The organism is Aeromonas bestiarum (assembly GCF_028751155.1).
Taxonomy (GTDB): Bacteria; Pseudomonadota; Gammaproteobacteria; order Enterobacterales; family Aeromonadaceae; genus Aeromonas; species Aeromonas bestiarum.
Genome location: NZ_CP064746.1, coordinates 1,256,374 through 1,313,398, shown reverse-complemented (window position 1 = coordinate 1,313,398; position 57,025 = coordinate 1,256,374). Strand labels below are relative to the sequence as shown.

Below are 57,025 nucleotides of genomic sequence, written 5' to 3'. Positions count from 1 at the left end.
ATGGTGGTAATGGACAAAAAAACTCAGAAACATCTCTATGGCTGGTTGCGCAACCAGTCGAGCCACGGCCGACGCTGGATCGGTCTCTCCATCGGCTTTGGTCTGGGTCAGGGCATACTGATGGTGGCACAGGCCTGGTTGCTGGCGACCCTGTTGCATGGCTTCATCATAGAGGGAGCCACTCCGGAACAATCCATTCCCCTCTTCATTACCCTGCTGCTGGTGACCCTGACCAAGGCCGCGCTGGCCTATGGCCGTGAAGTGACCAGCTTCAAGGCGGGCAGCGCGGTGCGCCAGGCCATTCGCGAGCTGGTGCTTACCCGTCTCGGCCGGCTCGGCCCGGCCTATATCCAGCGACGCCCGGCCGGCAGCTGGGCCAGCCTGCTGCTGGAACAGATTGAAAACATGCAGGATTTCTTCTCCCGTTATCTGCCGCAGATGGCCATTGCCGTCTTTATTCCCGTGGTGATCCTGGTGGCCGTGTTCCCGGTCAACTGGGCGGCGGGTCTGATCCTGCTGGGCACTGCGCCCCTCATTCCGCTGTTCATGATCCTGGTGGGGGTGGGCGCCGCCGATGCCAACCGCCGCAACTTCCAGGCGCTGGCACGCCTCTCCGGCCACTTCCTCGATCGCCTGAAGGGGCTGCGCACCCTGCAGCTCTTCATGCGCACCCAGGCGGAAGGGGATGCCATTCGCGATGCCTCGGAAGATTTTCGCGAACGCACCATGGAGGTGCTGCGCCTCGCTTTCCTGAGCACGGCCGTGCTGGAATTCTTCGCCGCCATCTCGGTGGCGCTGGTGGCTGTCTACTTCGGTTTCTCCTACATAGATCACCTGAACTTCGGCCACTATGGCACCAAGGTCACCCTGTTTACCGGCCTGTTCGTGCTCTTCCTCGCCCCCGAGTTCTACGCCCCGCTGCGCGAGCTTGGCGCCCACTACCACGCCAAGGCGCAGGCTATAGGCGCGGCCGAGCAGTTGCTGGAATTCCTCGAGGCCGACGTGAGCGAGCCAGCCTCTGGCAAGGCTCCTTTCCATGCCGACACCCCCATCAAGGTCGAAGCCAAAGACCTTGAAGTGCTGAGTGCCGAAGGCAAGGTGCTGGTCGGCCCCATCGACTTCACCCTGGAGGCGGGTTCACGCACGGCACTCATCGGTGTCAGCGGCGCCGGCAAGAGCTCGCTGGTCAACGCCCTGCTCGGCTTTGCCCCCTATCGTGGTGAACTCAAGGTCAACGGCCAGGAGCTGGCCAGCCTCGACATGAGCCAGTGGCGACTGCAGCTGGGCTGGCTCTCCCAGAACCCGCAGCTGTTCCACGCCTCCTTGCGCGACAACCTGCTGCTGGCCAAGCCGTCAGCCAGCGATGCCGAGCTGGAAGCCACCCTGAAACGGGCACAGGCCTGGGAATTTGCCATGGAGAAGAGGCTCGACTATCCGGTCGGGGATCAGGCCGGCGGCCTCTCGGTCGGTCAGGCCCAGCGCCTCGCCCTGGCCCGTACCCTGCTCAAATCCACCCAGCTGATGGTACTGGATGAGCCCACCGCCAGCCTGGACCGCCACTCGGAGCGCGCCATCATGACCACGCTCGAACAGGCCGCGGCAGGCCAGACCCTGCTGATGATCACCCACCGCATCGATCAACTGACCAAGATGGACAAGATACTGGTGCTGGCGCGCGGCCAGCTGGTGGAGCAAGGCAACTTCCAGCAACTGAGCAGGGCGCAGGGCCCATTCGCCCGCCTCTTGTCCCAACACCCGGGGGATTCTCTCGATGACTGATCTATTGCCGTTTCTGCGCCTCTATCGTCAGCACTGGCTGAGCCTCTCGCTGGGCCTGCTGCTGGCCCTGGTGACCCTGGTGGCCGGCATGGGACTGCTGTCGCTCTCCGGCTGGTTCCTCTCCGCCGCCGCCGTAGCTGGGCTGGCCGTCGCCAGCCGTGATACCTTCAACTACATGACTCCGGCTGGCGGGGTACGTTTCTTCTCCATCATCCGTACCGCGGGTCGCTGGGGCGAGCGAGTGGTGAGCCACGACGCCACCTTCCGGGTGCTGACCCGGTTGCGGGTCTGGTTCTGGCAAAAGCTCTCGCCGCTCTCCACCGGCACCCTGGCCGGCTTTCGCCAGGCGGATCTGCTCAACCGGCTGGTAGCCGACATAGACGCCATGGATCACGTCTATCTGCGTCTGGTCACCCCCATAGGCGCGGCCCTGCTCAGCTGCGCCGGCCTGGTGTTCTTCCTCTCCTTCTTCGACGGCCGTCTCGCCCTGACTCTGGGCGCCATACTGCTGTTTGGCATGATAGCCCTGCCGCTGGTGTTCTACTTCCTCGGGCGCCAACCCGGTCGTCGGCTGATCGCCGAGAAATCGGCCATGCGTACCCGCATGGTGGACTATCTGGACGGTCAGGCCGAGCTGCAGATGTTTGCCGCCGCCCCCAAGGCGCTGACCGAGCTGAAACAGGCTGAACAGGCGCTGCTGACCGCCCAGGCCCGCATGGCCAGGGTGAGCGGCCTTGCCAACTTCTCGGTGCAGCTGCTCAGCGGCTGGACCCTGACTCTGATGCTCTGGCTGGCCGGCCACGGTGTGGCAGGTGCCGGGCCGGATCCCATCACGGCGCTGATGGTGTTTGCCACCCTGGCGAGCTTCGAGGCCTTGCTGCCGCTGGCGGGTGCCTTCCAGCACCTCTCCACCAGCCTCACCTCGGCCCGCCGTCTCAACGAGATACTGCAGGAGGCCAAGGCCCCCGAGTGGGGAGCCGAGCAGCAACACGCCAGCGTCGGCACCCTGCAGATAAGCGACCTCTATTTCGGCTATCCCGGCAACCCGCATCCTGTGCTGCGCGGTTGCACCCTGCAACTGCAGGCGGGCGAGAAGCTGGCGCTGCTGGGCCAGACAGGTTGCGGCAAGTCCACCCTGATGGGGCTGTTGACCCGGGAGTGGAGCCCGCAGGCGGGCAAGATCCTGCTCGATGGCAAGCCGCTCACCGACTACAGCGAAGGGGCGCTGCGCGCCTCGCTGTCGGTGGTGAGCCAGCGGGTTCACCTGTTTGCCGCCACCTTGCGCGACAACCTCAGGCTGGCGGCCCCGATGGCGTCTGACGAGCGGTTGACCGAGGTGCTGACCCAGGTCGGTCTGGCCAATCTGCTGGAGGATGACAACGGCCACAGCGACAGCGGACTGAACGCCTGGCTGGGAGACGGCGGTCGTCCGCTCTCCGGTGGTGAGCGACGCCGCATCGGCATCGCCCGCGCCCTGCTGCACGATGCCCCGCTCTGGCTGCTGGATGAGCCGACCGAGGGGCTCGACAGCCAGACCGAACGGGAGATCATGGACCTGTTGTTCAGACTGGGGGCGGATCGCTCCTTGCTGCTCATCTCCCACCGCCTGCTGGGGCTGGAACAGATGGACCGTATTGCCCTGATGGAAGAGGGGCAGATCCGCCTCTGCGCTCCCCATCACGAGTTGCTGGCCGATGATTACTACCGCAGCCTGCATCAGCGGCTGGCACCGGCATGATCGCAAGCACGGCAGAGGGGCGCACCTGCGCCCTTCTCACATCATGAATTGCTGGCCGATGATTACTACCGCAGCCTGCATCAACGGCTGGCACCGGCCTGATCGCAAGCACGGCAGAGGGGCGCACCTGCGCCCTTCTCACATCATGAGTTGCCGGCTGATGATGACTACCGCAGCCTGCATCAACGGCTGGCACCGGCCTGATCGCAAGCTCGGCAGAGGGGCGCACCTGCGCCCTTCTCACATCATGAGTTGCCGGCTGATGATGACTATCGCAGCCTGCATCAACGGCTGGCACCGGCCTGATCGCAAGCACGGCAGAGGGCCGCACCTGCGCCCTTCTCACACCACGAGTTGCTGGCCGATGATTACTACCGCAGTCTGCATCAGCGGCTGGCACCGGTCTGATCGCAAGCACGGCAGAGGGGCGCACCTGCGCCCTTCTCACATCATGAGTTGCCGGCCGATGATGACTACCGCAGCCGGTATCAGCGTGCAATAACCTGTCTGATCCCCGTCACACCCCGTCTCCATGGCTGAAAATGGGGCTGGTCGCAGGCAGCGACTGACCCCTATAATGACCCCCTCACAGTTCAACAAGATACCGACATGAAACGCCTTATCCTGATGATGCCCCTGATCGCCTCCGGTTGCGCCGACTTCTCTTTCAACAGCAACCTGGACAAGGAAAATTTCGACGAGTACTTCAAGCCGGGCGGCGTCCAGATCTATGAGCAGGGTCAGCTGGCTGACCTCAACTACCTCTACCTCGGCACAGTCGAGGGGGAATCCTGCCAGAGCGATGCCAAGCAGCCCATCCCCAACGCAGGTGAAGCCCGCACCCTGGCGCGCCGCCGCGTGGCCGACATGGGTGGCAACGGTGTCACCTTCGACAAGTGCGCCGAGTTCAGCGACACCCCGGGCTGCCTGAAACAGGTGATCTGCTACGGGCAGGCGCTGAAAGTGGCGCAAGAGAAGTAAAGACCCAATGGCACTGGCCATAGTCCGGCTCGGCAGCCCCCGCCTCCCCGATGAGGGGCTGCGCATCGGCACTGTGCGGCGCCCGCCCCGTGGCGTGCCCAAGAGCGAATTTGCCAGTCAGGATTGGTACGACGTCTGGTTCCCCAACCTGGCCCCCAGCAGCGAGACCATGAAGCTGGGCCAGGCTGCCGAGACGCCGGCCCAATGGGCGGCCTTCTGCAAGCAGTACAAGGCCGAGATGGCCAGCCCCTGCGCCCGCCACGATCTGGCGCTGCTGGCCGCCCTCTCCCACACCACCAACCTGTCGGTGGGTTGCTACTGTGAGCAGGCCGAGCGCTGTCATCGCACCCTGCTGAAAGAGCTGCTGATCCAGTGCGGCGCCAGGCTGCGCTAACCCGCACCGCTGGTGAATGAAAGAGGGCGTCCCATAGGACGTCCTCTTTCCTATGCTGGCCATCAAGGCAGGATGGGGGCACTCCGACCCTATTGCAGACTGCCCACCCGCAACACTTGCTGCAGCGCCCGCTCCTGCTCGGCCGTCATCCCGGCCACCAGGGCCTGATCGTTCTTCGCCAGCCACTGGGCCAGATCGGCCACCGTCTCCTCCAGCGGCCGAAAGTTGAGCCCCTGTACTATGGCCGCCTCGGCGCTGATGCGGCCATAGCCGGCATACTCCGGCAACTCGTTGGGCAACAGGGTCGGGTAGCTCTGCCAGGGCTCGACACCGGCCGCCAGCAGCGCGGGCCAGGGCACCCACTCGGGTTGCGGCGTCATGGCGGGCGCGAGTCGGGCTGCTATGCGATCCACCCAGTCCACCAGCGCTATGCCGGGCTTGAGCAGGTTGAAGATGCCCCCCAGCTGCTGCTCGGCGGCGCGCAGCACGAACTCGGCGCAGTCACGTACGTCCAGGTATTGCAATTGATCCTGCCCCTCCCCCGGCAGCAGCCAGGGCCCCCCTTGCTGTATCCGCTTCACCCACCAGGCCAGACGGCCGGTCGGATCATAGGGGCCGCACAACACGCCGGGGCGCAGAATGCAGAGCCGCTCGCCCCAGCGGGCCCGATATTCGGCCTCGCACAACACCTTCAGGGGGCCATAGTCGGTGGGCGTCTCCCCGGCCCCTGTCTCGTGCAGCGGCGCCGACTCATCCATCCCCCGCAGGGCGAAGTCGCGATAGACGCTGATGGTGGAGATGAAGATCAGCCGCTCGCAGCGCCCGAGCAGGGCTGCCGAGAGGCTGGCCGCCTGCTCGGGCCGGTAGCAGCAGGTGTCGATGGCCAGATCCCAGCCGGGCCCTTCCCCGTGCAGGGCGTGCAGATCCTTGTCCCTGTCACCGGTGAGCTGAACCAGATCGCGCCAGTCCGGGTGCTGGCGATGACCCCGATTGAACAGGGTCACCTCGTGGCCCCAATCCAGCGCCAGCGAGGTGAGGTGGCGGCCCAGAAAACCTGTGCCGCCGATGATCAGCAGTTTCATCCATGTCCCTCCTGTCCGGCACTATTGGCTGTCTCGGGTATGACGCGCCTTGCATGCCGGTATTCATAGTGCCCCCACCCTACCCAAGTTGGTGGCGGGGTACAGCCTCCATGGCGCGGGGATGAGACTGTGATCACGGCAAGGCATGAGGAAAAAGGGTCTGGGAAAGGGAGGCAGGGAGCCCGGTCAGGCAAGGGAAGCGAGGCCTGCGTTTTGGCGCCGCCTGTGCTAAATTGCCGGGGTTTTCAGTCAGGATCCGCCATGAAGTTCGAAATCGACACCCTGGGTATCATCCGCTCTCCCTACAAGGAGAAGTTCGCCATCCCCCGCCAGCCCGGTCTGGTCAAGTCGGCCCGTGCCCGCCTCGAGCTGCTGCCCCCTTACGATCAACCGGACGTGCTGCGCGGCATTGAGCAGTTCTCCCACCTCTGGCTCAGCTTCGTGTTTCACCAGACCATGGATCAAGGCTGGCACCCGACGGTGCGTCCGCCGCGCCTGGGCGGCAACGAACGGGTCGGCGTCTTTGCCACCCGCTCCACCTTCCGCCCCAACCCACTCGGTCTGTCGGTGGTCGAACTGCACGGGGTGGGTCGGGAGCGGGGCAAGCTGTGGCTCGAACTCGGCGCGGTCGATCTGCTCGATGGCACCCCCATAGTCGACATCAAGCCCTACATCCCCTATGCCGACAGCCTGCCGGACGCCCGTGGCGGCTTCGCCCCGGATGCCCCCACCCCGCCGCTGGCGGTCAGTTTCAGCCCGGAGGCGGAGCAACAGCTGCAACCCTGGCTCAAGGCCCATCCCGAGCTGCGCCTGCTGGTGAGCGAGGTGCTGGCCCAGGATCCCCGTCCCGCCTACAAGAAGGGCAAGCCGGACGACAAGGAGTACGGGGTACGCCTGTTCGATCTCAACGTGCGCTTTCACATCAACGAACCCGACTGCCTGGTGCTGGCCATAGAACCCGCCTGATCACCAGGCGATGCGAGCAATAAAAAAACCACCCGAAGGTGGTTTTTTTATCACTCCTGATCCCTGTGCTCGGCGGCAATCTGCCTGAAGGCCCCCTCGCAGGCGAGGAAGGCATCGACCATGCCGGGATCGAAATGGCTGCCGCGCCCCTGCACTATGATGGCTTTCGCCTCTTCGTGGGTGAAGGCGGGCTTGTAGACCCGTTTCGAGATGAGGGCATCGTAGACATCCGCCACCGCCATCAAGCGGCCCGAGAGCGGGATCGCCTCCCCCATCAGGCCGGCCGGATAACCGCTGCCATCCCACTTCTCGTGATGGGTGAGGGAGATTTCGCGGGCCAGTCGCAGGAAGGAGTTGGAACCGAGCTGGGCCTCGGCGCTGGCCAGCGCATCGGCCCCAATCTGGGGATGGCGCTTCATGATGGCGAACTCTTCGTCGGTCAGCTTGCCCGGCTTGAGCAGGATCGCATCGGGAATGCCCACCTTGCCCACGTCGTGCAGCGGCGCCGACTTGAACAGCAGGTCTATGGTGGCGTCATCGAGGGGATAACGCTCGGCGTCGTGGCGGCTCAGGTGTTCGGCCAGCACCTTGACGTAGTGCTGGGTGCGGATGATGTGGGCGCCTGTCTCGTTGTCCCGGGTCTCCGCCAGCGAGGCGAGGCCGAGGATGGCCACGTCCCGGGTCAGGTTGAGCTCGTCGCTGCGCGCCTTCAGCTCGCCGATCATCTGGTTGGTGCTGGCGGCGATCAGGCCGAATTCGTCATCCCGGGTCACCGGCACCCGCGCATCCAGATCGCCGCACTGCACCTGTGCCATGGTGCGCGTCTGGTGCATCAGGGAGAGGGTCAGATTGCGGCCATAGCCACGAATGATGAGCCAGAGGTAACAGAAGGTCACCGCCATCACGAAGGCGATTTCCAGCAATATGTAGTGCTGGGCATCGAGCCGCGACAGGCTTCTGTCCACCGTCGCCAGCCACTCCAGATCCTTGTTGAACAGCAGGAAGAAGACGCCCCCCAGCAGTGCGAGCGTGGTGAAGGTAAACAGGGAGAACTTGCGGGAAACCGGCATGGCCAGCGGCCGGGTCAGCACCAGCGAGCCCTGATGCTCCCGCAGTTTGGCCAGGTTCCAGTCCCGCACCAGCGACAGATCCGCCGCCACCAGAAAGCCCAGGGTGCTCATCCCCAACAGGATCTTGAGGTGACTCTCCAGCGGGAAGTCATACATGAGGCCGTTGTAGCCCGAGAGCAGCAGGGCCCCCAGCAGGTAGAAGCCCACCTCCAGCGCGAAGCCACCGAGCCCGCTGCCGGGCAGCACCAGCCGGTGCAACACCCGATCGCGCACGGCGAACATGATGGCGAAGACCAGCAGGGTGGGCCCCAGCAGCTGGGGCAGGGTCAGGCTCTCCAGAAACGGACAGACCTGCAACCCATAGAGGCAAAAGAGCGACAGCGTCACCCCGTAGTGCAGGGCGCAGCGCCCCGTGATTTTCTGCATGATTCCACCCTGACCGCTGTTTATTGTTATGACGGCGGGGATATGCCCCCGCCCCTCACAGGCGCCGCAGCAGCAGGCTCCCTATCGAATAGCCGGCGCCAAACGAGCAGAGCACGCCGCGGGCCCCCGCAGGAAGGTCGCGATTGTACAGATGGAACGCGATAATGGAACCCGCCGAGCTGGTGTTGCCGTAACTGTCGAGGATCACCGGCGCCTCCTGCTGGCTGGCATCGTGACCCAGCAGCTTGCGGCCGATGAACTGGTTCATGGTGAGGTTGGCCTGATGCAGCCAGAGCCGGCTCAGGGTATCCGCCGGCCAGCCCTGCTCGTCGAGCTGGCTGGCTATCTGATCGCACACCAGCGGCAGCACCTCCTTGAACACCTTGCGCCCCTGCTGGCAGAACAGCTTGTCATCGCCATAACGGGTGCGCGGGCTGAGCCGGTTCAGGAAGCCGAAGTTGTTGCGAATGTTGTTGGAGTACTGGGTCACCAGCTTGCTGGCCACCAGTTGCCAGGGATTGGCCACCTTGCAATCGGCCTCCCGCTCCAGCAGCACGGCGGTGCAGGCGTCGCCGAAGATAAAGTGGCTGTCTCTGTCCCTGAAATTGAGGTGGCCGGAGCAGATCTCCGGGTTCACCACCAGCGCCAGTTTGGCGCTGCCGGCCGCCAGCATGTCGGCTGCCGCCTTGATGCCGAAGGTGGCGGAGGAGCAGGCCACATTCATGTCGAACGCCATGCCACCGGCTCCCAGGTAGTGCTGCAGCTCGATGGAGAGCGCCGGATAGGGGCGCGGCATGTTGGAGGCGGCGACTATGACCAGATCGATCTCACCCGGCTCGCGGCCAGCGGCGATCAGCGCCTGCTCGGCGGCGGCCACCGCCATCTCCACCATGATGGAGGGTTTGTCATCCGGGCGCTCTGCCATCAGCGGCTGCATGATGTCCGGATCCAGCACCCCTTCCTTGCTCACCAGATAGCGGCTCTTGATGCCGGAGGCCTTCTCGATGAACTCGCAGCTGGAGTGCTGCTTGGCGGGCAGCTGGCCCGCATCGATGGCGGAGGCATTCTCCTCGTTGTAGAGATCCACATACTGGTTGAAGGCGGCCACCAGCGCTTCGTTGCTGACGGCAAAAGGCGGGGTATAGAGGCCTGATCCACTGATCACGATAGAAGTCATCTTTGCTCCTGGCCGGGTTCGTTCCCGGCTTGTTGGCTTTTTAGGGTAGAGAGGTCATTACAGCTGATCGATCGCCGCGGCGAGACCGGCCAGAGTCAGCGGATGCATGCGCCCGCCAACAAGTTCATTCATCAACTTGATGGAGGGGTGCCAGAGCCACTCCCGGCGCGGGACAGGGTTGAGCCACACCAGTTTGGCATAGTGCTGCTGCAGGCGGGCGAGCCACACCTGACCCGCCTCCTCGTTCCAGTACTCGACACTGCCACCGGGCCAGGTGATCTCATAGGGGCCCATCTTGGCGTCCCCCACCAAGATCACCCTGTAGTCGCTGCCGTAGGTGCGCAGCAGCCGCAAGGTATCAAAACGCTCCTCGGCCCGGCGGTTGTTGTCCTGCCAGACGAAGTCGTAGAGACAGTTGTGAAAATAGAAGTACTCCAGATGCTTGAACTCGTGGCGCAGCGCCGAGAAGAGCCGCTGCACCTCGGCCACGTGGGCATCCATGGAGCCCCCCACATCGAAGAACACCAGCAGCTTGACGCCGTTGTGGCGCTCCGGCCTCAGCTTCACATCGAGCCAGCCCTGACGGGCCGTGCTCTGGATGGTGCCGTCGAGATCCAGCTCGTCCGGGTTGCCCTGGCGCACCCAGCGTCTGAGCTTGCGCAGCGCCAGCTGGATGGCACGCTGCCCCAGCGGCGAGTCGTCGCTGAAGTTGCGATAGTGACGCGCCTCCCACACCTTGGCCGCCTTGCCATGCTGGCCCTCTCCCCCCATGCGGATCCCTTCCGGGTGAAAACCGCCGTGGCCGAACGGGCTGCTGCCCCCCGTACCCACCCACTTGTTGCCACCGGCGTGGCGCTCTTTCTGTTCGCTCAAGCGCTGGTTGAGGGTTTCAAGCAACTTGTCGAGCCCGCCGAGGGAGGTTAGCAATGCCTTCTCCTCGGGGCTCAGCAGTCGCTCGAACTCCTGGCGCAGCCACTCATCCGGCAGGCTCTCGGGCAACAGGGGAGTGGCCTGCAGGCCGTCGTAATATTCGGCAAAGGCGCGATCGAAGCGATCGTAATGGGCCTCGTCTTTCACCAGCAGACAGCGGGAGATCTGGTAGAAGTCGTTCATGTCGACCGTGGCAAGCCCGGCCGACAAGGCCCCGTGCAGATCCAGCAATTCGCGCAGGCTGCAGGGCAGCTTGTGACGGCGCAGGTGGCTGAAAAAGTCGATCAGCATTCAGCTACCGCGTCGGGCCAGGAAGGCGAGTTTTTCGAACAGGTGCAGGTCCTGCTCTGTCTTGAGCAGGGCGCCGTAGAGGGCGGGCACCAGCTTGCCAGGCTCACGGGTGCGCATCGCCTCGGGGGAGATGTCGTCGGCCAGCAGCAGCCGGATCCAGTCCAGCAGCTCGGAGGTGGAGGGCTTCTTGCGCAGCCCGTCCACATCGCGCAACTCGAAGAAGAGCGCCATGGCTTCGTCCAGCAGCGCCGCTTTCAGGTTCGGATAGTGCAGATTGACGATGGCCTGCATCTCGGCCTTGTCGGGGAAACGTATGTAGTGAAAGAAGCAGCGGCGCAGGAAGGCGTCCGGCAGCTCTTTTTCATTGTTGGAGGTGATGATGACCACGGGGCGCTGGCGGGCCTTGATGCGCTCGCCGGTCTCATAGACGTCGAACTCCATCCGATCCAGCTCCAGCAGCAGGTCGTTGGGAAATTCGATGTCCGCCTTGTCGATTTCGTCGATGAGCAGCACGGGCCGCTGCTCGGCGGTGAAGGCCTGCCACAGCTTGCCCTGGCGAATGTAGTGGCTGATATCCCCCACTCGCGGATCGCCGAGCTGGGAGTCCCGCAGCCGCGCCACAGCATCATACTCATACAGCCCCTGCTGGGCCTTGGTGGTGGATTTGATATGCCAGGCGATCAGCTCGGTGCCCAGATGGCGGGCCACCGCTTCGGCCAGCTCCGTCTTGCCTGTGCCGGGTTCACCTTTGATCAGTAACGGTTTTTCCAGCACTATTGCCGCATTGACCGCCATCTTCAGCGCCTCTGAGGCGAGATAGCGATCGCTTCCTGCAAATCCCATAACGTCCATTCCTTTGACGACAAGAGACCTTTTTGAGATCGAGGCCTCAGTAAGAAAGAATAAGCTCTATATCTTGTAATAACATATTGTTATAACAAATCGTCACTTCTCATTCAGAAACCACAGGGTAATCTTGTTTCATCGCCGTAACAAACAGGGATAGCACCATGAGCAAAATTTTTGAGGACAACAGCCAGACCATAGGTCACACCCCGCTGGTTCGACTCAACCGTGTTACCAAGGGCCGCGTACTGGCCAAGATTGAGAGCCGTAACCCGAGCTTCAGCGTCAAGTGCCGCATCGGCGCCAACCTGATCTGGGATGCCGAGAAACGCGGCGTCCTGACCAAGGGCAAGGAGATCATCGAACCCACCAGCGGTAACACAGGTATTGCTCTGGCTTTCGTGGCCGCCGCTCGCGGCTATCCCATCACCTTGACCATGCCCGCCACCATGAGCCTGGAGCGCCGCAAGCTGCTCAAGGCGCTCGGCGCCAATCTGGTGCTGACCGAAGGGCCGCTGGGCATGAAGGGCGCCATCGCCAAGGCCAACGAGATCCTCGAATCCGAGCCGGGCAAATATGTCCTGCTGCAACAGTTTGAAAACCCCGCCAACCCGGAAATCCACGAGAAGACCACGGGCCCCGAGATCTGGGATGCCACCGACGGTCAGGTGGATGTGTTCGTGGCGGGTGTCGGCACGGGTGGCACCATTACCGGTGTCTCCCGCTATCTGAAACAGACCAAGGGCAAGGCCGTGGTCTCGGTGGCCGTCGAGCCGAGCGAGTCACCCGTGATCAGCCAGCGTCTGGCCGGTCTCGAGATCAAGCCGGGCCCTCACAAGATCCAGGGCATTGGCGCCGGTTTCATCCCCGGCAACCTGGACCTGACCCTGCTGGACCGCGTCGAGCAGGTAAGCAGCGATGATGCCATCGAGATGGCCCGTCGCCTGATGGAAGAAGAAGGGATCCTGGCCGGGATCAGCTCCGGCGCCGCCGTCGTGGCCGCCGCCCGTCTGGCCGAGTTGCCGGAGTTTGCCGACAAGACAATCGTCGTCATACTGCCGAGCGCCGCCGAGCGTTACCTCTCCAGCGCCCTGTTTGCCGGGGTGTTCAGCGAGCAGGAACTGCAGCAATAGGTGATCGGATTCTTCCAAAACAACGGCGCTCCCAGGAGCGCCGTTTCTTTATGAGCTAGACTGAGCACTTGGCAGCGCCACTCGGCCCCTTATTTTTTGGGGTAAAATAACAAGCTGGCGGGCGACAAAAAAAGCAGACATTCCGTGATAAATCTCATATCCTGTGCGGCGTCACGAGGTGTTTGCCGACTAGGTATCACAAAGTAACAAAGTGTTATTTTTCGTTATAAAATAATTTCAAGCCAGTATTTATGCGGCTTGTAGCGCGATAACGGAAAAGAGTTTGGGCAGACACCGAATACTGCACAGAAAATTGACCTGGATTAAACCATTGCAGGTCTGATTTCGTTACTTTACAACATATCCATACTGACACGGTGAGATAAGGAAGCGTCAAAAGCATCCATCTCTCCAAAAAATATCAATAATATGGGGTGAAACCATGTACGAGAAGTCTGTTGTTATCACTGCTGAAAACGGTCTGCACACCCGTCCGGCAGCTCAGTTCGTGAAAGAAGCCAAAGAATTCCAAAGCGAGATCACTGTGGTCTCCGGTGGCAAATCCGCCAGCGCCAAGAGCCTGTTCAAGCTGCAGACCCTGGGCCTGACCAAAGGCACCAACGTGACCATCCAGGCCGACGGCCCGGACGCTCAGAAAGCCGTTGAGAAGCTGGTTGCCCTGATGGACGAGCTGGAGTAATCCAGCTTTACTCCTCCCCCACAGTCGTTTTAATAGGAAGGATTATGATATCTGGCATTCTTGCGTCCCCCGGTATCGCATTCGGTAAGGCGCTTCTTCTGAAAGAAGATGAAATCGTTATCAATCAGGGCAAGATTTCTGCTGACCAGATTGACGCCGAGATCAACCGCTTCCTCGAAGCCCGCACCAAGTCAGCTGCCCAGCTGGAAGCCATCAAAGCCATGGCTGGTCGCACCTTCGGTGAGGAAAAAGAGGCCATCTTCGAAGGCCACATCATGCTGCTCGAAGATGAGGAGCTGGAAGGGGATATCAGATCCTTCATCAAAGACAACAAGGCCACCGCTGATAAGGCCGTCTACGAGGTCATCGAGCAATACGCCAAGATGATGGCCGATCTGGACGATCCCTACCTGCGCGAGCGCGCCACCGACTTCCGTGACATCGGAACCCGTCTGGTGAAGAACGTGCTGGGCATCGCCGTTGTCAACCTGAGCACCATAGACGAAGAGGTCATCCTGGTCGCCAAAGACCTGACCCCGTCCGAAACTGCCCAGATCAACCTGAAATATGTGCTGGGTTTCGTTACCGACATCGGTGGCCGTACCTCTCACACCTCCATCATGGCGCGCTCCCTGGAGCTGCCGGCCATAGTGGGCACCAACGACATCACCGAGCGCGTCAACAATGGCGAGATGCTGATACTGGATGCGATCAACAACCAGATCATCATCAACCCGACCGCCGAGCAGCTGACTGAAGCCAAACAGTTCCAGGCCCAGTTCCAGGCCGAGAAGGACGAGCTGGCCAAGCTGAAAGACCTGCCTGCCATCACCCTCGATGGTCATCAGGTCGAAGTCTGCGCCAACATAGGTACCGTCAAGGATACCGAAGGTGCCATCCGCAATGGCGCCGAAGGCGTGGGTCTGTACCGCACCGAGTTCCTGTTCATGGACCGTGATGCGCTGCCGACCGAAGACGAGCAGTTCAAGGCCTACAAAGAAGTGGCAGAGGCCATGCCGGATCAGCCGATCATAGTCCGTACTATGGACATTGGCGGCGACAAAGAACTGCCTTACATGAATTTCCCGAAAGAGATGAACCCCTTCCTGGGCTGGCGTGCCGTGCGTATTTTCTTCGATCGCGAAGACATCATGCATGCCCAGCTGCGGGCCATACTGCGTGCGTCTGCCTTCGGCAAACTGCGCATCATGTTCCCGATGATCATCTCCGTCGAAGAGTTCCGTAGCCTGAAGGCCACCGTAGAGAAGCTGAAAGCCGAACTGCGCACCGAAGGCAAAGCCTTTGATGAATCCATCGAAGTGGGTATCATGATCGAGACTCCGGCTGCTGCCGTGATGGCTCATCATCTGGCTAAAGAAGTGGATTTCTTCAGTATCGGTACCAACGACCTGACCCAGTACACCCTGGCCGTCGACCGTGGTAACGAGATGATCTCCGCCATGTACAACCCGCTGTCACCCTCCGTCCTGACGCTGATCAAGATGGTTATCGACGCTTCCCATGACAATGGCAAGTGGACCGGTATGTGTGGTGAGCTGGCTGGTGACGAACGCGCCACACTGCTGCTGCTGGGTATGGGTCTGGATGAGTTCTCCATGAGCGCCATCTCTGTACCGCGTATCAAGAAGCTTATCCGCAACACCAACTTCGAAGATGTGAAGGCAATGGCTGACCAGGCTCTGAGCTATGCAACCGCCGCCGAGATCGAAGCCTGTGTAGATAACTTTATTAAGCAGAAGGCAGTCTGCTAAGATCGGCTGCAAACAGCGACAATCATCTCTAGGAGCTTTTACTATGGGTCTGTTTGATAAACTGAAGAAACTGGTTTCCGACGATAGCTCTGATACCGGCGGCATCGAAATTTTTGCCCCGCTGTCAGGGGAAATCGTGCCGATCGAAGATGTACCTGACGTTGTCTTCGCCGAGAAGATCGTCGGCGACGGTATCGCCATCAAGCCGGCTGGCAACAAGATGGTTGCACCGTGCGATGGCACCATCGGCAAGATCTTCGAGACCAACCATGCGTTCTCGCTGGAATCCGACTCAGGTATCGAGCTGTTCGTTCACTTCGGTATCGACACCGTTGAACTGAAAGGTGAAGGCTTCAAGCGCATCGCTCAGGAAGGTCAGAAGGTCAAGCGCGGTGATACCATCATCGAGTTCGATCTGGCCATCCTGGAAGCGAAAGCCAAGTCTACCCTGACGCCTGTGGTCATCTCCAACATGGACGAGATCAAAGAGCTGATCAAGATGACTGGCGCCGTGACCGTGGGCGAGACCCCGGTGATCCGCATCAAGAAATAATGCGCTCTGGCTGGTGCCAGTGACTGCAACAAAAAACCGAAGCCAAGCGCTTCGGTTTTTTTATGGGCCGTGCTGACCATTAACGCCGGGCTAGGTCTTGCCAAATACCACCCGATTGCGCCCCTGCGCCTTGGCCTGATACAGGGCCCGATCGGCCACCAGCAACAGGTTGTCCAGGCTCTGCCCGGCAGCCAGGGTGGCGCAGCCAAAACTCATCGTCAGCGAGAAATGGTGATGGTGCCAACTCATGGGGCTGGCAGACAACAGCTGACGCAGCTGCTCCGCCCTGGCAAGCACCTGCGTGGTGTCCGCTCCCGGCAGGATCAGCAGGAACTCCTCCCCTCCCCAGCGGGCCAGACACTCGGCCCCCTGCAGCTGCTCTTCCATGATGCGGGCAACGCCACACAGGGCAGCATCCCCGGCGGGATGGCCATACCTGTCGTTGACCTGCTTGAAGTGATCGATATCGCACAGGATCACCGAGAACATGTGGCCCTGCAGCCAGAGCGCCTGCAACTGCTGCTCGGCACCGCGCCGGTTGCCGAGCTCTGTCAGCGGGTCGGTACAGGAGAGACGACTCACCTCCTCTATCATGCAATGCAGATCGTGAATGTCGCGAAACGTCACTATGTGCCAACCGGGCATGGCATCGGCAGTAAGCTGAGCCGTGATGGTAAACCAGCGCCGCTGGCCACTCTTGCAGTAGATTTGGATGGCCATCTCAGCCACGGACGAGCCATTGGCCAGACTGGTCATGACAGCCTGATTCCAGTCCTGGATGGCCTGGGTTCTGCTCTGCTCGTCGTGATACACAGTCGCAAACCAGGCGGTCATGTCGGGCAGATCGGCCAGGGTGTAACCCAGTTGCGCCGAGAAGGCCTGGTTCACAAACCTGTGATGACGCACGGGGATGTCCGACAGCGTGGTCGGTATGGTGCCAAGGGTGTCACCACAAATCGCTTCCGAAATGAGGATTGGAAACGGGATCACGTCAAAGGATCGAAACAGGATCTGCTGCAATTTGGTCAATATCGCCGACTCGGATATGTTCAAGGCCATTCCCTTACCAATATTTCACTCAAAAGTAAGTGAGTCTGCCGACTCGGTAAACTGGATCATGGCGTCGTTCGGACCGCCTTGGTCGCAGCGCTTTCTCCCGGCTGCCACTCCTGATAGGGACCATGGATGCCGGAGTAGATCTGGCCCAGCTGGCCGGTGGCCCTGAGCCTTTCGATGGACTGCGTCAGGAAGCGGACCACCGCGTCGCCTCTCTCCCCCTTGGGGATGATGAACACATCGTCAAACTCGCCAAAATAGACTCGATGGATATTGGTCAGCCCCATCTTCTTGAGTGCAAAATCCGCCTCCTCCTGCGCCCAGAGGAAGGCATCGATACGGCCCCTGCTCAGCTTGCCGAGGGACTGCTCGATAGAGAGGGAACGCTTGACCGAGAAGGGCCAGAAGTCGCTCACTCCCTCGATGAGCAGATCGCGCTTGGTGTACTCGTAACCGAGCACCATGGCTGGAGTGATGGGAGCGGCGCTGTTGCTGTAGAGCACATGGGTCACCTTGCCGAAGGTCACCGAACTGAAGCGATAGGGCAACATGGACTCGTCGATATAGGGATTGCGCAGGGCGGGCAGATTGAAGTCCGCCTCCCCCACCACCACACTGCGCGTCGCACGCGACATGGGGTAGACCATCACGCTCACCTCGACCCCGTCATCCAGCGCGGCTATGGCCTTGACCAGATTGACGAAGGGGCCGCTCCCATCGGAATCTATGAGCCCAGGCAAGAGCCCCAAATAGGCGGAAAAGTGCGATGGATGCTCAGGCTCTGCCGCAGAGAGGCGATCGCTGCCACTGCCCGCCACGCCAAGCAGAATTGCGCCCAGCATGAGCAGCAGCACAGCGCCCAACCCAAGATGTTTCATGACCAGATCCTCATCAGCACTGCCGTTACCAGAAGCATAGCCCTGCGCAGAGAGGAGCCTCGCCGGGCACCGCCTGAGAGATGAGAATAAAATGTTAAAAAGTTATCGAGATCAAAGTTTGGTCGAACAGGACTTGTAACATGGAGATGGATGCAAGGAGGTCCGGGCACAGGAAGCAGCCCGGATGGATAAAAAGTGATGCAATGAGTGCCCAGAGAAGGACATGAACATGTTGAAGAATACCGAACAACGTTACGGCAGCCTGAGTATCGGCCTGCACTGGCTGACCCTGCTGCTGATGATCGCCGTCTACGCCCTGATGGAATTCAGGGACATCTTTCCCAAGGGCTCGGCCGGGCGCGACCTGATGAAGGAGTTTCACTTCATGGCGGGCTTGCTGATCCTGGCACTGGTCGTGGCGCGGTTGCTGGTGCGTTTCAGCAGCCCTTCACCCCGCATAGTGCCCGAACAGTCTCCCCTGATGCTCAAGCTGGCTCAGCTCGCCCATCTGGCACTGTATGGTTTTCTGATCCTCACCCCGCTGCTGGGCTGGTTGCTGCTGAGCGCAGGCGGCAAGCCCATCCCCTTCTTCGGGTTCGAACTGCCCGCCCTGATTGCGCCGGATGATGGCGTGAAGGGCACGATAAAGGAGCTGCACGAGACGCTGGCCAACATAGGCTATGCCCTGATCGCCCTGCACGCAGTTGCCGCCATCTATCACCACCATGTGCTCAAAGACAACACACTGACCAATATGTTGCCCGAGCGGAAATAAGCACATGTCTTGAACACGCCAACAAAAAGGCCCCTTTGACAGGGGCCTTTTGCCATGGCTGAAACATCACCATCAGGGCAACACCACCCGGCTCTCGCCACCGCCGAGGGCCTCGACCCGGATCTGCACGCCGATCCGCTCCACCAGGGTCTGCACGTGGGAGATGACGCCTATCTGGCGGCCGGCCGCCTGCAGCGAGTCCAGGCTGGAGAGCGCGAGATCCAGGCTGTCCGGATCCAGGGTGCCGAAGCCCTCGTCGATAAACAGCGACTCGACCTGGGTCTGGCGCGACGAGAGGCTGGAGAGGGCCAGCGCCAGCGCCAGCGACACCAGGAAGCTCTCGCCACCGGAGAGGGAGTCCACGGATCGCACCTCGTCCCCCATGTCGAGATCCACCACCTGCAGCGCCAGATCCGTGCCGGGTACCCGCTCCAGCCGGTAGCGTGGCGACAGCTCGCCGAGCTGGGCATTGGCCTCCAACAATAGACGTTCGAGCGTGAGGCTCTGGGCGAAGGTACGCAGCTTGGCGCCGCTGGCGGAACCGACAAGCTCGGACAGCTGCTGCCAGTGATCCGCCACCGCCTGCTGGCGGCTCAACTCCTCTTGCAGGGAGCCCGCCTTGAGGGCAGCCGCCTCGGCCTGGGCCAGGGTGCTCTTGCACTGGAACAGTTGCTCTTCCAGCTCGCGGCAATGGGCCTCGCTGGCCCCCAGGCGCAGGCCAAGATCCTGTGCAGAGAGGGCGGTCAGCTCGCCGTGATGCTCGCGATAACGCGCCAGCTTGACCTCCTCCAACGCCAGCGCCCGCTGGCGTTCGGCCAGCCGGGTACGGGCCTCGGCCAGGGCGTCGTCCAGCTGCTGCAAGGCGACACGGCGAGCCTTGAGCTCATCCGGCCCCATGGCCAGCAGCCGCCGCAGATCATACTCGGCGATGCCCAGGGTGCTGGCGTGCGCCGCCCAGCGTCCCAGCACCTCGCGCCGGCGACGGCTGCTCACCTGCTTGTCCTGCTCAAGGTGAGTCAGCCTGGCCTTGAGCTCGGTCTGTTTCTCCCGGGCAATCCGCAAGGCGGCCACCGCCTCCTCGAGCTGGCTCGCAGCATGCGACAACCGTTGTTGCCATTCGCCTTCGATCTCGGCGACAGGGCGGCCTCCGAGGCAAGCCTCGCGGCTGGCGAGCAAGCCCTGGCGCTGCAACTCGGCCTCCTTGTAGTCGCGCTCCAGCTTGTGCAGCAACGCGTTCTGGCTCTGCACCCGCGCCTCCTGCGCGCTCACGCCCGGCGTCAGGCTGGCGAGTTCACTGCCAAGCTGCTCCCACTCGCGCTGCCCCTGCAGATAGGCCTCGCAGGTCTGCTGCCATTCGAGCCACTGCCGGCTGCCGAGCCACTGGCGCCAGGGTTCGGCCCCCATCTGTTCATCGAGTCGAGCCTCCCCCTGCACCAGACGCTGGCGCAGCGCGGCCTCCTGCTCGGCCAGCGCCTTGAGCTCGGCCTCCCACTCTATCTTCTGCCGCTCGGCCTCCTGCCACTGCTGTTCGAACTGCTGATGACGGGCAGTCAACTGGGTCAGCTGATTGCGCAGCCCCATCAACAGCTGTTGCCCCTGCTGGGCCTGCTGCAGTTGGCGCTGGCCGGCCACCAGACCCAGCTCCAGGGTCTCTCCCTGTGCCAAGAGATGCGCCAGCAGATCCGCCCACTCCGCCGGACTCTGACGCAAGGGCAGTTCGTGCCCCAGCAGGGTATTGCCGCCCAGTTGCAACCAGCGCTGGGTCAGCTGTTCGGATCTCGCCTCAAGCTCAGGCTGGCGCTGCTGACGGGCAGCCAGCTGACGGGCCAGTTCAACCCGCTCGCTCTCCCCCTGAATATGTTGATGATTGAGCCGCTCCCACTCCAGCTCCAGCTGACGGGCACGCTCGGCCAGTTGCGCCAGTATGCCGGCCACCTGCGGCTGGCTCTGGCTATAGGGGTGCTCCTCGGCGCCGCAGAGCGGGCAGGGAGAGCCATCGCTGAGCACGTGACGGTACTGCTCCAAGCTGGCCACGGCGCGAGCCTGCTCCAGGGCATGGCGCGCCTCGCCACGCTGGGTGGCGAGGCGTTCCAGCGCCGGCACCAGCTCATCGCGCTGACCGGCCAGGCGGTGCAGATGTTGCTCGAGCAGCGCCATCTCTTGCAGCAAGCGCTCCTGTTGCTCGCTGTGATTGCGGCCCGCCTCCGCCAGCTCCAGCAGTTGCCGCACCCGCGCCAGCTGCTCGGTCTGGGCCTGCCGCTGCTCCTGCGCCTTGGCGACCTGGCCGTCCCACTCCTGCGCCTGCAACTGATCGTGCTGCTGCTGCAGCCGTGTGCGCTCCTGCAGCCAGTAGTCTCGCTCCTGCTGACCCTGCTCCAGCCGGCTGTTGAGATCCCGCAGGGCATGGCCCTTGTGCTCACGACTCTGCAGCAGATGTTGCAGCTGATCCCGACCCTCGGCCCAATCCTGCATGGCCGCCAGCAAGGGTTGCCACTGGCGCGCCAGGGGGGCCAGCGCCTTGCGCTCATCCAGCCAGAGTGCCCATTGCTGGCGGCGTGTCTCGAGTGCCTGCACCCGGCCCGCCTGCTGTTGCCACTCCTGCTGCAGCGCCAGTTGCAGGGTGCGCGCCTGCGCCCCCTGCTGCTGGACGTCCTGCAACTGGCTGCCCTTCTCCCTGATGCGGGTATCCAGCTCCTGCGCCCGCTTGAGCTCGGGTTGCAGCGCCCCCCATTCACGCTCGGCGGCTATCTTGTCGGCCAGCAGTTGCTGCTCGCGCAGCGCGGCCTGCTGCTGCGCCAGTTCAACCTGTGCCAATTCGGGCCCCAACTGGCCGATTAGCTGTTCCTGCTGCTGCACCTCCAGGGTGAGACGCGCCAGCTCGTCGTGATCGGCGCGGGCCACCTGGGCCTGCTCGGCGCGGGCAAACTCCTCCCGCTCGGGCGCAGCCTGGGCGTGAGCCGCTTCGGCGGCGGCCAGCAACCCCTGCCCCTCCTGACAGGCCAGCAACTGGGCGGCGATGCGATCGTTGAGATCGCGCAAGTCCTGCAACAGCTGGCGCTGCTGCTGCTCGTGCTTGAGGCCGGTAGAGAGGCTCAACTGTTGGGTGACCCACTGCTCGCGGGTCGCCTCGTCCATCAGCGCCACGTCGCCGAGCCGTTGCCCTATGGCGGCCAACTTTTGCTGCTCCTCCCGCGCCCGCTCATGGGTCTGGATGGAGATGGCGGAATAGAGCTCGGTGCCCGTCATGCGCTCGAGCAGGGCGGATCGCTCGTCGGCACTCGATTTGAGAAAGGCGGCAAACTCCCCCTGGGGCAGGATCACGGCGCGGCGGAACTGCTCCCAGGAGAGCCCCACCAGCTCGTCGATGCGATCCTGCAGCTCCCGCTTGCTGCCGGAGAAGACCTGGCCCGACGCCACGTCAGTCAGGCTGCGCTCCTGAGCCTGAAAGCGCCCCTCGGAGCGGTTGCGGGCCCGCCGCACCGCCCAGCGCGCCAGCCAGATGCGACCGTCACAGCCGCGAAACTGCACCTCGGCACAGCCGCTGGCGTGGCCACGGCTGAGGATGTTTTTCACATCATTGGCGGTTAACTTTTCTTTTTCGTCTTCATCCGCTCGGCCAATTTTCTCAACATTCTTGCGGTTGGCGATAAAGCGCGGCATCTCGTCGTACAGCGCCAGACAGATGGCATCGAGCAAGGTGCTCTTGCCGGCGCCCGTGTTGCCCGTGATGGCAAACAGACCGGCGGCGCCGAGCGCCCCCTTGGTAAAGTCGATGGTGAAGGCCCCGGTCAGACTGGCCAGGTTCTCACCGCTGAGGGACAGGATCTTCATGCGCCGGACTCCTTCACCTGTTGCAATATCTCTTCAAACGAGGCCACCAGTTCGGCCCCGGGTTCACCGTCAAACTGGCGCTGATAGCAGAGCCGGAACACCTCCGTGGGGGAGAGCTCATCCAGCCTGCGCTGGTTCTGGCCATCGGCCAGCCCCTGCCCGGATCCCAGATAACGGGTGCTGATGCGGGCCAGGCGCACCGGCTTGCCGGCCATGGCCGCCAGAATGCGCTCGCGGATGCGGGCCTCAGGTCTGGGCAACAATAGTCGTACTTCGAGGAAGGGCTGTGCTTCTTGTTGGCAAGCGGGTAGCGCCAGCGCCTCGATGGCCTTGAGCGCCCCTTCCAGTTCGCTCTCTGGCAGCCGGATCATCTCCACCGCGCGGGGCACAGGGAGCCGCTCCAGCCCCACCAATTGGCCCCCCTCAAATGTCACTTCCAGCACCTGATGGTTGTAGTTGGCCTCGGCGAGCGAGAGCGGCAACGGCGAGCCGCTGTAGTGCACGCCGGGGGCCGGGCTCTGGGCCAGATGCAGGTGCCCGAGCGCCGTATAGTCGGCGGCGGCGAAGATGTCGGCCGGCAGGGCATGCTGGTTGCCGCCAAGCACCCGCCGCTCGGAGAGCTCGGAGAGCTGGCCCGCCGCCAGATAGGCGTGACCCATGGCGATCAGCGCCTGATCGGGCTCGCAGCGCGCCCGCCCGGCACTCAGCACCTCTTCATAGACCTGACGAACCCCCTCGATCAGCCGATCCTGCCCCTCTTCAAGCTGCTCGACCCTCAGGTCGCTGCTGCGCAGGAAGGGAACGGCGGCGCACCAAGCGGCTATCTTGCCCTCCTTGTCTTGCAGCGGCACCAGCAGGCGATCTGTCTCAAGCCTGCCATCACTGTCCCGGCTGATGCTGCCCACCAGATGCAGGTCGAAGGCCCGCAGCAGCTCGTGGGGCGCATCCAGCTTGGAGGGAGAATCGTGATTGCCGCCGATCAGCACCATGTTGAGGCGGGGCATCTCGGCCCGCAGCCTCGCCAGGAAGCGATAGAGCTGCTGCCAGGCGCTGGCGGGAGGGTTGGCGGTGTCGAACAGATCGCCCGCCACCAGCAGGGCGTCGATCTGCCGCTGCTTGATGGTATCGGTCAACCAGTCGAGAAAGGCGTCGTGTTCGAAACGGCGTTCATGGCCATGGAGTTGATGGCCAAGGTGCCAGTCGGCTGTGTGCAGGATCTTCATGAGAAAACGGCTCGAAATGGAGGAGCGGTGCCCACGGCACCCAATGCAGACAAGATGAGGATACGCCACCCTTTTTTCAAGCAAAACAGGCCGGTGGCGTCAGATTCAGGCGGGCTCGCAACACATCTTGTACTGAGGATGGCCGGTGAGGGGATCGAACTCCTCCCCCTCGATCACAAAGCCGTGGCGGCGGTAGAAGCGCACCGCCTGATCGTTTTCCACGAACACCCGCGCATGCAGCCTGGCCCCCTGCGACTTGGCCTCCTGCAGCAGGGCATGGCCCACGCCGCGTCCCTGCCGGTCGGGGCGCACGAACAGGGCGGCGAGGTAGTCATCCACCAGCGCCATGAAGCCGAGCAGCTCGCCGCGCTCCTCGAATACCCAGATGCGGGCGTGGTCGAGATAGCGGGTGCGCAGATCTTCCTGGGCCTGCCACCAGCAGGAGGCATCGACGAAATCGTGGGCCTGCAGGGAGGCCAGCAACCAGATTTCGACGATCTCTTCCATGTCCTCTGACCGACTCGGCCTCAACATATCTGCATCCTTGTTAACAACTTGAACACCCGCAGTCTAGGGGAGTTTGATGACAGGGTTGGGGGCGAACATGGCTCCCTGTGAACTCGATCGCCCTTTATTTAGCGAGAATGATTGGCTGATCACAAAGCGCCTCTCTAGTACAATGCCCGCCGGACAATCTATGAGACCGAGGACGCCATGTGGTTTAAAAACCTGCAGATTTATCGCTTTACCCGCCCCTTTGACCTGACAGTGGATCAGCTGGAAACCCAGCTCGAGGCCTGCGCCTTCACCCCTTGTGGCAGTCAGGACATCTCCCGGTTCGGTTGGGTCAAGCCCCTTGGCAAATTCGGCTCGACCCTGACCCACTCGGCCGCCGGCCACATCCTGCTCTGTGCCCGCAAGGAAGAGAAGATGCTGCCGGGCTCCGTCGTCAAGGAGATGCTGGCGGAGAAGGTAGAAGCGATCGAATTCGAGCAGGGCCGCGCCCTCAAGAAGAAAGAGAAGGAAGCGCTGAAGGAGGAGATACTCCACACCCTGCTGCCCCGTGCCTTCAGTCGTACCAGCCAGACCTTCGCCTGGATCAATCCGGCTGACAATCTGATGGTGGTGGACGCGGGCTCCGCCAAGAAGGCGGACGATCTGCTGGCCCTGCTGCGCAAGAGCATAGGCACCCTGCCCGTGGTGCCCGTGGCCCTCAAGAATCCGCCCGAGATCACCATGACCGAGTGGCTGAGCGAGGGCAATCTGCCCGCCTCCTTCGCGCTGGAAGACGAAGCCGAGCTGCGCAGTGCCATGGAGCACGGCGGCATCATCCGCTGCAAGCAGCAGGATCTGATGACCGACGAGATCAAGAACCACCTGTCCAACGACAAGCTGGTGACCAAGCTGGCCCTCAACTGGGGCGAGACCCTGAGCTTCGTGCTGGGGGATGACATCTCCATCAAGCGCCTCAAGTTCAGCGAAGAGCTGCGCGAGCAGAACGACGACGTGACCAGTGAAGATCCGGCCGCCCGTCTGGACGCCGACTTCGCCCTGGTGACCGCCGAGCTGGCCCAGTTCATCCCGGCGCTGTTTGCCGCCCTGGGTGGCGAAGAGCAGTCCATCTAGCCCGGCCTGCTTCACCAAATTGCAAAAACCGCCCCAGGGCGGTTTTTTTATGGCCGGCGCTGACGGATGGGGCCTATTGATAAATGAGTAAGGCATTGATCCTGTTCAACAACTTGAGTAACCAGTGCCAATCGTGACATAGTCGCCCCTCATGGTCATAAAACAGACAAGGAGAGTGTCATGTTGCTCAAACCCCTGGGGCTGACCCTTGCCCTCGCCCTGCTGGCCGGTTGTGCCAGCGACAAGGGCTTTCACTATGCCCCACCGCCCCAGACCCTGCTTGCCCCCGAGGCAGCCAGCGGCTGGACCAACAAACAGGGCTGGCAGGGCCATGACTTCATGGTGGCGGCCGCCAACCCGCTGGCGGTGGATGCGGGCTACCAGATCATCCAGGCGGGTGGCAGCGCCGTGGATGCCGCCATCGCGGTGCAACTGGTGCTGACCCTGGTGGAGCCGCAATCCTCCGGCATCGGCGGTGGCTCCCTGCTGCTGGTGTGGGATGGCAGCAAGGTCGCGGCTGTGGATGGCCGCGAGACGGCCCCTGCCGCCGCCACGGATCAGCTGTTCATGAAGGATGGCAAGCCGATGGCCTTCTACGATGGCGTGGTGGGTGGCCGCTCGGTCGGCGCGCCGGGCACGGTACGGGCACTGGCGCTGGCCCATCAGCGCTATGGCAAGCTGCCCTGGGCCACGTTGTTCGAGCCCGCCATCACGCTCGCGGAGCAGGGTTTTGTGATAAGCCCGCGGCTGGCCACCCTGCTGGCAAAAGATCCCTACCTCGCCAGGGACCCGGATGCCCGTGCCTACTTCTATCTGCCGGATGGCACTCCCAGGCCCGCCGGCAGCACGCTCAGCAACCCGGCGCTGGCCAAGGTGCTGCGCACCCTGGCCACACAGGGGGCGGATGCCTTCTATCAGGGGCCGCTGGCCCAGGCCATGGTCGCCAAGGTGCGCCAGCATCCCACCAATCCCGGCGTGCTGGCGGCGGCGGATCTGGCCAGCTACCAGGCCAAGCTGCGGGACGGTCTCTGCTTTGACTATCGCCAGAGCCAGATCTGCGGCTTTCCCACCCCCTCCTCCGGCACCATAGCCCTGGGCCAGATCTTCGGCATGCTGGAGAGCCGCGACATGGTGGCCCTCAAGCCGATCGCCACGACGGAAGGGGGACTGGCCGCATCAAGCGAGGCCATTCATCTCTACAGCGAGGCGGCGCGGCTCGCCTTCGCCGATCGCAACCAGTATGTGGCGGACGGCGATCTTGTCAGCGTGCCGGTGAAGGGTCTGCTGGACAAGGGCTATCTGGCCGAGCGGAGCAAGCTTATCGGCGAGCGTTCCATGGGCCTGGCCCAACCGGGCACGCCGCCGCTGGCACTGGCTCGCGGCAAGGATGCTACCCCCGAGCTGCCTTCCACCAGCCACGTCTCCATCGTCGACAAGGCGGGCATGGCAGTCTCCATGACCAGCTCCATCGAGGATGGCTTCGGTTCTCGGCTGATGGTCAACGGCTACCTGCTCAACAACCAGCTCACCGATTTTTCCTTCACCTCGCTGGATGCTGCCGGTCTGCCGGTGGCGAACCGGGTAGCGCCCGGCAAACGGCCGCGCTCCTCCATGTCCCCTCTGCTGGTGTTTGACAAGCACAGTGGCGAGCTCGAAATGAGCCTGGGCTCTCCGGGGGGCTCCGCCATCATCAACTACGTGGGCAAGACGCTGCTCGGCACCCAGGATTGGGGGCTGAACCTGCAGCAGGCCATCAACCTGCCCAACTTCGGCAGCCGCAACGGCCCCACCGAGCTGGAGGCGGGACGCACCCCCGAGGCAGTGGTCGAGGGGCTCAAGGCGAGGGGACACGAGGTGGTGCTGAGCGAGCAGACCTCGGGCCTACAGGGGGTCGAGCGCAATGCCGGCGGCTGGTTCGGCGCCGCCGATCCGAGGCGCGAGGGGATTGCCAAGGGCGAATAAGTGCCCGCGTCTCTGCAACAAGGCGACCTCAGGGTCGCCTTGTTGCTTGTTGCGCCCTGGCGCCGCCCCGGGGCGCACACTTGCAGACCAAAATCATCGCAGATTAATTACTCCTGCCAACAAAATGGAGAAAGGCGCCCCTTCCCCCCTGCATTTCGATACTTATGCACTTTTAATCGCAAATAAGCGTTGAAATGTGGATAAATATTGCTTTTAGGCAAAAAATGTATTATTTTTCAACAGAAACGACAACTGTTGTCCCCAATATCCAGTGTTTGTCGCGGCCAACATCTGTCTCTTTCGCCCCCTGCTCATTGACAGCTGCCCTGTTCATCCCGCGCGGTGATCTGGTAGCCCCCTGACTGCCATTAGCGAGGTGACGACATGGACCACTCCCTTCCCCTGATTACCACCCTGGTTGGCGGCTTCGTGCTCGCCTACGTGCTCGGCATGCTTGCCCATCGCCTCAAGATCTCGCCCATGGTGGGTTATCTGGCGGCCGGGGTGATCTCGGGCCCCTTCACGCCTGGCTATGTGGCCGACATGGCGCTGGTGCCCGAGCTGGCGGAACTGGGCGTTATCCTGTTGATGTTCGGGGTGGGCCTGCACTTCTCCTTCAGCGACCTGATGTCGGTGAAGAAGATCGCCATTCCGGGCGCCATCGTCCAGATAGCGGTCGCCACCTTGCTCGGCATGGGGCTCTCCTCCCTTATGGGGTGGGATCTCACCGCCGGTCTGATGTTCGGCCTCGCCCTCTCCACCGCCAGTACAGTGGTGCTGCTGCGGGCGCTGGAGAGCCGCCAGAACCTGGAGACCCTGCAGGGGCGCATCGCCATCGGCTGGCTCATCGTCGAGGATCTGGTGATGGTGCTGGCGCTGGTGATGCTGCCCATACTCGCCAATATCCAGCACGGCGATCAGAGCATGAGCTGGCAGAGCATAACGCTGGATCTGGGCTGGACCCTCGGCAAGGTCGCCCTGTTCGTGGCGCTGATGATGGTGGTGGGCAGCCGCTTCATCCCCTGGTTGCTGGCCCACACCGCCAGCACGGGCTCCCGCGAGCTGTTCACCCTGGCGGTACTGACCGGCTCCCTCGGCATCGCCTTCGGCGCGGTCAAGCTGTTCGGCGTCTCCTTCGCCCTCGGCGCCTTCTTCGCCGGCATCGTCATGAACAGCTCCGAGCTGAGCCATCGCGCCGCCAACAACACCTTGCCGCTGCAGGATGCCTTCGCCGTGCTCTTCTTCGTCTCGGTGGGCATGCTGTTCAACCCCGCTGTGCTGCTGACGGATCCGCTGGCGGTGCTGGCCACCCTGTTCATCATCATGTTCGGCAAGTCGGTGGCGGCCTACGCCATAGTGCGGCTGTTTCGCTACAGCCAGCGCACCGCGCTCACCATCTCCGCCAGCCTGGCCCAGATCGGCGAGTTCTCCTTCATCCTGATAGGGCTCGCCATCGTGCTCAAGCTGGTGCCGGAAGCGGCCCGGGATCTGATCCTGGTGGGTGCCAGCCTCTCCATCATGCTCAATCCGCTGGTGTTCAACGCCGTCGAGCGCTACCTGGAGAAACACCCGGATGCCGACAACACCCAGGCGCTGGCCGAGTGCAAGTGCCCGGCCGTCGAGATGAAGGAGCACACTGTGCTGGTGGGCTTTGGCCGGGTCGGCCGCCTGCTGGTGGAAGGGCTGCAAGCCGCAGAGCGGCCGCTGGTGGTGATAGAGCAGGATCCGCACCGGCTGGAGAGCCTGCACCAGGCCGGGATCCCTCATATCAATGGCAACGTGGCAAACGATGAGGTGCTGTGTCGCGCCGCCATCGCCGATGCCAGCTGGCTGCTGGTGGCCATCCCCAACAGCTTCGAGGCCGGCGAGGCCATCGCCCAGGCCAGGCTGATCAATCCGACCATCCGGGTCATAGCCCGCGCCCACAGCGATGACGAAGTCAACTTCCTCACCCGGCAGGGGGCAGACAAGGTGATCATGGGGGAGCGGGAAATAGCGCTCGGCATGCTGGCCGAAACCACGGGCTGACCGCCATTGGCAGGGAGCAAACCGACAGAGAGGGGCCCCAGGCCCCTTTCGTTTGGGCCGAGCGCAACGGCCAGCCCCCAGCCATAGTGGCGCAACATCGCCGACATGGCACACTTTGGGTCCCTGCGTCAGCCCCCCAGCCGGGGCATAATGGCCAGGGCACGGCAACCAGACTGCCACTCCCCTTCTCATCAGCACAAAGCGCTGACCAGCCCGGCCCAACCCCCCGGGTAAACAGCAGATCCTGCAGTGACCCCCACCGGATGGGGCAGCCAGCCCGCCAGATGGGCAGATCCGGCGTGCCCTCCCCTGACTAGACTGGGCAGGTCGTCTTATGACACCCACTTATGTCATTCATCTGTCACGCTACCCGGAAGGATCCGATATGAAACCCTTGCTGACCGCCCTCTTGCTTCCCCTGCTGCCCCTCGCCGTGCAGGCCGCCGACCCCGTCTGGATCACGGTTGGAGCCGACAGCGGCGTCGAACTCAAGCAGGTCAAGGCCAAGCTGGCCCCCCTGTTCAGTGCCAGCGGCGCCCCCGTCCAGCTGGCTCAGGTCGAGGCGAGCGAGCTCGGCACCCTCTCCCACCTGATGCACGAAGGCCATCAGCGCTGCGGCGGCTATGTGGTGCACAGCACCCTGGCCGACGCCCTGCAGAGCATGGCCCAGCCCCTCAGCCAGAACCTGTTCAGTGCTCCGCCGCTGACCCAGGGCGGCAGCGTCAACCGACTGCTGCCCTATCTGGATCAGGGCAACATAGTCGGCACCATCAGCAAGCTCGCCAGCTGGCGCAACCGCTACTACACCACCACCACAGGAGTGCAATCCGCCGACTGGGTGGCCAGCCAGTGGCAGAGCCTGAGCGCAACCCTGCCCTGGGCCAGCGTCAGCCGGGTCAAGCACAGCGGCTACCCGCAGCAATCCGTGGTGCTGACCCTCAAGGGCAGCCGCTATCCGGATGAGGTGGTGGTGATCGGCGGTCATCTCGACTCCACCGCAGGCTCGGCCCCCAACAGCCGCACCCTGGCCCCCGGCGCCGACGATGACGCCTCCGGCATCGCCACCCTGACCGAGGTGCTGAGGGTCATCGCCGAGCAGGGGCGCCAGCCGGAGCGCACCCTGCAATTTATCGGCTATGCGGCGGAAGAGGTGGGTCTGCGCGGCTCCAAGGACATCGCCAGTCGCTACAAGGCGGCCAACACCAAGGTACTGGCGGCGTTGCAGCTGGACATGACCAACTACCAGGGCTCGGCGGAAGACATCGTCTTCATGACCGACTACACGGACCAGGGACTGACCGGCTATCTCGCCCAGTTGCTCGATGCCTACCTGCCGCAGATAAGCTATGGCTATGACAGCTGCGGCTACGGCTGCTCGGATCACGCCTCCTGGCACAATCAGGGCTATCCCGCCGCCATGCCGTTCGAGTCGCGCTTCAACGACTACAACCCCAACATCCACACGGCGCAGGATACCCTGCCAAATTCGGACGCCTCCGCCGGCCACGCCCTCAAGTTCGCCCAGCTGGCCACCAGCTTCGCCATCGAGATGGGCAAGATCAACTGAGCCAGATGCCGTTGAAAACAGGATAAAAAGAGAGGGAGGCTTGGCCTCCCTCTCTTTTTAACGTCTCCCGTTCAGTGCGACCCGTGTTGCCAGCCGAGCAGGCTGTCCTGGCGCAGCTGCCGCCAGGCGTCACGGGAGAGGCCGGGTTCGCTGGCCGCCAGCATCTGCTGCAATTCGACAAGCTCAAGGGCGCTGGCAGCCCGCGGGGCAGGATCGTCCGGCCAGCAGGCGGCAGGCAGGGCCTGCACGGCCAGCAGGGCGAGGGAGAGTATCAACAGATAGGGCGTCATCCTGGGGCTCTCATGTTCCGTTACCGGGTCTATTCTTGTCGGGACTGATGACGGCTTGATGACAGGGCGGGATCGTCATTTTACAACATCTGACGAGGCGGGCCGGCGCCTGGATGCATATGGCAACATTTATGCCAAATCTGCGCGGACCAGTTAATTTATGCCCTAAAAAGTAGCCGGGAGGAAAACGTTATCCCTGAAAAGAAAACGTTATCTGGTCAAAACGTTGTTTCTGGATCATAAAAAGTATCCAAAAACTGGTGTATATTGCACGGCGGAAACTCCTTAACCATGAAGACTGACATGAAAAAGACCAAAATCGTCTGCACCATCGGTCCCAAGACCGAATCCAAAGAAATGCTGGCTAAAATGCTGGATGCCGGCATGAACGTCATGCGCCTGAACTTCTCCCACGGCGACTACGCCGAGCACGGCGGTCGTATCAACAACCTGCGCGCTGTCATGGCCGAAACCGGCAAGCACGCAGCTATCCTGCTTGACACCAAGGGTCCGGAAATCCGTACCATCAAGCTGGAAGGCGGCAATGACGTTGCCCTGGTCGCTGGCCAGACCTTCACCTTCACCACAGACCAGACTGTGGTTGGCAACAAAGACAAAGTGGCCGTGACCTATGCCGGTTTCGCCAACGACCTGCGCGTCGGCAACCGCATCCTGGTGGATGACGGCCTGATCGGCCTGGACGTGATCGAAATCACCGAGCGTGAAGTTGTCTGTAAAGTGCTGAACAACGGTGATCTGGGCGAGAACAAGGGCATCAACCTGCCGGGCGTCTCCATCAAGCTGCCGGCCCTGGCCGAGAAAGACAAGCGCGACCTCATCTTCGGTTGCGAGCAAGGCGTTGATTTCGTTGCTGCCTCCTTCATTCGCAAGAAAGAAGACGTGCTGGAAATCCGTGAGCACTTGAAAGCCCACGGTGGCGAGAACATCCAGATCATCTCCAAGATCGAAAACCAGGAAGGCCTGGACAACTTCGACGAGATCCTGGCTGTCTCCGACGGCATCATGGTTGCACGTGGCGACATGGGCGTGGAAATTCCGGTTGAAGAAGTGATCTTCGCCCAGAAGATGATCATCACCAAGTGCAACAAGGCACGTAAAGTGGTTATCACCGCCACCCAGATGCTGGATTCCATGATCAAGAACCCGCGTCCGACCCGCGCCGAAGCCGGCGACGTGGCCAACGCCATCCTGGACGGTACCGACGCAGTCATGCTGTCCGGTGAGTCCGCCAAGGGCAAGTACCCGCTGGAAGCCGTGACCATCATGGCCACCATCTGCGAGCGTACCGATGCCGTGATGCCGTCCAACCTGTCTGCTGCCAACGACAGCAACAAGCTGCGCATCACCGAAGCCGTCTGTAAAGGCGCGGTCGAGACCTCCGAGAAGCTGGATGCCCCGCTGATCGTGGTTGCCACCGAAGGCGGCAAGTCTGCCAAGGCCATTCGCAAGTACTTCCCGCAAGCCTGGATCCTGGCCATCACCACCAACAAGAAGACAGCTGCCCAGCTGGTTCTGACCAAGGGTGTGATTGCTCACGTGGTTGACAGCATCGCCTCCACCGACGATTTCTATCGCATCGGCAAAGAAGCGGCGCTGGCCAGCGGCATGGGTCTGAAGGGTGACGTGGTCGTCATGGTCTCCGGTGCCCTGGTACCGAGCGGCACCACCAACACCGCCTCCGTTCACGTACTCTAATCCGTACCGAACCGATGAAACGGCGCCTGCGGGCGCCGTTTTTTTTATCTGCCCCCCTGCTTCCCGTTCAAGCCCGGTGTTAGAATCCACGCGGATTCAATCCAAGTGGGAAATTTCCCAACTATCGCGTAATAACCCGGAAGTTTTATGCTCTCAACACGCTTCAAAAGAGCCTCGGCCACCCTGTTGCCGCTGCTCTGCTTATTCATCAGCCTCTGCGTACCGCAAGCCATGGCGCAGGACGTGCCCCAAAGAGCCAGCGTACAGCGCGCGCTCGATGCCCTCGGCAAGTCAGACACCCTCACCGTCAGCCAGCAGGCCGACCAGAAGCTCCTGACCGAGACCCTCAGCCTGCTCGACAGCATCGAGAAGGAGCACGCCAAGGCCAAGAGCCAAACCCAACGCCTTCGCTCCCTGCCGGGTGAGCTCAGGGACATCAGCGCCAAACTCGATGCCCTGACCCAGAACAAGAGCGCCGAGCAGATCAAGAGCGAGTACGCCAGCATGAGCCTGGCGGAACTGGACAGCCGCCAGCCTGAAGTGCTGGCCAACATGCAGGATGCCCAGGAAACCCTCGGCACCATAGGCAGCCAGCTCACCAGTCTGCAAACCCTGCCGGAGCGGGCCCAGACCAACATGAGCCGCGCCTATCAGCGCAGCCAGGAGATCCGCACCCGCCTCAACGTCGGTGACAGCGTCAGCAGTGCCGAGAAGATGAAGCTGGGCGCCGAGCTGGCCTTGCTGGAGCTGCAACTGGCCAACCTGCAACAACAGCTGGATAACCGCACCAGCATGCAGGATCTGGCGGTCAAGCAACGGGACTACCAGAATGCCCGCCTCGCCAACGAGGAGCAGAAGCTGCAACTGCTGCAGGAGCAGAGCAGTGCCAAACGTCTGGGCGATACCGAAAAAACTGCCGAGCAGACAGGTGAACTGGTCGCCATCGACGATAACCCGCTGGTACAAAAAGAGCAGGAACTCAACCATCAGCTCAGCCAGCAACTGGTCAGCGCCACCACCAATCTCAACAATCTGGTGCAGAAGAACCTGCAAGCCAAGAGCTGGCTGGAACGCGGCACCCAGACAGAGCGCAACCTGAACGAACAGGTACAGATGCTCAAGGGCAACCTGCTGCTGTCGCGCATCCTCTATCAGCTCTACCAGCAGCTGGAGTCCGCCCCCACCTCTGCGGTCAAGAACCTGGAGGAGCAGATCGCCGACCTGCATCTGGCCCAGTTCGAACTGAGCCAGCAACGTGACCAACTGTTCCAGAAAACCCAGTATCTGGACAACCTGATCGCCAACAGCAGCGAACCTGTCACTGCAGAGGACAAGGCCAACCTCTCCACCCTGCTTGACACCCGCATCAGCCTGCTCGACCAGCTCAACCGTCAGCTCGACAGCCAGCTGACCAACGCCATCAGCCTGCAGCTGACCCAGCAACAGCTGGCGCGGATCTACGCCTCCATCGAATTTACCCTGCAGCAACACATCTTCTGGGTCAGCAGCAACAAACCCATCGACATGAAGTGGTTCATCAACTGGCCGGCCCAGGCCTACAAGCAAGCCTCGGACTGGGTGCTGAAGCCGGACTGGGACGGCTGGGGCGAGATGCTGCTGCCGGTTTCCCTGCTCGCCTTCCCGCTGCTGCTGGTGGGTGGCCTGCTGATCTGGAAGCGCCCGACCCTGGTCAAGCGCCAGCAGAGGATCGCCAAGGATCTGGGACGTTTTCGCCAGGACAGCCAGTGGCACACGCCGCGCGCCCTGCTCTATTCCGTGCTGCAGCGCCTGCCGGGCAGCCTGTTCATACTGGCTGCCGGTCTCTGGCTCACTTACTGCGGCCTGCTCAGCCCCAAACTGATTTTCCAGATCACCCTCAACCTGGCCCTCGGTTATCTGGTGTTCAGCGTCTATCTGGCGGTAATGCGTCCGGGCGGCATTGCCGAATCCCACTTCCGCATGCCGAAGGCCGAGCTGCAGGCCAAGCGCACCAGCATGCGCTATCTGTGGCTGCCGCTGCTGCCGCTCATCATGCTCTCGACCAAGGCGGTGGTAGAACCCTCGTCGCTAGGCAACGATGTGGTCGGTCAGGCACTGACCCTGCTGCTGCTGGGCCTCACCACCTATCTGGTGTTCCCCATCTCTCGCGCCATTATCAAGGGCGAGGGCAGCATGCAGCAGTCGATCACCGCGGGCGCCCTGGCGCTGGCGCCGGTAGCACTGATGGTGCTGGTCGGCCTGGGCTACTACTACACGGCGCTGAAACTGACCGGCCGTCTGGTGGAGTCCTTCTACCTGCTGATCATCTGGAGCCTGGTCTACCGCACCGCCCTGCGTGGTCTGGAGCTGGCTGCCCGCCGTCTGGCTTACCGCCGTGCAGTGGCCAAGCGTGAGCACAGATCGGTGGAAGACGCGGAAGGTGGCGAGTCCATCGAAGAGCAACCCATGGATCTGGAGGATGTCAGCCAGCAATCCCTGCGCTTGACCCGTACCGTGCTGCTGCTGGTATTCGGTGTCGCCTTCTACTGGCTCTGGTCTGATCTGGTGGCTGTCTTCTCCTACCTCGACAGCATGGTGCTGTGGCACCGCAGTGAAGGGAGCGGCGCCAATGCCGTGCTCTTCCCGATCAGCCTGAGCGACGTGCTGATCGGCTTCCTCCTGCTCGGAGGCGCCTGGTCACTGGCCCGCAACCTGCCCGGTCTGCTGGAGGTGCTGGTGCTCTCCAAGTTGAACCTGGCCCAGGGTACCGCCTACGCCATCACCACCATGCTCAACTATGTGCTGATCGGCTTCGGCTCCCTGACCGCCCTCTCCATGATGGGCGTGCAGTGGGACAAGCTGCAGTGGGTAGCGGGTGGTCTGTCGGTCGGTATCGGTTTTGGCATGAAGGAGATCCTCTCCAACTTCGTCTCGGGCATCATCATACTGTTCGAGCGTCCGGTGCGGATCGGCGACACAGTCACCATTGGTCCCTTCTCCGGTACCGTCTCCAGGATCCGCATTCGCGCCACCACCCTGACCGACTTCGACCGCAAAGAGGTGATCATCCCCAACCAGCAGCTGATGACAGAGCGGCTGATCAACTGGTCCCTGAGCGATACCGTCACCCGCGTCATAGTGCGGGTAGGGGTCGCCTACGGCTCGGATCTGGAGCTGACCCGCACCCTGCTCAAGCAGGCCGCAGACGACAACAGCCGCGTGTTGAAAGACCCGGCCCCCATCGTCTACTTCCTCACCTTCGGCCCCAGCACCCTGGATCACGAGCTGCGCTTCTTCGTGAGCGAGCTCGGCGATCGCAACCCGGCCGTGGACGAGCTGAACCGCAAGATCGACGCCCTGTTCAAGGCGAACGGTATCGAGATCGCGTTCAACCAGATGGATGTCTACATCAAGAACATGAAGGGCGAAGAGCAGAAGGTGGAGCCCAGCTCCGCCGCCCTGCCGCCGCCGGGCCAGCAGCCCGCCTGATGCAGGACGACAACCAGTACCCAAGGCCCCGTGACGGGGCCTTTTTTATGGTCCTGGCCCGCCCGGCGGAACCGGGTTGGCGGTTTTGTGATGGCGAGGCGAGAACAAGCCGTCACTTATCAGTAACTTGGATAGCGGATAAAGGGCGACGGTACGACCGCCAGTTCGGCCAAGCCGGGATACACTCAGGTGCCACATCCCCACATTTGCAATCGAGGTGCGCCATGAATTCACCATCCAGTCTGCTCGCTTTTCTCGGCTCCCCCCTGCTCGGGGTCGCCGCCACCTATGCCGATCCGGCCAGCAAGGAGACCGGCGTCTATATCTGCGGGGTCGAGATCCATGACGACGATACGCTGCTGCTCAGCTTTCCCAAGGGGCACCAGCTGGCGGCGGGCGACAAGATCACCCTGCACCTGGACAACCGCACTGGGGTCGATGAGTACGATGCCTCCCTGAGCGTCTATCGCGCCTCCTACAAGGGGCGGGTCGAGCGGGTTTCGCCCGGCAGGGTCCATGTCACCCCGCTGCAGTTCGAGCTCTGGTATGGCAATCGGGTGGCCCATGCCTTTGCCCAGCCGGACTACCAGCATCCGCAAGACGGGCGAGAGGCAGTTCCGCTGCCGGTCACCCCGCTCACCGGCTTGCCCGTGCCTGATTTGCGCGAAGTGGAGAACAAGATAGGGGTACTGGTCACCCGGGCCCAGTCACAGCCGCACACCACAGTGCTGGCATTTCTCTCCTCGGATGAGGACGACATCTTCTTCATCACCTTCCCCGAGACCTTCAAATCCCGGCTGCTCAAGCGCGACGGCCGCTGCCATTTCGCCATCGACTCGCGGGCTGTGTTTACCTACACCCGGGCCATCGAGTGGAATTACACCATCATCGCCGCCGATGCCTACCAGATCCCGCAGGATCATCCACTGTTCGAGCCTATTCGCGCCGCGTTCGTGCAGAAAAATCCGTGGGAAGTGGGCTTCTTCAGCCACCCGCAGGTGGAGCTCTATCACCTGAAGGCCCATCAGGTGGTGTGCCCGGGCCGGGCAAAAGAGTAAGCAAAACCCCGGAGGATGGAGATAAGATTGGCCTGCCGTTACCCATGACAAGGAGTAGAGATCAGATGCAGCAGGTCGTTTACGTCGCAAGCCCCGCCAGCCAGCAGATCCACGTGTTCGCCCTGGCCGAGAGCGGGGAGCTCGCGCTATTGCAGGTGGTCGATACCCCGGGCCAGGTCCAGCCGCTGGTGACAAGCCCGGATGGGCGCTGGCTGCATGCCGCCGTGCGGCCCGATTTTGCGGTCATCAGCTACCGGATTGGCATGGATGGCCGGCTCAGCGAACAGGGCTCGGCGCCGCTGGCGGGCAGTGCCTCCCACACCGCCATCACGGCCGACGGCCGCTTCCTGCTGGCGGCTTCCTACGCCTTCAACCATGTCACCGTCTTCCCCATCGATGCCGCTGGCCTGGTGCAGGCCCCGCACCAGCACATGGATCCGCTGATGACGGCTCACTCGGTCACCCTGCTGGCGGACGAGCAGGGCAGGCAGGAGGCGCTGGTTGCCTGCCTCACCGAAGATGCCATCCGCCGCTTCACCCTGAACGACGAGGGGCGGCTGGCGCCCCATCCGCTGGGAGATCTGCATACCGCCAGCGGTGCCGGGCCAAGGCACCTGGCGCTGCACCCCGTCAATGGCGATATCTACTGCCTGAACGAGCTAGATTGCACCATCAACCGCTACCACAGGCAGGCCGATGGCCATATCCATCTGCAACAGAGTCTGGACATGCTGCCTGCGGGGTATCAGGGAGAGCGCTGGGGGGCGGATCTGCATGTCACGCCGGATGGCCGTTTTCTCTACAGCTGCGAGCGGGCCAGCAGCCTGCTGACCCTGTTTGGCATAGCGGAGCTGGATGGCAGCCTGACCCCGCTGGCCCACTTCCCGACCGAGACAATGCCGCGCGGCTTTGCCATCGATCACAGCGGCCGCTATCTGCTGGCGGCCGGGCAAGCCTCCCACCAGCTCGCCGTGCACCGCATAGACCCGGGCAGCGGCGAGCTGACGCTGCTCGCGCGCCATCCGGTGGGCGACGGGGCCATGTGGGTGCGAGTGCTGGCCTTGCGCGAGTGACGCCGGGAAAGCGGTCCAAATGAGTGAGGCCACCCTGGGGTGGCCTCTTTTTCATCATCTCAATGCACAGCAAGCCAAGCGCTTAATCCTTGGCACTCTCCATGGCGCCCTCTTCGGAGCTGGCAGGCAGGATCAGGTTGAGCAGTATGGCGGCAACCGATGCCAGGCCGACACCGGCCAGGGCGAAGTCACCGATCTTCATCTCCAGCGCACCGACACCCACGGTCAGGGTCACGGCCACGATGGCGATGTTGCGGGCCAGCCCCAGATCCACCTTGGACTCCACCAGCGTCTTGAGACCGATGGCGGCGATGGATCCGAACAGCAGCAGCATGATGCCGCCCATCACAGGCATGGGGATGGAGGTGAGCAGGGCGTTGAACTTGCCGAAGAAGGCCAGAATGATGGCGAACACCGCGGCCCAGGTCATGGTGACAGGGTTGAAGTTGCGGGTGATCATCACGGCACCGGTCACTTCGGCGTAGGTGGTCACGGGTGGACCACCGATGAAACCGGCGAAGCAGACGCCGATCCCGTCACCGGCCAGGGTACGGTGCAGGCCCGGGTTCTTGGTGTAATCCTGCCCGGTCACGCCACCGATGGCGAGCACGCCGCCTATGTGTTCGATACAGGGGGCTATGGCCACCGGCAGCATGAACAGGGCGGCAGCCCAGTTGATCTCCGGCGTTTCGAAGTGAGGCAGCGCCAGCCAGGGGGTGTTGATCAGGCCGTCGAAGTTCACCTGACCCATCAGCACGGCAGAGACATAACCGGCGATGACACCGCACAGTATGGGGATCAACTTGATCCACCCCTTGCAGAACACGGCCGCAATCAGGGTCACCGCCAGCGAGATGCCAGCCAGCGTCAGTGCAGTCCCAGCGGGCACCACCTGCTCACCACCGGCACGGCCCATCGCCATGTTGCAGGCAACCTGAGCGACCGACAGGCCGATCACCATGATCACCGGGCCAATCACCACGGGCGGCAGCAACTTGTGCACAAAGCCCATGCCCCGCACGCGAATGAGTGCGGCCAGGATGAAGTACATGAAACCGGCGGCAAACAGGCCAAACATGGTGGACGGCAGTCCCCAGGTCTGGGTGGCGTAGATGATGGGGGCGATGAAGGCAAAGCTGGAACCGAGGAAAATCGGGACCTGGCGGCGAGTGCAGAGCTGGAACAACAGGGTGCCCACACCGGCGCCAAGCAGGGCCATGGAGGGGTTCAGTCCGGTGAGCAGGGGCACCAGAACCATGGCACCGAAGGCGACAAACAGGATTTGCAGCCCGGCGACACTTTGCTTGACTAAGGAAAACATGGATGTCCTTAATTTTTTGATAACTGACAGGGATATTTGACACTTTTCAGTTATCACAAGACGCTTTCAAGGCGTGAAATGGGCCATTTGGCGTCATTCGTTACCTTTTACTGCTTGGGGAGGGCATGAAACTGGCTTTTTAGGCGGGATTCGTTGCTACAAGCATCGAGTATGCGATTTTACGCACTTTTATGGCGGACGCCAATCGTTTTTCCACGCGACTTTGTTTGTCAAAGGCTCACCCCTGCTCCGCCATAGGGTCACTCTATACTTGATTGCGTGAATCCCTGCCGGACAAGGAGTCCCCCATGCCACTGCCCTCTTTCAAGCCCAGCCAGCGCAGATTGCTGGTGGGATCGGCCATCGCATTGGCCCTGTTTGCTACCCCATTCAGTTATGATTTCACCCATAACGCATGGCAAATGAATCAGGCCCATGCCAAGTCCTGCTTCATTGCCGGTACCCGCATCGTCATGGCCGACGGCAGCGAGCGCCCCATAGAGACGCTGCAAGCCGGTGAACGAGTGCTGGATCAACATGGTCATGTCAACCGGATCCAGGCTATAGAGCGGGTACTGCTGGGGGAGCGCAGGCTCTACGGGATCAACCAGCTGGCGCCCTTCTTCACCGCCGAGCACCCCTTCCTGACCTCTCGCGGCTGGGCGGCCATCTCGCCAGCCATGACCCGTACCGAAAATCCGGCCCTGGCCGTGTTGCCGCTGTTTACCGGCATGCGCCTGCTGGGCTGGCCGGCAACCGCAGCCAGCGCGGGCAATCTGGCGCTGGCCCCGCAACCGAGCGAGCTGCTGGTGGAGTCGCTCTGCTGGATTGACGCCCCGCCCACCACGGCACTGTTCAACCTGATCCTCGATGGCAGCCACAGCTATATCGCCAACTCGCTGATCGTTCACAACAAGGATGGCGACAGCGGCGGTGGCAGCGACAGCGGCGGTGGCAGCGACAGCGGCGGTGGCAGCGACAGCGGCGGTGGCAGCGACAGCGGTGGCGGTAGCGGCAGCGGTGGCGGTAGCGACAGCAGTGGCGGTAGCGACAGCAGTGGCGGTAGCGACAGCGGCGGTGGTAGCGACAGCGGTGGCGGTAGCGACAGCAGTGGCGGCAGTGACAGCAGTGGCGGCAGTGACAGCAGTGGCGGCAGCGACAGCGATGGGGGTGGTCAGGGTAGTGATGACAATGGCGGTGGTGAACACGCCGGTGGTGAGCATCATGCAGGGGGCGAGCAGCATGGCGGGGGAGACCACCACGCCGGAGGGGATCGTCATGCCAGCGGACGCGGGCTTGGCAACGGCCTGGATGACAATGGCGTGGATGCCATCGATGCCAACGGCAACGAGATCCGGGGCGACGGCACTGTCGACGACAATGGCGTGGATGCCATCGATGCCAATGGCAACGAGATCCGGGGCGACGGCACTGTCGACGACAAGGGCGTGGATGCCATCGATGCCAACGGCAACGAGATCCGGGGTGATGGCACTGTCGACGACAAGGGCGTGGACGCCGTCGATGCCAATGGCAACGAGATCCGGGGCGACGGCACTGTAGATGACAAGGGCGTGGATGCCGTCGATGCCAACGGCAACGAGATCCGGGGCGATGGCACTGTCGATGATCGCGGCCAGACGCTGACCGATGCACAGGAACAAACCCTGATCCAGCAGGGTTTTCGCACAAAGGAGCAACCATGAGCCGTTATCTGCTGCCCTGGCTCTCCCTGTGGCTGCTCGGCTGCGCCACCCTTGAGCCCGCCCCTCTCTACCACCAGATGGACAAGGCCGATGTGGCACTGGCCAACCAGGCGCTGGCCGATGCACTGCAAACCCGCCCCAAAGGCCAGAGCCTCACCTGGTTCAATGCCGCCAACCGTCACAGTGGCAGCGTCACGCCGCTGCGCACTTTTCGCCACGCCAACGGCCATTGGTGCCGCGACTATCGCGAGCAGCTCTACATAGGCCAGGCAAGCCAGCAGTGGCAGGACACCGCCTGCCGCAGCAAGGAGGGCCGCTGGCTGCCGCTGCGCAGCTGACGAAAAAAAGGGGTGGCCGACGGCCACCCCCTTTTCATCACACGCTTTCGACCGTCATACCCGGCGATAAGGCAGGTAGAGCGGCTCCCACATGTGGCTCAGGATATGCTGCTGCAGATCCTGCCCGATCAGCGGATGGGAGGGATCCTTGCGCACTATGTCTTTGAGCACGGCAGTCGCCACGTGCACCGAGATGTTGCGCAGCTCGCGAATGCGCGGATAGACGGAGCCTTGTGCCAGATCCACCTCGTTCACGCACTCGGCCAGTGCAAAGGCGGCCGTGGTGAAGATATCCGGGCTGATCTCGCTCAGCTGGCTGACGATGGCCGCCAGCCCCACCCCTGGGAAGATGAAGACGTTGTTGCCCTGGCCTATGCGGTAATCCTTGCCCTCATAGTGCACGTCCTTGAACGGGCTGCCGGTGGCAACTATGGCCTTGCCCTGACTCCAGCGGTAGATGTCTTCCGGCAGCGCTTCGCAGTTGGCAGTCGGGTTGGAGAGCGGGAACACCATGGGGCGGGCACAGTGCTTTTGCATCAGCTGCACGTGCTCCTCCTTGAAGGCGCCGCCGGAGCCGCTGGTGCCGAGCAGCACTGTGATGGGCACATGGCGCAGCACGTCGGTCAGGTTGGCCCTGCCGGGCACTTCGGTATCCCAGCCCGCCAGCAGCAGACCCGGTTTGGCGTAACGGCGCTTGTACTCGTCGAGCCCCTCGCGGTTGTCACACACCAGCCCCTGGGTATCCAGGATATAGATGCGATCCCGGGCCGCCTGCGGATCCAGCCCCTCGCGGATCATGCCGGCACAGATCTGATCCGCAACCCCTACCCCGCCGGCGCCGGCGCCATAGACCAGGTAGTTCTGCTGACCCAGGGTCTCCCCCTTGACCTTGACCGCCCCTATGATGCCGGCCAGTACCACGGCCCCCGTGCCCTGAATGTCATCGTTGAACGACGGCAGCGACTGCTGGTAGCGGGAGAGATTGTTGAAGGCGTTGGACTTGCTGAAGTCTTCCCACTGCAGCACGGCGTTCGGGAAGTGGCGCTTGACCCCGGCCACGAACTTGTCGATGAAGTCGTCGTACTCCTTGCCACGGATGCGCTTGTGAGGCTGACCCAGATACATGGGGTCGTCCAGCAGGGTCTGATTGTCGGTGCCCACATCCAGCGCTATGGGCAGGCAGCAGGCAGGGTGAATACCGGCCGCCAGGGTATAGAGGGAGAGCTTGCCGATGGGGATCCCCATGCCGCCCACCCCCTGATCACCTATCCCCAGGATGCCCTGGCTGTCGGTCACCACGATAATGCGCACCGATTTTGCGTCCAGCTGACGGGCCAAGGAGCCCATGTCCTCGACGTTTTTCGGGGTGATATAGAGGCCGCGCGCCTTCTGGTAGCGGTGGCTGAACTCCTGGCACGCCTTGCCGACGGTCGGGGTATAGATGATGGGGGTCATCTCCTCCACGTGGCGTGACAGCAGGGCATAGAACAGGGTCTCGTTGCGATCCTGCAGGGCGCGCAGGTTCTGGTACTTTTCGATGTCGCTGCAGGCGCTCAAAAAGCCCTGATAGACCCGCTCCAGCTGGGCCTCAAAAGTCTGAACCCGGGGAGGCAACAGGCCGTCGAGCTCGAAGTCGGCGCGCTCCTGTTCGGTGAAGGCAGTGCCCTTGTTGAGATTGCGATCGTTGAGCAGATCGGTGCCAGTCAGTGCAACGGGGCGAAAATCCTGTCCCTGTGCATCTTTCCACAGCAGATATTGTCCGGTAGCCATAGTCGTTCTCTTTGATTTACGTGAAATTGCCGTTCGGCAGGAGAGCAAGACTCATAATGAAATCAATCATATGACGTTTGGTTGTTTAGTTTTGTGAGCTTGGGCATACCCTGCGGCCAAAAAACGCGCCAAACCGGTTTATGGCCTCATACCGGCCACGCACGGCCTAAATCGGCCAACTATGCTCAACAACAGGCCACCAGCAGGATGGGTTTCCTCAGGGGCGGGAGAGAACACATGAGTGATATCCTGATCGTCGATGACATGGCGTCCAACCGCTACATATTGCGCTGCCTGCTGGAAGAGGCGGGTTATCAGGTGCGCGAGGCGACCGACGGCCAGCAGGCGCTGGATGCCGCTACCCGGTTTCCTCCCGCACTGGTGTTGATGGACATCAACATGCCGGTGATGGATGGCTATGAAGCGTGCCGCCGCATCAAGCAGTTGCCGGGCCAGTGGTGCCTGCCCGTCCTCTTCATCAGTGCCAACAACGAGATCAGCGCCCTCGAGCAGGCCTTTCAGGCCGGCGGCTGCGACTATGTCTCCAAGCCGTTTCACCAGCTAGAGGTGCTGGCCCGGGTACAAAACCAGCTGCGCCTCAAGGATCTGAGCCGCCAGCAGGCCAAGGTGCAGCTCTACCAGAGCCTGTTCCAGCTCACGGCCGGGATTGCCCACGAGATCAACACCCCGGTCGGCATCGGCATCACCGCCTCCAGCCTGATCCACGGCGCGGGCGATCTGCTGGCGAACGCGGTGCAAAACGGCATGCTGGGCCAGCGCCTGCTGCACCAGCAGCTCACCGACATCAAGGAGGGCACAGAGTTGGTGGAATCCAGCCTGCGCCGGGTCGCCCTGCTGATCACCCGCTTCAAGGAGCTGACCCGGGATCAGCACGAGCCGCCGGCCCTCCCCTTCCCGGTGCAAAAAAGCCTGCGCAAGCTGCTGCAAGCCTTCTCGCCCGAGTTTCTCATCGCCAGAGTCAATGCGGATGTCGGGGGCGAGGAGGTAACCCTGACCGCCCCCGAGCCGCTGTTTCTCGATCTGGTGCAGGAGCTCATCAAGAACAGCATGGATCACGCCTTCAAGGGGCCGGGGCAACACAGCTTCGGCCTGAACATAGCGCAAAGCGGCAACGAGCTGCTGCTGACCTACAGAGACTCGGGCCCCGGCATGACGGCCGAGCAGCTGCCCCGCCTGTTCGAGCCCTTCTTCACCACCCAGCGCGGCAACACCAACCACTGCGGCCTGAGCGCCTGCCGCATCCACAACCTGGTGGAGAACAACCTGCACGGCCAGCTGACCGTCACCAGCCCGCCCGGCCAGGGGCTGACATACCAGATCCGGCTTCCCCTGCAGCCGCCCCTGTAAAGAGGCTGGCGCTGACGAGTGCTATGACAAGCAGACAATAAAAAGGGACGCCTCGGCGCCCCTTCTCTTTCATCGTTGAATCACGGCCAGCCTCAGTCTGGCTTGCCCACTTTAGGCTCGTCGAGCTGGTGCTTCACCTCTTCATACCAGAGGTCGTGGTGCTCCTTGGCCCAGGTCTCGTCCACATCGCCGCTGATCATCCCCTCCAGCGCCCCTTCCAGCTGGAACAGGCCCATGTAGATGTGGAAGATGAAGCCGCAGATGAGGATGAGGGCCCCGACTATGTGGATGAAGCTGGCCCACTCCATCTGGCGACGCAGCTGGCCGAAGATGGGGAAGTCCAGAAACAGCCCGGTCGCCACCACTATGCCGCCAAACCAGATCAGCAGCCAGAAAATGGCCTTCTCGCCGCCGTTGGAGAAGCCCGCCGAGGGGTGGCTGCCCTTGTGGGGCCCCAGCATGCCGCCCGCCTTCATGAACCAGCGCACGTCCACCATGTTGACTATGTTGTGGCGAAACCACTTGATGAGCACGCCCAGCAAACAGAGGAAGAAGAGCGGCCCCACGTAGTTGTGGAACTCCTTGGCGAACCAGATCCAGTTCTCCCACACCCCCATGCTCACCACCGGCTTGATGAAGTGCTTGCCGTAGATGATGGCCAGCCCTGAGCCAGAGAGGGTCAGGAACATGCCCGCCGTGGTCCAGTGCAGCGCCCGATCCAGCCGGCTCCAGCGCTTGAGCTTGCGCCCGGTGCGTGGCTTGGAGAGCCGGGTCGGCCCCACAGCCCAGTACATCAGGCCGCACATGGCCAGGGAGCCGAAGATGGCGATGGCACCGAGCGGCGACACCCACTTGGTCTTCACCTCGAACCAGAGCTGGCCCGGCACCGAGATCAGCACCCCGTGCTCCGGCGAGCGGGAGGTGGTGTAACCCTCCTGCCCATCCTTCACCGCCCGCCAGTAGTCGGCGCCGGCAAAGCCGACCGCCTCCTTCTCGGCATCGGCGAAGCTGGCGGTGCTCACCAGCAGCAGGGCGGCAAACAGGGCCATTAGCCAGGTTTTCATGCCGCCCCTCCCTTGCCCGCCTTGCTGGCGTCATGGAACAGCTCTTCACCGCTGCCCCAGCCCGCTTCCTTGGCGCCGCGATAGGCGACCCGCTCGCGGAAGATGTCGGAGATGACCTGCGCGTCACCGGCCAGCAGCGCCTTGGTGGAGCAGAGCTCGGCGCACATGGGCAGCTTGCCCTCGGCAATGCGGTTGGCGCCGTACTTCTGGCGCTCCGCCTCGCTGTGATCCTCTTCCGGCCCGCCGGCGCAGAAGGTGCACTTGTCCATCTTGCCCCGATCGCCGAAGGCGGCGGTCTTCGGGAACTGGGGCGCCCCGAACGGGCAGGCGAACAGGCAGTAGCCACAACCGATGCAGAGATCCTTGTTGTGCAGCACTATGCCGTCGTCCGTGTGATAGAAGCAGTCCGCAGGACAGACCGCCATGCAGGGGGCGTCGGTGCAGTGCATGCAGGCGACCGAGATGGAGGTCTCCCCCGGCAGACCGTCGTTGAGGGTCACCACCCGGCGCCGCTGTATGCCCCACTCCAGGGCGTCGTCGTTCTCGTTCTTGCACGCCGTCACACAGCCGTTGCACTCGATGCAGCGCTTGGTGTCACACATGAATTTCATTCTGGCCATGAGATCAGGCTCCTACTTTGCGAAAGCGGCACAGGGTGACCTTGGTCTCCTGCATCTGGGTAACCGGGTCATAGCCATAGGTGGTGACTATGTTGACCGACTCCCCCAGCACATAGGGGTCTGACCCTTCCGGATATTTGGCGCGCAGATCCTGGCCCTCGAAGTGGCCGCCGAAGTGGAACGGCATAAAGGCGAGCCCAGGTTTGACCCGCGGGGTCACCAGCGCCTTGACCAGCACCCGGCCCCCTTCCGGCCCCTCGACCCACACATCCTGACCGTCGCGCACGCCGACGTCGTTGGCATCCGCCGGGTTCATCTCGACGAACATCTCCTGCTGCAACTCGGCCAGCCAGGGGTTGGAGCGGGTCTCATCGCCGCCCCCCTCGTACTCCACCAGACGGCCGGAGGTGAGGATGATGGGGAACTCCTTGCTGACGTCCTTCTCCTGAATGGAGGCGTACTGGGTCGGCAGGCGCCACAGGCTCTTGGAGTCAGACCAGGTGGCGTAGTCGGCCAGCAGATCCCGGCGCGGGGTGTAGAGCGGCTCGCGGTGCTTGGGCACCTGATCCGGGAAGGTCCACACCACGCAGCGCGCCTTGGCGTTGCCATAGGGCACGAAGCCGTGCTTGATGGCCACCCGCTGGATGCCGCCGGATAGATCTGTCTTCCAGTTCTTGCCCTCGGCCTCTTTCTTCTCGGCCTCGGTCAGCTCATCCCACCAGCCGAGCTGCTTCATCAGATCGGCGGTGATCTCGGGATAGCCATCCTCCACCTCGCTTCCCTTCGGCCAGGAGTCTTCGGCGAGCAGCGAGACCCCCTGATACTCGATGCCGAAACGGGCGCGGAACCCGCCGCCCCCTTCCGAGACCGGAATGCTGGTGTCGTAGAGGATGTGGCTGCCTGGGTGCTTCATCTCAGGGGTGCCCCAGCAGGGCCAGGGCAGACCATAGATCTCGCCACTGACCGGACCGCCCTCGGCCTTGAGGTTGGTCTTGTGGAAGGTGTGCCAGTTCTGCTGGTGCGCCTTGAGCCGCTCCGGGCTCTGGCCTGTGTAGCCCACGCTCCACATGCCGCGGTTGTATTCGCGGGTGATGTCTTCCAAGAGCGGCTCGTTGTTCTCCACCTTGATATGCTTGAACAGCTCATCGGCAAAGCCCAGCTTCTTGCTCAGCAGATACATGATCTCGTGGTCGACCCTGGATTCGAACAAGGGCTCGACCACCTTGTCGCGCCACTGCATGGAGCGGTTGGTGGCGGTGACGGAACCATAGGTCTCGAACTGGGTGGTGGCCGGCAGCAGGTAGACGCCATCGGTGCGATCGTTCATCACGGCGGCAACGGTCGGGTACGGATCGACAATCACCATGATGTCGAGCTTTTGCATCGCCTTCTTCATTTCCGGGCCGCGGGTCTGGGAGTTGACCGCATGGCCCCAGTAGAACATGGCGCGAATGTTGGAGCCCTGCTCGATGAGATCGGCGTTCTCCAGCACACCATCCACCCAGCGGGAGACCGGAATGCCGTTGTTCTGCATCGGCAGCTTGCCGTTGTAGGCCTTGTTGTCGAAGCGGGCCTTGATCCACTCGTAATCCACATCCCACACCCGGGCCCAGTGTTTCCAGGAGCCCTCTTCCAGCCCGTAGTAGCCGGGCAGCGAGTCGGAGGTGACGCCAAAATCGGTGGCTCCCTGCACGTTGTCGTGACCACGGAAGATGTTGGTGCCCGCCCCGCTCTTGCCCACGTTGCCGAGGGCCAGTTCGAGGATGCAGTAGGCACGGGTATTGTTGTTGCCCGTGGTGTGCTGGGTGCCGCCCATGCACCAGACCACGCAGCCGGGGCGGTTGTCGGCCAGCAGCTTGGCGGCGCCATGAACCTGCTGTTCGTTGAGACCGGTCACCCGTTCCACTTCGGCCGGGGTCCAGCGCGCCACCTCTTTTTGCACCTCGTCCATGCCGTAGACCCGGGTGCGGATGAACTCCTTGTCTTCCCAGCCGTTCTTGAAAATGTGCCAGAGCATGCCCCAGATAAAGGCGACGTCTGTGCCCGGACGCAGGGAGAGGTACATGTCCGCCTTGGCGGCGGTGCGGGTGCGGCGCGGGTCGACCACCAGGATCTTGCAGCCGTTGCGCTCTTTGGCCAGCAGTATGTGCTGCATGGCGACCGGGTGGGCCTCCGCCGGGTTGGAGCCGATAAACATGATCGACTTGCTGTTGTGCATGTCGTTCAGGCTGTTGGTCATGGCGCCATAGCCCCAGGTGTTGGCTACCCCGGCCACAGTCGTGGAGTGGCAGATCCGCGCCTGGTGATCCACGTTGTTGGTGCCCCACAGGGACGCCATCTTGCGAAACAGGTAGGCCTGCTCGTTGGAGTGCTTGGCGGAGCCGAGCCAGTAGACGCTGTCTGGGCCGGACTCCTTGCGAAGGCGCAGCACCTCGTTGCCCACCTCTTCGATGGCCTGCTCCCAGCTCAGACGCTGCCACTTGCCGCCCACCAGCTTCATCGGGTACTTGAGGCGACGCTCGCCGTGGCCGTGCTCACGCAGGGCCGCCCCCTTGGCGCAGTGACCGCCGAGGTTGAAGGGGTGATCAAACGCCGGCTCCTGACCGGTCCAGACACCGTTTTGCACCTCGGCATAGACGCCGCAACCCACAGAGCAGTGGGAACAGATGGTGCGCTTCACCTCGACCGGCACCTCGGCCGCCACGGTTTTGGCCTCGGCCCGCTGCATCATGGCGGGGGCCAGCCAACCGGCGGCCACGGCGCCGCCGGCCACCAGACTTGAGTTGACCATAAAGGCGCGGCGGGTCAGCCCCTGGCCGCGAGCGGCCGCATTGCCTTGCTCGCTCGCGTTGACCGGCTCGGCTCGTTTTGTCAGTTTCATAAGGTCTCCTTCACTGAGCCGGCTCAGTCGGTGCCGCGCAGGGTGCGATAAAAGTCGTGAACATGGGGGGTCTCCCGATAGCCCTTGTCGGGCTGGGTGTCGTGGGTCAGCGCCTCCTTGCTCACCACCCGGCCGGTGGCACCGGCCAGCACGCCTATGGTGGCGACCACGCCCACCCCTTTGATCAGATTGCGTCGGGACGGGTCTTTCAGCTTTTCATCGCTCATCTTTCTGTGACCTCTGTTTTTGTTATGGCCAGCCGCACTGTGCCGGCTTCGCTATGAGTGAGTGGGTGCCGCGTCATGGCAGCGTCACCACAGGGGTACCAAAGGGCAGGCGCAGATCCTGCTCCAGTTTGAAAAAGTCTTCGGCAAGCGCCCCGACCGCCCGGTAGAAGCTGCCCCCCTTCGCCTGTTGCTGATCGCGGCAGCAGGCGAGCACCCAGGGAGCCAGATGCCGTTCATAGAAGCGGTTGCGCTCGGGGTGCTGCTCACCAATCAATACCGCCATCACCTCGCACAGGGCGGCCAGGTGATCCTCGGGTTCGCACACCCCGCTCTGGCGCTCGAAACCCAGGGATTGCAGATCGGCCCGCAGCACCGCCAGCGGCAGCTCCATCAGAGAGCCGGTGAGATACCAGGAGGCAAACGGCACTATCTCGCCGCGCCCCAGGCCGATAAAGAGATCCTGATACTCCTCGGCGAGTTCGCTTTCGCGGTGGCTGCTGGCGGCCAGTTGCACCAGCCCCAGCCCTCTGGCAAAGGGGCCCGGCATGGCCTGCAAGCCTTGCAGCCAGGCGAGCTGATCGCCTCGGGGGGCGGCGCGCCACAGGCTCGCCAGCAGGGCATACATGTCGGCGCTGCTCTGTTCCAGATCTGTCATGGTCAGTTCGCCTGCATTCAGTGCGGTATGGCTATTCGGTTGTTCACTCATCACAGGCCCCTCATATCTTGAGCTGGGCGGCAGGATCCGCCGCCAGCGCCGTAAACACATCCTTGACCCGGCAATCCTCACACATCAGCAACCGCGCGGCGGCTTCATTCTGGAAGTGGGAGTGACCGGCCAGCTTTTGCTGGATGCGACGAATGAGGGAAGCTGGCGCAAACGGCTTGCCGCAGCGTATGCAGCAGGCGGCCTCCTCGGCTTTGAGGCTCTGCACGGCGCGGCGCGCCTCGGGCACAGGCTGCAGGCGGGGTGCAAGGACGATGGCCTGCTCGGGGCAGGCTTTTTCGCACATGCCGCACTGGATGCAGTCCTGCTCGATAAAGTTGAGGCCGGGCGTGTGGCCCACCGCATGCAGGGCGCGGGTCGGGCAAACCGCCACGCAGCCCATGCAGAGGGTGCAATCCGATTCCTTGAGCACCACTGCGCCGTAAGGGGCGCCATGGGGCACAGCCAGCGGCTCGTGGCCGCCCCCGTTGGCCTGCCAGAGGGCATCGAAGGCGGCAAACAGGGTCTCCCGCTTCTCCCCTTTCAGCGGTTTGTCGAACAACGCAGTGCCAGGGTGTTCGCTGGCACGCTCCATGGCGCTCAGGGAGTGGAGCGCCACCCGGTCCGCCGATAAACCGGCCCCCACCAGCAGTACGGCGGCGCTGGCCAGCTCCCGCTCCAGCAGGGCCCGCACGCTGGCGGGGGCGTCCTCGCCAAGCACTATGCGCACCGCGCTGGCACCATAGGCGAGCGCCGCCAACCAGCTCTCAACCCCCAGGCTGGCGCTCTCTTCCACCCAGACCGGCAACCAGTGGGTTGGCAGGGCGGGCAGGCTGGCCTCAAGCCGTGCCCGCTCGCTCTCCCCGGCGATCAGCAGCACAGGGTGGGCGCCGCCCGCCTCCCGATAGCGTTTGAGCAGGCGCAGCAGGTAGTCGCCGCTGGTGCTGGCATCGGGCTGGTGATAGGCAATTGCCCCGGTCGGACAGGCGGAGGCGCAGCTGCCAAAGCCCTGGCAGAGGTGTGGATCTATCTGGATGCGGCCGTTGACGGGCTTGAGCGCATCGGTCGGGCAGACATCGAGGCAGCGGCTGCAACCTGGCACGCCGCGGGCGGTGAAGGCACAGGCCTCGGCGTCGAGGCGAAAATAGCGCGGCTTGTCGAAGATGCCGGTCAGGGCGCACAGCTCGGCGAGCCGTGCGGCCAGCCCTTCGTCATCAACCAGATGCAGATAGCCGATCGGTGGGCGCTCCAGCGCAAACAGCGGCGTGCGGCCCAGATCGGCCACCAGATCGAAGCGAGGCTCCCCTGGCAGTTCACTGACAGCTGCCGCAGCCTGCTGCGGGAAACCCTGTTGTGGAAAACCCTGTTGTGGAAAACAAAGCCCCGCCAGATCAACCCGCACCCCCTGCCCGTTCAGGCCGGTTAGCTGGTACTGACCGAGATAGCCCTTGAGGCTCGGCTCGCGCAGGGTCAGGGCATTGAGGGATGCGGTGGCGTCGAAGATGGCTTCGAGATCTGCCGCCTCGGCATTGTGGACGGATTCGGTGACCAGCAGGGTCGGCATCACGCCTTGGGGCAGCAGGCTGGCGGCGCGGCGAATGCGATCTTCCGGGCCGACCAGCAACAAGCGGCCCTGACTCTGGTAGGAGACGGTAGCCGGGATCAGGTTGTCGGTCTTGACCGTGTGGCGCAAGGCGTCGGCGCGGGCTCGCTCATTGCGCCCCGCCACTCCCCCATCGGGGGTCAGGTTTGAGTAATGTTGTTCGATGCTCACATGCACTCCTGTGCGGTCCACCTCATGGGATGGATCGCTTGTTGGTCTTGTGGAGGAGCAAGAGCCGAGCCAACTCCCCCGGAAAAATAGTGACTGGCAGGGAGTCAGGATCCCAGACGCTCCATTCCCCCACCCTTGGTTGGGACATTTTGTCCATCCTCATCAACCAAAATGTCCCGATCCTTGGTGTGGGCTTGTGGATCCAGGGCCGGCAAGGTGGCGAGCGGTTCACTCCGCTGGGAGGCGGGAGAAGAAAAAGAGGAGCCAGCGGCTGGCTGGTCGGCAATGGCCTGCTCGGGTGATGCCTGATCTGATGGCGACAGTGCGCTGCCGGACTCGGCCCCTGGCGCCGTTACCGCCTCCACCAGCCAGTTGCGCAGCCCGGCGGTCAGGGCCGCCGGCAGCAGCTCGGGCTGGCTGAAATCCTGGGTGTAGTCATCCAGCCCGTCCGGCTTGTGAGTGCGAAACATGGCTCTCAGTGTCTCTTTGTCAGGCAACGCAGATTTGCCCGGCTGGGTTGGTCTGGCCGGCTGCGAAGCGGCGTCACCGATAGCCGGTTTTCCCTCCGACACCTCATACAGGAGACCCTCGGCAGCCTCGGGTTCACCACTCCCCTTGTCAGTGCTGACTACGCGGCTATCCTGCTCTGCATCTGATATTTTTCCTTCGTCATTGCCTTCGATGGGGATAGCAACAACCTCGGGGTCGGCCTGCTCCTGTGGCTGCAATGCCTGATGCTTTCGAGCCGACCAGCGCTTGAGAAACTCACTCATGGGAGCCTGCTCCCGAACGCTCGCGGCCATCGGGGCCTGTGGCTTTGACGGCGCCGCAATTGGCTTGATCACTGGCGTCTCTTGATGTCTCAACTCTCGTATCGACCCCCAGCTGATCCTGCGCCCGCCCCTTGCCCTTCTTGCCCTTGCGGCGGGCCTCCAGCAGCTCGCCGTGGCGGCCGATAAAGGCCTCGACCCAGGCTTGCAGCGCTTCGGGGAGCGGGCAGGAGAGCACCTGCCGCTCGCCATCCATATAGGCGGCGGCCACTGTCTGACTCAGGGTCAGGCCATCGGCCACAAAGCCATTGTCCACGCGGCTTCCGGTGACAAAGAGCCGGGGCGAACCGGAGCTTAAGTTAAAGCGATAATCCCCCCGTTCATCGCGAAACAGGGTAAGGGGCAAGGCACCTACAGCCTCGGGCTCGGCGGGATGGAGCGCCGCAATCTCGAAACGGCGGCTCTGCCAGCGGCCAACCTGGCTGTCGATGGCATTCAACTCCAGCTGCAGCCAGCGCTGCGGGGAGAGGGGTTTGGTTGTGTCTTGCACTGTCGCGGCTCCCATCAGAAAGTCTCTGCCGGGCCACCCTCCCCCTTGGTTAGCCCCTGTCGGAGCGGATCACGGCGGGACATTCAGGGCGGCCACAGCCATCAATGGGATAAGACATAGCAAGAGTGGGGCCAAGGCCGGTTTGGTGGTTGATGGTGGGGCCTTGTGCGGGACATGGGTTGGCGCGGGCGTAGGTTGGTGCAGAGCGCAGCGAAGCCCAACATACGAGATAAAAAATAAGGCCTCATAGGGCCTTATTGCTGTCTTCTGGCTAATCTCCTTTCTTTTGCCAGTTCTAGTTTTCGAGGTTCAGAATAAAGTCGTTCTAATAAGGTCACAGTAAAATCCATCAAATCATCAACATCAACTTTTGAAAGAATCCCTTCGTGAGCACCATCATTACCATCATCCTTAATACATTCGGCCAACTCTTTCAAAGCAACAGGTAGATGACTATTTTCAAACAACCAGTCCATCCTCAACCCAAGACTTCGTCTTATTTTAGCTGGAGGTGTCGCGGGATCTTCTGGTAGAAATGACTTTGTCGCTTTATCCAAGCATAGCCTAAACATAGTGGCTGCAGCATTAAAACAACCAATAGAATAACATTGAGCCCCTTCATCAAAATTGATTCTGATTTCTTCTGGCAGGAATTCAGGTGGTGTAATGACATCCCCGGGCCTAATACAAACAACTGAATTAACTGTTATTTTATTGGTGATATTAATGCTGGCCTTACCTCTAATGTCATCAAACGCAGACTGATAGTTTATTACAACATTAAAAACAACACTTTTATGGCAGTGTTTGCATACACAAAACAGCTCAGCCTCATTCACGCGGCCATTATTATTTATAGCTAAAATAGAGAATGTTGTATGTTTCACATAACATCTTGGACAGTTTTGAACCAATTCAGCCATTGCACACCCTTTATTTTTCAGTGAACCCCACATAATTGACAAATATTAAGTGATTTCATCTTACGAAACTATGCGGCTCATCTCATATCAGCCATTAGGGAAGGATGGATTCAACACTGAAGTGCAACGCCCGTTTATAAATCAGGCAGCTTTGAGCAATTCGTTAAAAACTATCTGAGGTTGCCTAAACCCCAAACATTTGCGAGGCCTCAAGTTGAGCCGCTTTTGGAAGGACGAAAGCGCCTCCACTGTTACCAGGCTCAAATCGCTGCTTTTGGGCACATATTGCCGCAGCAGGCCATTGCTGCTCTCATTTTGTCCTCGCTCCCATGAACAGTAGGGGTGGGCAAAGGACCGTAGGTTCGAATAGCGGAGCGTATTCGGACATTCGAGTAATTGGATTGTCGTTTTTTCAGATGGCGGCATGACCGCACGCCCACGAATTCTGGCTGTCTCGATGGAAAACACCGGTTATTCCCACTCCTGCTGCAGTTGATCAACCGCACCGCACCAATCCGGCGGGTAGATACCGCTTGCAACGTAACGATGGAAGGTGGAATAAGGCCAATCCCCCACTTGTGTTACATAACCATGCTTGAGCGGATTGATATGGACATAATCCATATGACGACGGTAATCCTCTTCATCCCGGATCAGATGCTCCCAATAGTGACGCTGCCAAATACCCCGTTCGCCGTGGCGTAGTCGGGTCTGGCTACGCCGCTCTGTAATGGGCAAGGCCCGAGAGAAGTGACTTTTGATTAACCGCCAACGCAGAGGAAAATCTGTGTCCCCCTCTGGCAGGGAGAGGATGCAATGAAGATGGTCGGGTAATACCACCCATGCATGAATGGTAAAGGGGTGAGTCTGCTTTACCGTGGCAACGGTACGGCGCAGCAGATCGATCTGCGTCACCAACAACTGGTTATCACGCCGCTCCAGCAGATTGACGGTAAAGAACCAGATTCCACCGAGCCGCCATGCCCGTCGCCAATTGGCCATCCCCTTTTCCTTTTCGTAACCGAAAAACCAAGCATAGCGTCACGACCCGGCGATATGCGCACGAGTGCAAGGCTACAAATCTCGCGATCGTCCGAATACGCTCCGCTATTCGAACCTACTCAACCGCATAGAGAGAATCTCGCCCAAAGTAATCTGGAACAAAACTTGCTGTATCCCTCCCCTTAGATCCCGGCAACCGGTCGCGAGGGGCCCATGACACCGACCTTTATCAAAAGCAATGCTGCCGCCCAGCTCACCATGGCCGTCGAGGTGATGGATGAGCAGGGCACGCTGCAAACCCGCCAAATCGCCTGTGAGCGGCCACTGACTGTCTACCTCAACTGGAAGGAGATAGTGACCCTGATGACGCTGGGGGCACGCCCCGAGGCGCTGGTGCTGGGCTATCTCAAGAATCAGGGCTTTATCGAGGATATCGGGGCCATAGAGTCGGTGATCGTCGACTGGGAGAGTGAGGCCGCCGCCGTGGTGAGCAGCCAGCAGGCCGAGGATCTCGACAAGTCGCTGGAGAAAAAGACGGTCACCTCCGGCTGCGGTCAGGGCACCATGTATGGCAGCGTGATGAAGAAGCTGGAAGGGGTGGTCTTGGCGGCGCCTGAGCTTAAACAGAGCACCCTCTACGCCCTGCTCAAAGCGCTGTCGGCCCATAACGAGACCTACAAGATGGCCGGCGCCGTGCATGGCTGCGCCATCTGTCGCGGCAGCGAGATCCTCTCCTTTGTCGAGGACGTGGGGCGCCACAATGCGGTGGATACCCTGGCGGGCGAGCTCTGGATGCGCGGCGAGGCTGGCCACGACAAGATCTTCTACACCACGGGGCGGCTCACCTCGGAGATGGTGATCAAGGTGGCGCAAATGGGCATTCCCGTGCTGCTGTCGCGCTCCGGCGTCACCCAGATGGGGCTGGATCTCGCCCGCCAGCTCGGCATCACCATGATTGCCCGCGCCAAGGGGCGCCACTTCGAAGTCTTTACCGGCCAGCAGCATCTGGAGCTGGACGAGAGGCCGCCTGTGCTGCTCCATACCCCGTCAGGCCGGGGTCAGCGAGAGTAAGCCATGAGCGAGTTGATGAGTGCCAAACAGATAGTTGAGTATCTCGACCACACCAGCCAGAGGATCAAGCGCAAGCCATGAACGAATTTATGAACGTGAAGCAGGTGGCCGAGTACCTCGATCTCAACGAGAAGAAGGTCTACCAGCTCGCCAACGAGGCGCGCATCCCCGCCACCAAGGCGACCGGCAAGTGGCTGTTTCCGCGCTCCCTGCTCGATCGCTGGCTGCTCGGCAGCTGCCACGAGGGGGTGATGAACGACCGGCTGCTGCTGGCGGGATCCGACGACGTGTTGCTGCACTATGGTTGCAGCACGCTTGCGCGGCAGCTCGGCACCCAGGCGCTGGTGGGCTACACCCCCTGCGGCACTCGCCAGGGGCTGGCGATGCTGGCACGCGGCCATGTGGATCTGTGCGCCATTCACTGGGGTCAGGCCGAAGAGGCCCACCTGCGCCACCCGGCGCTGGTGCAGCAGTATCAGGGCCACCGCCAATGGGTGATAGTGCATGGCTTTCGGCGGGTACAGGGGCTGGTGCTGCGCCAGGGCTTG

46 protein-coding genes and 1 pseudogene (1 of these 47 cut by a window edge) are annotated in these 57,025 nt (G+C 62.2%); 23 read left to right on the top strand and 24 right to left on the bottom strand.

All coding sequences use genetic code 11. From position 1 onward, the window contains the following. Window positions 1–9 precede the first annotated feature (9 nt). The 4 genes from cydD to IU367_RS06340 all read left to right on the top strand — a co-directional run bounded on the left by cydD (window position 10) and on the right by IU367_RS06340 (window position 4,892). Window positions 10–1,779: a heme ABC transporter permease/ATP-binding protein CydD gene (cydD, locus tag IU367_RS06355; protein WP_274453737.1), complete on the top strand. Its 1,770-nt coding sequence runs from the start codon at window positions 10–12 to the stop codon at window positions 1,777–1,779. After that, a complete protein-coding gene (cydC, locus tag IU367_RS06350) occupies window positions 1,772–3,517 on the top strand; it encodes a heme ABC transporter ATP-binding protein/permease CydC (protein WP_098983212.1) in 1,746 nt (581 codons plus the stop codon). Before cydD ends, cydC begins: the two co-directional genes overlap by 8 nt. 609 nt (window positions 3,518–4,126) lie before the next feature. After that, window positions 4,127–4,498: an Rcs stress response system protein RcsF gene (gene rcsF, locus IU367_RS06345; RefSeq protein WP_042871028.1), complete on the top strand. Its 372-nt coding sequence runs from the start codon at window positions 4,127–4,129 to the stop codon at window positions 4,496–4,498. 7 nt (window positions 4,499–4,505) lie between these two features. Continuing rightward, window positions 4,506–4,892, top strand: coding sequence for a DUF488 domain-containing protein (locus IU367_RS06340; protein WP_043137973.1), 387 nt, complete (start codon window positions 4,506–4,508; stop codon window positions 4,890–4,892). An 89-nt stretch (window positions 4,893–4,981) separates the two neighbouring features. Here the strand turns inward: IU367_RS06340 and IU367_RS06335 are convergent, their stop codons facing one another. Then, window positions 4,982–5,974 carry an NAD-dependent epimerase/dehydratase family protein gene (locus IU367_RS06335; RefSeq protein ID WP_274453736.1) on the bottom strand — a complete coding sequence of 331 codons (993 nt, stop codon included), beginning with the start codon at window positions 5,972–5,974 and terminating at the stop codon, window positions 4,982–4,984. Between the two features lie 261 nt (window positions 5,975–6,235). Between IU367_RS06335 and tsaA the strand changes: the two genes are divergently transcribed. Then, window positions 6,236–6,940, top strand: coding sequence for a tRNA (N6-threonylcarbamoyladenosine(37)-N6)-methyltransferase TrmO (gene tsaA, locus IU367_RS06330; protein ID WP_274453735.1), 705 nt, complete (start codon window positions 6,236–6,238; stop codon window positions 6,938–6,940). A gap of 50 nt (window positions 6,941–6,990) precedes the next feature. On the opposite strand, the gene IU367_RS06325 is transcribed toward tsaA, so the two are convergent. From IU367_RS06325 to IU367_RS06310, 4 genes are read right to left on the bottom strand one after another with little or no spacing between them, the layout of a single operon-like run. Further along, entirely contained in the window at window positions 6,991–8,436 is a 1,446-nt protein-coding gene (locus tag IU367_RS06325) for an HD domain-containing phosphohydrolase (protein WP_274453734.1), read from the bottom strand. Window positions 8,437–8,491: 55 nt separating this feature from the next. After that, window positions 8,492–9,613 carry a beta-ketoacyl-ACP synthase III gene (locus IU367_RS06320; RefSeq protein ID WP_098983201.1) on the bottom strand — a complete coding sequence of 374 codons (1,122 nt, stop codon included), beginning with the start codon at window positions 9,611–9,613 and terminating at the stop codon, window positions 8,492–8,494. A gap of 57 nt (window positions 9,614–9,670) precedes the next feature. Then, a complete protein-coding gene (locus tag IU367_RS06315) occupies window positions 9,671–10,834 on the bottom strand; it encodes a vWA domain-containing protein (RefSeq protein WP_274453733.1) in 1,164 nt (387 codons plus the stop codon). Further along, the gene (locus tag IU367_RS06310; RefSeq protein WP_274453731.1) at window positions 10,835–11,677 is read right to left on the bottom strand and encodes an AAA family ATPase; all 843 of its coding nucleotides are present in this window, start codon (window positions 11,675–11,677) and stop codon (window positions 10,835–10,837) included. 167 nt (window positions 11,678–11,844) lie between these two features. Between IU367_RS06310 and cysK the strand changes: the two genes are divergently transcribed. From cysK to crr, 4 genes are all read left to right on the top strand, one after another. Further along, window positions 11,845–12,813 carry a cysteine synthase A gene (gene cysK, locus IU367_RS06305; protein WP_042871008.1) on the top strand — a complete coding sequence of 323 codons (969 nt, stop codon included), beginning with the start codon at window positions 11,845–11,847 and terminating at the stop codon, window positions 12,811–12,813. Window positions 12,814–13,255: 442 nt separating this feature from the next. Then, a complete protein-coding gene (locus tag IU367_RS06300) occupies window positions 13,256–13,513 on the top strand; it encodes an HPr family phosphocarrier protein (protein WP_005303128.1) in 258 nt (85 codons plus the stop codon). A gap of 44 nt (window positions 13,514–13,557) precedes the next feature. After that, a complete protein-coding gene (gene ptsI / locus IU367_RS06295; RefSeq protein ID WP_274453730.1) occupies window positions 13,558–15,285 on the top strand; it encodes a phosphoenolpyruvate-protein phosphotransferase PtsI in 1,728 nt (575 codons plus the stop codon). A gap of 43 nt (window positions 15,286–15,328) precedes the next feature. Next, window positions 15,329–15,838, top strand: a complete 510-nt coding sequence (gene crr, locus IU367_RS06290; RefSeq protein ID WP_042871003.1) for a PTS glucose transporter subunit IIA — start codon at window positions 15,329–15,331, stop codon at window positions 15,836–15,838. Between the two features lie 90 nt (window positions 15,839–15,928). Here crr and IU367_RS06285 read toward each other — a convergent pair whose 3' ends face one another. After that, on the bottom strand, window positions 15,929–16,897 hold the full coding sequence (locus IU367_RS06285; protein WP_420796494.1) for a sensor domain-containing diguanylate cyclase: 969 nt from the start codon (window positions 16,895–16,897) through the stop codon (window positions 15,929–15,931). 56 nt (window positions 16,898–16,953) lie between these two features. Further along, window positions 16,954–17,772 (bottom strand): type 2 periplasmic-binding domain-containing protein, encoded by an 819-nt coding sequence (locus IU367_RS06280; RefSeq protein ID WP_274453728.1) that lies wholly within the window; start codon window positions 17,770–17,772, stop codon window positions 16,954–16,956. A 229-nt stretch (window positions 17,773–18,001) separates the two neighbouring features. Between IU367_RS06280 and IU367_RS06275 the strand changes: the two genes are divergently transcribed. Then, window positions 18,002–18,547 carry a cytochrome b gene (locus IU367_RS06275; protein WP_043138013.1) on the top strand — a complete coding sequence of 182 codons (546 nt, stop codon included), beginning with the start codon at window positions 18,002–18,004 and terminating at the stop codon, window positions 18,545–18,547. 72 nt (window positions 18,548–18,619) lie between these two features. Here the strand turns inward: IU367_RS06275 and IU367_RS06270 are convergent, their stop codons facing one another. The 3 genes from IU367_RS06270 to IU367_RS06260 all read right to left on the bottom strand — a co-directional run bounded on the left by IU367_RS06270 (window position 18,620) and on the right by IU367_RS06260 (window position 24,135). After that, a complete protein-coding gene (locus IU367_RS06270; RefSeq protein WP_274453727.1) occupies window positions 18,620–22,378 on the bottom strand; it encodes an AAA family ATPase in 3,759 nt (1,252 codons plus the stop codon). After that, window positions 22,375–23,601, bottom strand: a complete 1,227-nt coding sequence (locus tag IU367_RS06265) for an exonuclease SbcCD subunit D C-terminal domain-containing protein (protein ID WP_098983184.1) — start codon at window positions 23,599–23,601, stop codon at window positions 22,375–22,377. Before IU367_RS06265 ends, IU367_RS06270 begins: the two co-directional genes overlap by 4 nt. A gap of 105 nt (window positions 23,602–23,706) precedes the next feature. Continuing rightward, on the bottom strand, window positions 23,707–24,135 hold the full coding sequence (locus IU367_RS06260) for a GNAT family N-acetyltransferase (protein WP_043556397.1): 429 nt from the start codon (window positions 24,133–24,135) through the stop codon (window positions 23,707–23,709). 180 nt (window positions 24,136–24,315) lie between these two features. Between IU367_RS06260 and rdgC the strand changes: the two genes are divergently transcribed. From rdgC to IU367_RS06240, 4 genes are all read left to right on the top strand, one after another. Continuing rightward, the gene (rdgC, locus tag IU367_RS06255) at window positions 24,316–25,227 is read left to right on the top strand and encodes a recombination-associated protein RdgC (protein WP_043137930.1); all 912 of its coding nucleotides are present in this window, start codon (window positions 24,316–24,318) and stop codon (window positions 25,225–25,227) included. 180 nt (window positions 25,228–25,407) lie between these two features. Continuing rightward, the gene (gene ggt, locus IU367_RS06250) at window positions 25,408–27,189 is read left to right on the top strand and encodes a gamma-glutamyltransferase (RefSeq protein ID WP_274453726.1); all 1,782 of its coding nucleotides are present in this window, start codon (window positions 25,408–25,410) and stop codon (window positions 27,187–27,189) included. A 384-nt stretch (window positions 27,190–27,573) separates the two neighbouring features. Next, a complete protein-coding gene (ybaL, locus tag IU367_RS06245) occupies window positions 27,574–29,217 on the top strand; it encodes a YbaL family putative K(+) efflux transporter (RefSeq protein WP_274453725.1) in 1,644 nt (547 codons plus the stop codon). A gap of 385 nt (window positions 29,218–29,602) precedes the next feature. Beyond that, window positions 29,603–30,784 (top strand): M28 family metallopeptidase, encoded by a 1,182-nt coding sequence (locus IU367_RS06240; RefSeq protein ID WP_274453724.1) that lies wholly within the window; start codon window positions 29,603–29,605, stop codon window positions 30,782–30,784. Between the two features lie 71 nt (window positions 30,785–30,855). On the opposite strand, the gene IU367_RS06235 is transcribed toward IU367_RS06240, so the two are convergent. Beyond that, a complete protein-coding gene (locus tag IU367_RS06235; RefSeq protein WP_274453723.1) occupies window positions 30,856–31,074 on the bottom strand; it encodes a hypothetical protein in 219 nt (72 codons plus the stop codon). 303 nt (window positions 31,075–31,377) lie between these two features. Here IU367_RS06235 and pykF point away from each other — a divergent pair, with 303 nt between their 5' ends. The 4 genes from pykF (at window position 31,378) to pgl (ending at window position 38,389) form a co-directional block, all read left to right on the top strand. Further along, window positions 31,378–32,790, top strand: coding sequence for a pyruvate kinase PykF (gene pykF, locus IU367_RS06230; protein WP_042870985.1), 1,413 nt, complete (start codon window positions 31,378–31,380; stop codon window positions 32,788–32,790). 147 nt (window positions 32,791–32,937) lie between these two features. Beyond that, window positions 32,938–36,258, top strand: coding sequence for a mechanosensitive channel MscK (gene mscK, locus IU367_RS06225; protein ID WP_274453722.1), 3,321 nt, complete (start codon window positions 32,938–32,940; stop codon window positions 36,256–36,258). A 224-nt stretch (window positions 36,259–36,482) separates the two neighbouring features. Beyond that, a complete protein-coding gene (locus IU367_RS06220) occupies window positions 36,483–37,316 on the top strand; it encodes a pyridoxamine 5'-phosphate oxidase family protein (protein WP_274453721.1) in 834 nt (277 codons plus the stop codon). A 65-nt stretch (window positions 37,317–37,381) separates the two neighbouring features. Beyond that, window positions 37,382–38,389 (top strand): 6-phosphogluconolactonase, encoded by a 1,008-nt coding sequence (gene pgl / locus IU367_RS06215; RefSeq protein WP_274453720.1) that lies wholly within the window; start codon window positions 37,382–37,384, stop codon window positions 38,387–38,389. An 82-nt stretch (window positions 38,390–38,471) separates the two neighbouring features. Here pgl and IU367_RS06210 read toward each other — a convergent pair whose 3' ends face one another. After that, the gene (locus tag IU367_RS06210; RefSeq protein ID WP_043556388.1) at window positions 38,472–39,710 is read right to left on the bottom strand and encodes a uracil-xanthine permease family protein; all 1,239 of its coding nucleotides are present in this window, start codon (window positions 39,708–39,710) and stop codon (window positions 38,472–38,474) included. 308 nt (window positions 39,711–40,018) lie between these two features. On the opposite strand from IU367_RS06210, the gene IU367_RS06205 reads away from it, so the two are divergent. Beyond that, entirely contained in the window at window positions 40,019–41,416 is a 1,398-nt protein-coding gene (locus tag IU367_RS06205; protein ID WP_274453719.1) for a Hint domain-containing protein, read from the top strand. Next, window positions 41,413–41,754 (top strand): RT0821/Lpp0805 family surface protein, encoded by a 342-nt coding sequence (locus IU367_RS06200; RefSeq protein WP_274453718.1) that lies wholly within the window; start codon window positions 41,413–41,415, stop codon window positions 41,752–41,754. The genes IU367_RS06205 and IU367_RS06200 overlap by 4 nt, the downstream gene beginning before the upstream one ends. A 54-nt stretch (window positions 41,755–41,808) precedes the next feature. Here IU367_RS06200 and IU367_RS06195 read toward each other — a convergent pair whose 3' ends face one another. Continuing rightward, window positions 41,809–43,524, bottom strand: coding sequence for an NAD-dependent malic enzyme (locus IU367_RS06195; protein WP_274453717.1), 1,716 nt, complete (start codon window positions 43,522–43,524; stop codon window positions 41,809–41,811). Between the two features lie 237 nt (window positions 43,525–43,761). Between IU367_RS06195 and IU367_RS06190 the strand changes: the two genes are divergently transcribed. Further along, window positions 43,762–44,892 carry a hybrid sensor histidine kinase/response regulator gene (locus IU367_RS06190; protein WP_098983161.1) on the top strand — a complete coding sequence of 377 codons (1,131 nt, stop codon included), beginning with the start codon at window positions 43,762–43,764 and terminating at the stop codon, window positions 44,890–44,892. Window positions 44,893–44,984: 92 nt separating this feature from the next. On the opposite strand, the gene IU367_RS06185 is transcribed toward IU367_RS06190, so the two are convergent. From IU367_RS06185 to IU367_RS06135, 11 genes and pseudogenes are all read right to left on the bottom strand, one after another. Continuing rightward, the gene (locus IU367_RS06185; protein WP_274453716.1) at window positions 44,985–45,956 is read right to left on the bottom strand and encodes a formate dehydrogenase subunit gamma; all 972 of its coding nucleotides are present in this window, start codon (window positions 45,954–45,956) and stop codon (window positions 44,985–44,987) included. Continuing rightward, window positions 45,953–46,576, bottom strand: coding sequence for a formate dehydrogenase FDH3 subunit beta (gene fdh3B / locus IU367_RS06180; protein ID WP_042865547.1), 624 nt, complete (start codon window positions 46,574–46,576; stop codon window positions 45,953–45,955). The genes IU367_RS06185 and fdh3B overlap by 4 nt, the downstream gene beginning before the upstream one ends. A gap of 4 nt (window positions 46,577–46,580) precedes the next feature. Continuing rightward, entirely contained in the window at window positions 46,581–49,457 is a 2,877-nt protein-coding gene (locus IU367_RS06175) for a formate dehydrogenase subunit alpha (protein ID WP_274453714.1), read from the bottom strand. Window positions 49,458–49,480: 23 nt separating this feature from the next. Further along, window positions 49,481–49,684 (bottom strand): transcriptional initiation protein Tat, encoded by a 204-nt coding sequence (locus IU367_RS06170; RefSeq protein WP_043137891.1) that lies wholly within the window; start codon window positions 49,682–49,684, stop codon window positions 49,481–49,483. 73 nt (window positions 49,685–49,757) lie between these two features. After that, on the bottom strand, window positions 49,758–50,390 hold the full coding sequence (locus tag IU367_RS06165) for a TorD/DmsD family molecular chaperone (protein WP_274453713.1): 633 nt from the start codon (window positions 50,388–50,390) through the stop codon (window positions 49,758–49,760). A gap of 10 nt (window positions 50,391–50,400) precedes the next feature. Further along, on the bottom strand, window positions 50,401–52,161 hold the full coding sequence (locus IU367_RS06160) for a 4Fe-4S binding protein (protein WP_420796493.1): 1,761 nt from the start codon (window positions 52,159–52,161) through the stop codon (window positions 50,401–50,403). Window positions 52,162–52,265: 104 nt separating this feature from the next. Continuing rightward, window positions 52,266–52,934, bottom strand: a complete 669-nt coding sequence (locus tag IU367_RS06155) for a DUF3306 domain-containing protein (RefSeq protein ID WP_274453712.1) — start codon at window positions 52,932–52,934, stop codon at window positions 52,266–52,268. Further along, window positions 52,927–53,496 carry a DUF3305 domain-containing protein gene (locus IU367_RS06150; RefSeq protein ID WP_274453711.1) on the bottom strand — a complete coding sequence of 190 codons (570 nt, stop codon included), beginning with the start codon at window positions 53,494–53,496 and terminating at the stop codon, window positions 52,927–52,929. The genes IU367_RS06155 and IU367_RS06150 overlap by 8 nt, the downstream gene beginning before the upstream one ends. Window positions 53,497–53,735: 239 nt before the next feature. Beyond that, window positions 53,736–54,404 carry a DUF4145 domain-containing protein gene (locus IU367_RS06145; protein WP_274453710.1) on the bottom strand — a complete coding sequence of 223 codons (669 nt, stop codon included), beginning with the start codon at window positions 54,402–54,404 and terminating at the stop codon, window positions 53,736–53,738. A gap of 141 nt (window positions 54,405–54,545) precedes the next feature. Further along, window positions 54,546–54,755, bottom strand: a pseudogene (locus IU367_RS06140) (transposase); the annotation flags it as partial. 120 nt (window positions 54,756–54,875) lie between these two features. Further along, entirely contained in the window at window positions 54,876–55,406 is a 531-nt protein-coding gene (locus IU367_RS06135; RefSeq protein ID WP_274453709.1) for an REP-associated tyrosine transposase, read from the bottom strand. Window positions 55,407–55,619: 213 nt separating this feature from the next. On the opposite strand from IU367_RS06135, the gene IU367_RS06130 reads away from it, so the two are divergent. Both IU367_RS06130 and IU367_RS06125 read left to right on the top strand, forming a co-directional pair. Next, window positions 55,620–56,477 carry a formate dehydrogenase accessory sulfurtransferase FdhD gene (locus IU367_RS06130; RefSeq protein WP_274453707.1) on the top strand — a complete coding sequence of 286 codons (858 nt, stop codon included), beginning with the start codon at window positions 55,620–55,622 and terminating at the stop codon, window positions 56,475–56,477. An 89-nt stretch (window positions 56,478–56,566) separates the two neighbouring features. Continuing rightward, window positions 56,567–57,025, top strand: the 5' portion of a protein-coding gene (locus tag IU367_RS06125) for a helix-turn-helix transcriptional regulator (RefSeq protein WP_084214094.1). Its footprint extends 408 nt past the window's final position; the window shows 459 of its 867 coding nt (coding positions 1–459); it begins with the start codon at window positions 56,567–56,569; its stop codon lies off the right edge, out of view.

What these genes read in the sequence shown, in the direction of transcription:
- IU367_RS06195 (WP_274453717.1), bottom strand. Translation starts at nt 43,524, where the DNA reads ATGGCTACCGGACAATATCTGCTGTGGAAAGATGCACAGGGACAGGAT.
- IU367_RS06200 (WP_274453718.1), top strand. Translation starts at nt 41,413, where the DNA reads ATGAGCCGTTATCTGCTGCCCTGGCTCTCCCTGTGGCTGCTCGGCTGC.
- ybaL (WP_274453725.1), top strand. Translation starts at nt 27,574, where the DNA reads ATGGACCACTCCCTTCCCCTGATTACCACCCTGGTTGGCGGCTTCGTG.
- IU367_RS06220 (WP_274453721.1), top strand. Translation starts at nt 36,483, where the DNA reads ATGAATTCACCATCCAGTCTGCTCGCTTTTCTCGGCTCCCCCCTGCTC.
- crr (WP_042871003.1), top strand. Translation starts at nt 15,329, where the DNA reads ATGGGTCTGTTTGATAAACTGAAGAAACTGGTTTCCGACGATAGCTCT.
- tsaA (WP_274453735.1), top strand. Translation starts at nt 6,236, where the DNA reads ATGAAGTTCGAAATCGACACCCTGGGTATCATCCGCTCTCCCTACAAG.
- IU367_RS06300 (WP_005303128.1), top strand. Translation starts at nt 13,256, where the DNA reads ATGTACGAGAAGTCTGTTGTTATCACTGCTGAAAACGGTCTGCACACC.
- ptsI (WP_274453730.1), top strand. Translation starts at nt 13,558, where the DNA reads ATGATATCTGGCATTCTTGCGTCCCCCGGTATCGCATTCGGTAAGGCG.
- IU367_RS06155 (WP_274453712.1), bottom strand. Translation starts at nt 52,934, where the DNA reads ATGAGTGAGTTTCTCAAGCGCTGGTCGGCTCGAAAGCATCAGGCATTG.
- ggt (WP_274453726.1), top strand. Translation starts at nt 25,408, where the DNA reads ATGTTGCTCAAACCCCTGGGGCTGACCCTTGCCCTCGCCCTGCTGGCC.
- IU367_RS06150 (WP_274453711.1), bottom strand. Translation starts at nt 53,496, where the DNA reads ATGGGAGCCGCGACAGTGCAAGACACAACCAAACCCCTCTCCCCGCAG.
- IU367_RS06285 (WP_420796494.1), bottom strand. Translation starts at nt 16,897, where the DNA reads ATGGCCTTGAACATATCCGAGTCGGCGATATTGACCAAATTGCAGCAG.
- pykF (WP_042870985.1), top strand. Translation starts at nt 31,378, where the DNA reads ATGAAAAAGACCAAAATCGTCTGCACCATCGGTCCCAAGACCGAATCC.
- IU367_RS06335 (WP_274453736.1), bottom strand. Translation starts at nt 5,974, where the DNA reads ATGAAACTGCTGATCATCGGCGGCACAGGTTTTCTGGGCCGCCACCTC.
- cysK (WP_042871008.1), top strand. Translation starts at nt 11,845, where the DNA reads ATGAGCAAAATTTTTGAGGACAACAGCCAGACCATAGGTCACACCCCG.
- IU367_RS06205 (WP_274453719.1), top strand. Translation starts at nt 40,019, where the DNA reads ATGCCACTGCCCTCTTTCAAGCCCAGCCAGCGCAGATTGCTGGTGGGA.
- IU367_RS06185 (WP_274453716.1), bottom strand. Translation starts at nt 45,956, where the DNA reads ATGAAAACCTGGCTAATGGCCCTGTTTGCCGCCCTGCTGCTGGTGAGC.
- fdh3B (WP_042865547.1), bottom strand. Translation starts at nt 46,576, where the DNA reads ATGGCCAGAATGAAATTCATGTGTGACACCAAGCGCTGCATCGAGTGC.
- IU367_RS06320 (WP_098983201.1), bottom strand. Translation starts at nt 9,613, where the DNA reads ATGACTTCTATCGTGATCAGTGGATCAGGCCTCTATACCCCGCCTTTT.
- IU367_RS06310 (WP_274453731.1), bottom strand. Translation starts at nt 11,677, where the DNA reads ATGGGATTTGCAGGAAGCGATCGCTATCTCGCCTCAGAGGCGCTGAAG.
- IU367_RS06265 (WP_098983184.1), bottom strand. Translation starts at nt 23,601, where the DNA reads ATGAAGATCCTGCACACAGCCGACTGGCACCTTGGCCATCAACTCCAT.
- IU367_RS06315 (WP_274453733.1), bottom strand. Translation starts at nt 10,834, where the DNA reads ATGCTGATCGACTTTTTCAGCCACCTGCGCCGTCACAAGCTGCCCTGC.
- IU367_RS06145 (WP_274453710.1), bottom strand. Translation starts at nt 54,404, where the DNA reads ATGGCTGAATTGGTTCAAAACTGTCCAAGATGTTATGTGAAACATACA.
- IU367_RS06340 (WP_043137973.1), top strand. Translation starts at nt 4,506, where the DNA reads ATGGCACTGGCCATAGTCCGGCTCGGCAGCCCCCGCCTCCCCGATGAG.
- IU367_RS06235 (WP_274453723.1), bottom strand. Translation starts at nt 31,074, where the DNA reads ATGACGCCCTATCTGTTGATACTCTCCCTCGCCCTGCTGGCCGTGCAG.
- pgl (WP_274453720.1), top strand. Translation starts at nt 37,382, where the DNA reads ATGCAGCAGGTCGTTTACGTCGCAAGCCCCGCCAGCCAGCAGATCCAC.
- mscK (WP_274453722.1), top strand. Translation starts at nt 32,938, where the DNA reads ATGCTCTCAACACGCTTCAAAAGAGCCTCGGCCACCCTGTTGCCGCTG.
- IU367_RS06190 (WP_098983161.1), top strand. Translation starts at nt 43,762, where the DNA reads ATGAGTGATATCCTGATCGTCGATGACATGGCGTCCAACCGCTACATA.
- IU367_RS06135 (WP_274453709.1), bottom strand. Translation starts at nt 55,406, where the DNA reads ATGGCCAATTGGCGACGGGCATGGCGGCTCGGTGGAATCTGGTTCTTT.
- IU367_RS06240 (WP_274453724.1), top strand. Translation starts at nt 29,603, where the DNA reads ATGAAACCCTTGCTGACCGCCCTCTTGCTTCCCCTGCTGCCCCTCGCC.
- IU367_RS06170 (WP_043137891.1), bottom strand. Translation starts at nt 49,684, where the DNA reads ATGAGCGATGAAAAGCTGAAAGACCCGTCCCGACGCAATCTGATCAAA.
- IU367_RS06325 (WP_274453734.1), bottom strand. Translation starts at nt 8,436, where the DNA reads ATGCAGAAAATCACGGGGCGCTGCGCCCTGCACTACGGGGTGACGCTG.
- rdgC (WP_043137930.1), top strand. Translation starts at nt 24,316, where the DNA reads ATGTGGTTTAAAAACCTGCAGATTTATCGCTTTACCCGCCCCTTTGAC.
- IU367_RS06270 (WP_274453727.1), bottom strand. Translation starts at nt 22,378, where the DNA reads ATGAAGATCCTGTCCCTCAGCGGTGAGAACCTGGCCAGTCTGACCGGG.
- IU367_RS06175 (WP_274453714.1), bottom strand. Translation starts at nt 49,457, where the DNA reads ATGAAACTGACAAAACGAGCCGAGCCGGTCAACGCGAGCGAGCAAGGC.
- IU367_RS06275 (WP_043138013.1), top strand. Translation starts at nt 18,002, where the DNA reads ATGTTGAAGAATACCGAACAACGTTACGGCAGCCTGAGTATCGGCCTG.
- IU367_RS06165 (WP_274453713.1), bottom strand. Translation starts at nt 50,390, where the DNA reads ATGAGTGAACAACCGAATAGCCATACCGCACTGAATGCAGGCGAACTG.
- IU367_RS06280 (WP_274453728.1), bottom strand. Translation starts at nt 17,772, where the DNA reads ATGAAACATCTTGGGTTGGGCGCTGTGCTGCTGCTCATGCTGGGCGCA.
- cydC (WP_098983212.1), top strand. Translation starts at nt 1,772, where the DNA reads ATGACTGATCTATTGCCGTTTCTGCGCCTCTATCGTCAGCACTGGCTG.
- rcsF (WP_042871028.1), top strand. Translation starts at nt 4,127, where the DNA reads ATGAAACGCCTTATCCTGATGATGCCCCTGATCGCCTCCGGTTGCGCC.
- cydD (WP_274453737.1), top strand. Translation starts at nt 10, where the DNA reads ATGGACAAAAAAACTCAGAAACATCTCTATGGCTGGTTGCGCAACCAG.
- IU367_RS06130 (WP_274453707.1), top strand. Translation starts at nt 55,620, where the DNA reads ATGACACCGACCTTTATCAAAAGCAATGCTGCCGCCCAGCTCACCATG.
- IU367_RS06260 (WP_043556397.1), bottom strand. Translation starts at nt 24,135, where the DNA reads ATGTTGAGGCCGAGTCGGTCAGAGGACATGGAAGAGATCGTCGAAATC.
- IU367_RS06210 (WP_043556388.1), bottom strand. Translation starts at nt 39,710, where the DNA reads ATGTTTTCCTTAGTCAAGCAAAGTGTCGCCGGGCTGCAAATCCTGTTT.